Raw genomic sequence first — 57671 nt, forward strand, 5'->3', positions numbered from 1 at the left:
AGCTTATGTAACATTCTTTGCTTTTCTATAATGAGAGATAAGATCACGCAAGAGGGGGGACAGAGCCTTTGAAGACGTCAGTTACCTTACCGCAGTCCCATAATAAACCAACCGCCGGCAGCAGAAAAAGAAAACGGATCGAAGCGGGGATGGGCTACTTTTTCACCGGTCCCATGCTGCTGGGGGTACTGGTATTCACACTGATTCCGATGATATTCTCCTTCATGCTCAGCTTCACCAAATGGTCGTTTGTCACCGGCTTCGATAAGATCCGCTGGAGCGGCCTGGATAACTTCCGCCAGCTGTTTCAGGATGAGGTGTTCCTGAAGTCACTGGGCAATAACTTCATTATGCTGCTGGCCGTACCCATTGGGATGGCGATCGCGCTGATCCTGGGGGTTATGATTACGAGCCATGTGTATGCGCCGGGTGCCTTCAAGGTCATCTACTTCATGCCCCAGATATCCAGTGTAGTGGCTGTGGCGGTAGTGTGGCAGGTACTCTTCCATCCTTCGTATGGTCCGGTCAACGGATTCCTGTCGGCGCTCGGGGTGGACAATCCGCCCAAATGGTTGGCCGATCCAACGTATGCGCTTCCATCGGTCATGCTGCTGATGATCTGGATTGACCTCGGGGTCTCGCTGATTATCTACATTGCCGGGATCAAGAATATTCCGGCCGATCTGTATGAAGCGGCGACGATTGACGGCGCGTCGAAGTTCGCCCAGTTCCGCTCCATTACTTTTCCGCTGCTGACGCCGACGACCTTTTTCCTGCTGGTGACCGGCATTATCGGCAATTTCAAATCCTTCGCCCTGGTCAAGGTGCTGACGGACGGCGGACCGGCTAACTCCACTTCTGTCGTTGTGTACGACATGTACCAGACCGCATTCGTCGATCTTCAGACCGGTTATGCTTCATCGATGGTCATGATTCTGTTCGTCATCGTGCTTGCCATTACCGGCCTGCAGTGGCTGGGACAGCGTTATTGGGTCAATTACTAGATAAGGGAGGCACATACCTGTGAGAATAGGCAATCTGGACTGGGGAAAAGCCATCATCACCCTGATCATGGCGCTGCTGGGCATCGTATTTCTGCTCCCTTTTATATGGATGCTGTCCGCTTCGCTCAAGCCTGAGGCCGATGTTTTCAAATATCCGATCGAATGGATTCCGCAGACATGGAGGGCGGCATTCAACTACCATTCCGTCTGGTTCGGCAAGGCCAACTTCACCCTGTATTACTGGAACTCAATTAAAGTCACGGCGCTCACGACACTTCTCTCCGTAGCGGTGTCCAGCATGGCGGCCTACGGCTTCACCAAAATCCGCTTCCCCGGCAGAAATGCACTGTTCGTAGTGGTGCTGGCGACTTATATGATTCCTGCGGAAGCTACGCTGGTGCCGCTGTTCATTATCTTCCGCTCCACCGGCCTGTACGATACGCATCTGGGCCTGATCCTGCTTGGCGGGTTCAGCGTGCTGGGCACCTTTCTGCTCCGCCAGTTTTTCGCTTCACTCTCGAATGAGTATATCGAATCGGCGCAGATCGACGGCGCGGGACATATCCGCATCTTCCTCTCGATTCTGTTCCCGCTGGTCCGGCCCGCGATTGCCACTTATGCCATTCTGCGCTTCATCTGGACCTGGAATGACTTCCAGACGCCGCTGGTCTTCCTGAACAGCAAGACCCTCTATACGCTTCAGCTGGGCATGAATGCCTTCGCTGACCGTAACGGCGCCTTCTATTCACTGATCATGGCAGCCTCTGTCTCGGCGATTGTACCGCTGCTGGTGGTATTCATCCTCGGGCAGAAGCAGGTAATCGAAGGGATTTCCTTGGGGGGGGTGAAGGGGTGAGGGCTGGCAAGTTCCCGGAAGCTGCATAACCGGAAGACAGGCGGGCGGATAGGACGGTTAAGGGAGTACATGAGAACTGCATGGAACTGTAGACCACATTAGAAGGGGTGTTAGTTATGAAAAAGAATGTGTTCGCTCTGGTATGGATCATCGTGCTTCTGGTAGCCCTGGCGGGCTGCGGCAATGCAAACACTAACGGTGCAGCTCCAACTTCTGGCAGTACGGCTGCACCGGAGGCGGGGGCGAGTGCCGCACCTTCGGCAGAAGCGGTAACGATCAAGGTCGCCAACTGGTCGCCTGCGGCGGATATGGAACCGATTCTGCAGGCGTACGAGGATGCCCATCCGGGAATTACCCTGGAATACTTGGAGCTGGCTGACAACGGCGATTCGGTGGCCGGGATGAAGAAGCTGGATCTGCTCGTCGCATCCGGCGAGAACCTGGATGTGGTATTCATGCCGGGGGCCACCGACTATTCACAGCGTGCCGGACTCGGACTGCTGGCTCCGCTGAATGATCTGATCAGCAAGGAAGGCATCACGCTGACAGACGAGTATACGGTTGATCCGTCCGTTGACGGTAAAGTGTATGCCCTGCCGGATACGCTGGAGAATTATTTCGTCCTGCTGAACAAGGACAAGCTGGATGCGGCAGGCTTAGCCGTTCCCACCGAATGGAGCTGGGACGATTATCTGGATTACGCAGCCAAGCTGACCAGCGGCACCGGGCCGTCCAAGACCTTCGGTACGTATTTCCATACCTGGGCTATGTACTGGGAGCTGGCCGTCATCAACCAGGAGAAGGACAATAATCTGGTCAACAATGGTGTCGTGAATATCGACAGTGCGGGGATCCGTCAATCGCTGGAGCTGCGCAGCAAGGCAGAGGCATCGGGAGTAGCGGTGCCGTATGCCGACACCATCTCCCAGAAGCTCGCGTACCGCTCGGAGTTCTTCACCGGACATGCCGCAATGATCGTAACCGGCAACTGGATGATCGGCGAAGCCGGCGGGTCGGAAGAATTCCCGGCGACCTTCACCACCGCGTTCGCTCCCATGCCGTCGAACAGTGCCGGACAACCTGCGGGAGTCAGCATTGCCAACGGCAACTATGTAGGCATCCTGGAGAAGTCGGGCCATCAGCAGGAAGCTTATGATTTCATCCGCTGGTACTCCACAGAGGGCGAGCAGATGCAGAATGTATATTCCGCATGGAAGAAGCAGGATGTGGACAAGTTCATTGCAGGCGTCAAATCAGGTGCCATCAGCCCCGACAATATTGACGAGAGCTCACTGGCCTATGTAATCAAGAATGCCAAGCCCGCACCGCTCAGCGTGCCGCCGACCTATCAGGGAGAGCTGGAAACGGCCTTTACCAAAGAAACCGAGCTGTACATCCTGAAACAGCAGGATCTGGAGACTACGATCAGCAAAGCACAGGCTGAGCTGCAGAAGATTGTAGATGCCAACAAGTAAAAAATTGGAGGCGTGAAATAGCCCTTTTTTACCCGAAATAATAGATTGAAATGAGCTGCTGGAGGCGGAAAGCTGATATGATAGAGGCATAGAAAACGATAGTCTGATTGTGAAGGGGGATTGCCATTGCTGCCTAGAGGATGGAGACTCGGTTTTCGCAATAAGCTGCTCGTCGCTTCTCTGCTCTGTCTGCTGCTTCCCGCCTCTATTACCTTGTATATCTCCAATTCCTACACCGAGCATATCCTCCGCTCCCAGGTGATTCAGAATGAACGCCGTTCGCTGGAGCAGGAGAGCCTATATATCTCTAACCTTCTCAGCAATATGGTGCTGGTGGCGAATTATATCCAGTTCGACCCCGGCATCACTCTTATTCTCAAAGAAAACTGGCAGCGCAATAAGCTGCACGAGCCTGATAACGCCAAGCACATTCTCGATTTCAAAGAGGTTACGGACAAGCTGAACAGCGTCACCTCCATGATGGAAAAAACGTTCGTCACCGTCCTCACCTCAGATGGACAATATTATTCAAACTATGCTTACGCCAAGCTGGATGTCGGCGCACTGCTGAAGCAGCCCTGGATGGAACAAGCCCGTCAGCAGCCTGCCTTCGAGCTGTATTGGGCGGGTGTGCTTGCTAACTATATCCCGACCGCTGCCCCAAGCAGCCCGCAGGTGCTGACCATTGCCAGGAATCTCAAGCTGTCCTCCGATTCAACCTATGCAACATTGATCATCAGTATTGCCGAGAGCCGGATCAGCCAGATTTTTAATGACAGCCGGCAGGGGCAGGAGACGCTGCTGATTGCGCCCGACGGAACCGTTCTTGCCTCCAGGGACAAGGCCCGGCTGGGCCAGCCGTTTGCGCTTATGGATGCTGTGAAGCATTCGGCGGATTCCGGATTCATGGATTACCGGGGCGAGCAATATCTGCTGAGCAGCCTGGAGATTCCGTACGGGAATTACCGGATTGTCAGCCTGGCGCCATACCGTGAGGCCGTGAGCCAGATCAGTGCGACCCACCGCTGGAGCAGTGCTGTGCAGATCGTATCGGGCGCTTTTTTCCTGCTGATTCTGGTTCTGCTGGTCCGCCAGTTCACGAAGCCGGTGATCCGGCTGGATCAGGTGGCGGCGCGGGTGGACCGGGGAGAGCTGGGCATCCGCTCAGGCGTTCGCGGCTATGATGAGATTGGACGGCTGGGCAAGTCCTTCGACCATATGCTGGACCGGGTGGAACGGATGATTATCCAGATCAAGGTGGAGCAGGCGCAGAAGCGCAAGGCCGAGCTGGCGATGCTGCAATCGCAGATCAATCCCCATTTCCTGTTCAATATTCTGAATTCGATCCGCCTGCGCATCATAATGCGCGGCGATGAGGAGAATGCGGAGCTGCTGTTCTCGCTCTCCCGGCTGCTGCGGATGACCATTCAACAGCGGGACGAGTACACGACCCTGCATGATGAGCTGCATATTGTCAGGAGTTATGTGGAGCTGCTGAATTTCCGCCAGTCCGAGGAGGTTACGCTGGATACAGACTGCACCTCGGAGAGCCTTGGCGTGAAAATCCCCCGGTTCCTGCTGCAGCCGGTCATCGAGAATGCCTACATTCATGGCCTGCATCAGGAGAGCGGACGTATTCTGATCCGGACCCGGACGCAGGATCACCGGCTGCTGATCGAGATCGAAGACAACGGGCAGGGGATGGATGAGGTGACCCTGGGCCGCCTGCGGGCCGAGTTAAGCTCTGAATGGAAAGAGAAGGAAGCGATGCCGTCCAGCAGACTGGCCCATATCGGAATGTCCAATGTCTATGAGCGGCTGTATCTGACTTACGGTGCTGCCTTCCAGATCACGATTAACAGCCTGCCCGGTCAAGGGACTACCTTCCGGTTCGAGCTGCCTGAAGAGATTCCGGATCAAGGCTATGAAAGGGAGCGTGGAAGCGATGTATAGCGTAATGCTGGTGGATGATGATCAGCCGGTACTGGACTTTCTCTCGGCGGTGATCCCGTGGGACGAGCTTGGATTAACGCTGCATTCTGCCTGCAAGAATGGTCTGGTTGCCCTGGAGAAAGCGCAGGCCGGTATGCCCGATATTGTCATTACGGATATTGGAATGCCCTATATGGATGGTCTGGAGCTGATCCGCGAGCTGAAGCTGCGCAGCGAAGAGCTGCGTGTAGTGGTATTGTCCTGCATGGATGACTTCACGTACGCCCAGCAGGCGGTGAAGCTGATGGTGAGCGACTATATCCTGAAGGAGATGATCAGCCGCGAGCTGATTACCGGGCTGCTGCGGGAGCTGGGCGACGATTTGCGCCGCCGGGATGCCGACAAAGCCCAGACGCAGAAGTGGAAAAGCATGGCCGAGAACCAGAAGGTGCTGCTGAAGCAAAGTGTGCTGCGGCGCATGGCTGCCCGGGAGCTGCCGGACAGCGAATGGCGGGCGGATGCTGCCGAGCTGGGAATTCTGCCGGATCTCACGGCCCATGTAGCCGTGCTCTGCCGGATCAGCGGCAACGCCGGGGAGAACGAAGCGGAGGAGCTTGCGCTAATGTCATGTGTGGAGTCCGCCGCCGAAGCCGTGCGGCAGGAGGACACCGCTGCCGTATGCCTGCCCTACAGCGGGCGCGATTGTGTGCTCGTCTTCAGCGGCGGGATGGGCAATGGCGCGGACTCAGGCCATATCTCTATGCTCGGCAGGCTGCGTTCCGCGATTCAAGCGCTGCCGGGGGTTACGGCTTCCTTTCAATATTTGTGTATACCGGCAGGCGGCGGGCATTTCCGGGAAGGGATCATTGAGCTGCTTAGTCAAGGCCGTGAATATGCCTTCTATCTGAAGCCGGGCGAGCTGAGCAGTCTGAAGACGCTCCCGCCGTTCACGGAGGAGGATCTGTTCCTCCATTATGCCGAAGCCTCGCAGGAGATCCGTGAGGCCTTCCTGGAGGAAGCGGCCGACAGGCTTGCGGCATTGCTGTCGAAATGGATGGATACCATCCGTGCCAGACGGTATGCGCCGCGCCAGGTGAAGGAGTGGATGCTCAAGCTGCTCTACGATAACCAGATGCGGCTGATGGCCCGCCAGCAATTCCAGTCCACCTTTTCCCTGGAGCTGCTGCATGATACCCTGACGGCGATTGATCATATAGATCATCTGGAGGAATGGTCCCTACAATTCTTCAACGAACGTCTGCCGGTGATCCGCGAGATGTATCAGGAGACCCGCCGGGATGAGATCAAGAAGGTGAAGCAGTATGTTGACCGCCATCTGAACCGTAAAATCACCCTGGAGGAGGTGGCGGAATACACGCATTTGAATTCGAGCTATTTCAGCCGGCTGTTCAAAAAAGAAACCGGAATGAGCTTCATCCACTATGTTACCCATACCAAAATGGAGCAGGCCAAGGAATGGCTGGACCAGTCTTCACAGAGTGTGGAGCAGGTTGCCGAGCAGCTTGGATATGAGAATAAAAGCTATTTCACGAAGCTCTTCAAGCTGCATACAGGCACTACACCCGGAGAGTTCCGGGGGGAGGAAGGCAACCGGTCCGCACAGACACCAGGCACAACAGGCACAAGGAGGCACTACCCATGCTGAACATCAAACCGATTCATACAGAACTGTCAGGTGCCATGCTTGTCCGCGTATATGAGAACCGCTCACAGCTCGGAGCTGCTGCCGGGCGTGAGGCGGCGGCGGCCATCCGGGCGCTGCTGGCCTCCAAGGCACAGGTGCGGATCGTGTTCGCCGCTGCACCCTCCCAGAATGAATTCCTTGCGGAGCTTGCCGCTGCGCCGGAGCTGGACTGGAGCCGGATTACCGCATTTCATATGGATGAGTATGTCGGCCTGCCGGAAGGCTCGCCGCAGAGCTTCGGCACCTTCCTCCGGGAGGCGCTGTTCGGCAAGGTCTCGCCGGGAACGGTCCATTATCTGAATCCTGCCGCCGGTGCGGAAGCCGAAGCTAAGCGTTACGGACGGCTGCTGGCGGAAGCGCCGATAGATATAGTCTGCCTCGGCATTGGGGAGAATGGCCACCTGGCCTTCAATGATCCGCCCGTGGCCGACTTCAATGACCCGCTTCCTGTGAAGCTGGTGGTGCTGGATGAGGTCTGCCGGAACCAGCAAGTGAATGACGGGTGCTTCCCCAGCCTGGCAGAAGTACCGCAGCAGGCCTTGACGCTGACGATTCCGGTCCTGCTGTCCGCGCAATGGCTGTTCTGCATGGTGCCGGGCGTGTCCAAGCGCGGTGCGGTTACCCGCACACTGCATGAATCCATCTCTACAGCATGTCCGTCCACCATCTTGCGGGAGCATGGGGATTGCCGGATGTTTGTGGACACCGACTCCTTCGGGGCGGTCTTCTCATGAACATTGACGCGCTGCATTACCGGACAGGCGAACCGGTCCGGGTTACTGTGGAGGATGGGGAGATCGCTGCTATCGAACCACTGGAGACGCAGCTGACGCTGGAGGAAAGGGCAGAGCTACCGCTGGTTGCGCCGGGCCTTGTGGATCTGCAGATCAACGGCTATGGCGGATATGACTTCAACCATCCGGCGCTGAGCGCAGCGGTCGTTAAGGAGGCTGTCCGCGCTGTGTGGAAGGAGGGGGTAACCGGCTTCTACCCGACTGTCATTACCGGCGCTCCGTATACGATTCTCGGAGCAATGCGGGCGATTGCCCGGGCCTGCGAGGAGGATGATGCCAGCGCTGCGACGATCAAGGGCATCCATCTGGAAGGCCCGTTTCTCTCGCCAGAGGACGGGCCGCGCGGGGCACACGCGCTGGAGCATATCCGTCCGCCGGATACGGCCTTGTTCGATCAGTGGCAGGCGGCGGCGGGCGGACGCATCTCCCTTGTGACGCTGTCCCCCGAATGGGAGGGGAGCGCGGAATTCATCCGCCACTGCGTACGGCAGGGAGTGACGGTCTCGATCGGGCATACGTCAGCGGATGCCGCGCAGATTGCCGGAGCGGTGGCCGCCGGAGCGCGGCTGTCCACGCATCTGGGCAATGGCGCCCATGCTATGCTGCCGCGCCATCCGAACTATCTGTGGGCCCAGCTCGCCGAAGAGGCGCTGTGGTGCACCTTGATCGCCGACGGCTTCCACCTCCCGGATGAGGTGCTGAAGGTGGCGATGAAGGTCAAGGGCCGGCAGGCACTGCTGGTCAGCGATGCCGTTGCCCTCGCCGGGCTAGCGCCCGGCAGCTATGACACGCCGGTCGGCGGCCGTGTCGTGCTGACCCCGGCGGGCCGGCTGCATCTCGCCGGCGAGCCCGGGCTGCTGGCGGGTTCGGCGCAGATGCTGCTGCGCCACATCGCGCGCCTTAGCGCCGCGGGCCTGGCCAGCCTGCCGGACGCCTGGGACATGGCGTCCGTGCAGCCGGCAGGCTTCATGGCCCTGCCTGCGGCCGCGGGCCTGGCCGCAGGAGCGCCGGCGGATCTGGCGCTGATCCGCCGCACCGGCACCGGCGCTGCCGGGCTTGCGCTGACGGCGCTGTGCCAGGCCGGTTGCTGGGTGTACCGCCGGGAGTGAGTGAAGCGGCGGCTGAATGAGGACAGCCCCCCGGTTACGGGGGACTGTTATGATATGGAAGTGAATCGCTCAAATTGAGCGATTCCAGAGGGCGGGAGCGGTATGGGCTGGGCATGGGCATGGCTGTTGCGCCAGCGTCTGCACCACGCCAGTAACATTAACAGTAAATGTATTCGGTTTTCCGCATACATTTGCCCCGATCGCCTTCGCGCAGCGAAATATGTTCGGTTTTCCGCATACATTTGCCCCGAACGCCTTCGCGCAGCGAAATGTATTCGGTTTTCTGCATACATTTGCCCCGATTACCTTCGCGTAGCGTAATGTATTCGGTTTTCCGCATACATCCGGCCCGATTACTTTCGCGTAGCGTAATGTATTCGGTTTTCCGCATACATCCGCTTAGCCTTAACTTCTGCGCCAGCGCCTGGACCAGAGCTGCTTCAGGAAATAATTGGATTTTCAACACTTGTTCAGGGGCGGAAGGGTACAAATACAGTCGTAGTTGGAAAAAAAGCACTTAATATGCTGGAATCAGAATAATGAAGGAAAATGCACGAGAATAAATAACATTAATCCACTTAATTTCCGCGAACGCTCCAAATGAGCCAGATTAAGCTGCGTTTTTCCAACTAATTCCTTATCATCCAGAAGCAAATCCCAGTTACTTTCAAATCGCATACTTTCAACTCGAAATCGCACATCTACATCTACCCGTACCGTTTGCGGAATCCCTCCAGAACGCTAGAGGAGTACAGAGCAGAACTAATAATCCAGCAGACGCCCGTTGTCATGCCACTGCCCGTACATTATATTCTCCCGGGTGCTTGTGATGAACTTCTCCAGTCTGCTCTGGAATAGTTCGGGCTGATGGATATAGCTCTGGATGGTGTCGATCCGCACCCGCTGATACAGCGCCGGAAAAGCCATGAAGTTCTGAGCCGTCTGCGCATCCTCGTTCAGCCGTTCTTCGATAATCTTGTGTATGCTAAAAGACTGGATGTCCATATCCGGCAGCACCCGCCTGCCTTCTTCGCGCATCAGCCCCAGCTTCTCAAGGCGGCGGACACGCTCCTTATTAAGCTCTGTCCATGAACTCCGCTTGCTGCGTGGAGACAGCCGTTGCATCAGCTTGCCTTCAGCGTTCACCTTCTTCACCCCGTCAATCCAGCCGAAGCACAGCGCTTCTTCTACGGCGTCCAGGTACAGCAGCGTATCCGGGAGCGGCTTCATACTGACCTCTACCCAGCAACAACCTTCCGCCGTGCTGTTCACCAGCAGCCAATTTCTCAACTCTTCTCTTGTTGCAGCGGCAAGCCTGTTTTCGTTACTCATAGATACGGTTCATTCCCTTCTGTCTTCTGCTTCCGGCTCTCTGTCTGCCCTCTCCCGATTGAAATCCTGCACATTATGCAGCTTCTCCTTCAATAAAATCCCCCTAATCCGGAATTGTTGCACAAATGACAGCATTCCCTCTACTCGAAGTGGCTAGGCGGCGAGAATTCCTGCATTTTATATAACAATCCTGGCATTCCACCAGTATCCATGAATCAAAGTTGCAACTTGTGCAACACTTAAGCTTTGAACTTGAAGCTTCCTCGTCACTGCGGTGAACATTCCGTAACTCCAGAGAATGTTTGGCCCTCCAGCCGCACTCCAATCCTACTATTTACTTAAATTTTGCCGCTTTGTTAACACTTTCGCAACACATTCTTTACGCTCCGCATACACAACTTGAGAGAGTAATTAATATCCGGCTTTTACAATGAGGTTATTAGCATAATATACCTATTGCATAATCAGGCTTGATATGAAGGGATGATACTTTTGAAGGGGAACCCGCTGCACTTTTCGATGAAATGGAAGCTGATTTTAAGTTTCTCGGCCATTACACTTATTTTTCTGGGCGTGGCTGTGTATCAGGGACATAAGATTAATCAGGTGGAGCGATCCATGGAACGGCAAAAGAGCGAAATGGAGAATAGAATCACCGTCTCAACCATCACCCAGCAGCTCCAGGAGCTGAACCGTGCAGAGACTTCATTCGCTGAATCCAGCGATCTGGAGCAGGCAGAACCTTTACAGGAGAAGCAGCGGCAGTTGTCTGCCGAGCTCGCCAAGGTGAATTTTGAGCAGGGCACGCCTGCCTTCAAGATGCTCGGACGTCTGGCTGACCAGACGGCAGCATACGGGGAACTAACGCAGGAACTGGTAACCGTGTTGTCGGACGGGACCTTGGACCCGCTAAGTGTGTTGGAGACAAGCGATGTTATACATACGAAGGCGCTCGCATTGAATCAGGACATGCTGAAGACGAACGGGGAGCTGTACACCGCTGCTGCCAAAAATGCCGGACAGGCGCAGAATGTCTCCTTCGCGCTGCTGGATGATACCGTTTCGGTCGTCACCTATGCCGCTGCCGGGGTGTTCCTGTTCATGCTGATCCTCGCCTGGCTGCTGATCCGCTCATTCCTGTTGCCGGTGCGCAAGTTGCAGGCTGCGCTCAGCCAGATCGCCGCCGGAGATCTGCGGCAGCAGATCAACTCCCCGTATAATGACGAGCTTGGACAGCTGAGCCATCATTTCGACCATATGGTGGGCCGGGTGCAGGAAATGCTGCGGCAGACGTTGTCTGCTGCGGGCTCGCTGGCGGACTATTCGCACTCCTTCCAGCATTCCTCGAAGATTACGGCGCATACCAACCGGGATATTGTCAGAACCATTCAGGAGATCTCGCTGGGCGCCGGCCAGCAGGCGGTTCAGTCGGAGCAGAGCACGCTGCTGCTGGAGGAGCTGGCCCGCGGGGTTCAAGACATCACCGAGTATACGGACGTCATGCTGGCAACCAGTGAAACGGCTAACCGGAATACGCAGCAGGGGGCAGCTACGGTCACCGCGCTGCACCAGATCTCCCGGCATTCCCGGGAGTCGATCGGCAAGATTTACGGGGCACTGGAGAAGCTGGTGAATCAGTCGAAGGATATCTCACGCATCACCCATTCGATCACAGAGATCTCGAAGCAGACGAATATTCTCTCGCTGAATGCTGCCATAGAGGCGGCAAGGGCCGGTGCTGCGGGCCAGGGCTTCGCGGTCATCGCCGGAGAAGTCAGGCATTTGTCCGTGCAGACCAGTGATTCCTCGGTGCATATCAGCCGTATTATCCAGGAGCTTGAGGCCGGAATGGCTGAATTCCAGGGATATATGCTGGAGACCCGGGATAGCCTGGAGCAGCAGGATCATCAGGTGGCGGAGACTCTGGCTTCCTTCGAAGCCATTGATGAATCCATTACGGGCATCAGCGCACAGATCGGGCAAATTCACCGCAAGGTGGAAGAGACCCGCATGATTAACCTGCGGCTTACTGAATCCGTTCATTCGGTAGCCTCCGTGGCGGAACAGACCACTGCCGGGGTTCAGGAGGTTAATGCTTCCAGCACGCAGCAGGATCAGGCGATCAGCCATATTGCACAGCAGGCCGAGGAGATTAATGATATCTCGCAGCGGCTGTTCCGGGAGATCAATGTGTTCAAAATACAGGAGGCAGCCGAAGTCGGCACGAAGCAATCGTATGCCGATACAACGGTTCGCGGAAAGGTGCAGATATCGGAAGTGGATGCGCAAGCGAAGACAGAAGCGCCGAGGCAAGCAACGCTCGAAGAGAAGCAGGAGACAGAAGGGAAGACCGAGGACGAGCGACAGCGGGAGATGCATACGAAGCAGACGCAACAGACAGAAAACAAGGCAGAAGCCGGAATTCACCGGCCCCTGCCTGCGGGAATACCGGTGCAGGATAAGTCTGCGCCCGGCCTGAGTATACTTGTTAACGAACCGCAGCAAGAAATCTCAAAAGAGCTGGCGAAGGACTTACTGGTGCTTGCGAAGTGAACGGTCGAGCGAAGTCACCAGCTCCGGGAACCAATCGGATAACGACAGGAAGCTGAAGCCCGCGCTGCGGGCTTTTGCCGTATCCATGAACCAGGATTCCGGTATCCCAAAAGGGGATTGATCCGCTTCAACGGCATCATCCCGGATGACAGCCGTCCGTCCGGTAATCTGTTCAATGATGGAAATCACTCCGCCGATGGTTAATGTGCCGTCCGAGCAGGCGTTCACCGGTCCTGTCAATACAGCGCCGCCCAGACCCAGCCAGTGCAGGAAACGGGCGGCTTCGTCGGAACGGATGAACGAGATCTCCGCTTGCGGATTCGGGATACCGACCGGCTGCCCCGCTTGTACATGCTCTATGTGAAAATGCAGTCTGCGCGTATAATCATCCGTGCCCAGGACAATCGGGAACCGCACCGCTGCCACCGGGAAGTCCGCCGTTTGCAGCAGCACCGCTTCCGCCAGTCTTTTGCCTTCCTGGTAACTGAAATCGTCTTTGCCGCCCGGCTTCAGCGGATAGTGTGCCGGATCGAAATCGGCTTCAGTCAGCATCCCCGGCTGCGGGTCATAGACCGACAAGCTTGAAGTCAGGATATAACGCTTCACCCGCCCCGCCAGAATCCGCACTGCCGCCGCAGCCTCATCCGGTGAGAAGCAAATATTATCATAGACGATATCCCAGGACGTACCGCCTACAGCCTGCTTCAGTGCCGTTTCATCCGTCCGGTCCACGGCCAGCCGGGTCACACGGTCACCGAAAGCATCGCCGGTCATGCCCCGGGTCAGAATGGTGACCTCGCTGTTCTGGTCCTCAAGAAGCAGCTCTACCAGCCTTTTGCCGAAAAACCTTGTCCCTCCAAGTACAAGTACTTTCTTCATGCGATCACACTCCTGTCCTATTGTAATCCGCCGCTCCAAAAATCGTCATTAAATCCTTATTCAATCAGCATTAGGCAGCCATCCGCAGCTCATAGGTCGCAGGGCTTCCATAGCTGTAGGAATACCTTACATTGTCTGAATATACGGCCTGTATGGAATGGGTACTTACCGCAGCAGTTACATTCCCGGCGTTGTCCTGGCGCAGCAGCTCCAGCATCACTGGGATTTGGCCCTGCTCATAGGCGTGGGCCAGCGCCCGGAGATAGGCCCGGTAATCGGCGTTCTGCGGAAGAGCCGGACCCTCATGCTCCGCCAGTTCTTCCCTGACCTTCGCTAAGGCCAGCCGGGCCCGGTGCAGAGCAGCCTTGACGGCCCCTTCAGTCGTTCCCAGGCATACGGCTGCCTCGGCGGCTGAATATCCCAGCACATCGCGCAGTACAAAAGCAGTCCGCTGCAGCGGAGACAGATGGTTGATCAGGGCCTGGAAGGTCAGCTCCATATCACCAAGATCACCTGGCATTGCTGCTTCAGAGGCAGGATCTGGTGCTGTTCCTGACCGTTCCAGGGCATGAATTAGTCCGTTCTGGCGGCGGGCGGCATCAATCCAGGTATTCTTGGCTATCCGCAGCAGCAGGGCTTCGGGATTGGGGCTTCCGGTGAATTTGCGGTATCCCAGCGCTTTGGCCCAGGTCTCCTGCGCCAGATCGTCGGCGCCATAGCTGGAGCGGGTGAGCGACAGGCAATACCGGCGCAGTACGCTCCTCAGCTCCTCCAGACGGATTCTGTCCAACTCTATAGTCTCCGGTATACGGTGCTGTTCAAGAATCATCATTGTGGTCCTCTCCTTCGCTGGGGATTCAGACGGTTGCTTCTATTATATAAACGAACGGGACTTTGTAAAAGATACGCGGTCCCCTTATTACAGCGGATGTTCCTCTTGCCCGTATCTTTGAGCTGCCCCGGACCGTTTACAGGGTATCAACACCAACACTATTACAGGAGACAGATCCGAGGAGGCAGATCAGAATGAGTGTAATTCCATACGTAATTGAACAGACGGCCGGAGGGGAGAGGTCCTATGATATCTATTCACGGCTGCTGAAGGACCGGATTGTATTCGTGGGTGCGGCGATAGATGACGGGCTGGCCAACAGCATTATCGCCCAGTTGCTGTTCCTCGCGGCGGATGAGCCGGACAAGGATATTCAGATGTTCATTAACAGCCCGGGAGGTTCGACTACCGCAGGCTTTGGTATTTATGATACGATGCAGGTAATCAAACCTCAAGTCAACACGATCTGCACCGGTTTTGCGGCTTCGTTCGCATCGCTGCTGCTGCTCTCAGGCGCTACCGGCAAAAGATCCGCCCTGCCGAACAGCGAAATTATGATCCATCAGCCGCATGGCGGGGTGCAGGGGCAGGCCAGCGATATTGCCATCAGCGCCAGACGCATTCTCCAGATCCGGGAGAAAATCGTGCGGATTACAGCGGAGCGTACCGGACAGCCGGCGGAGAAGGTGGAGAAGGACATGGACCGGGATTATTTCATGTCGGCTGAGGAGGCACTGGAATACGGGATTATCGACACTATCATCACCCATTTGTAAAAGAAGGAGACGATCAGCTATGCTGGCAGCGCTTAAGGGACAGGAAGTCACGATTCATTTTCTGGATGGCACTACTGTAAGAGGAGGAATCCTGGAGGAGCTGGACGAGCGGTTCGTGAAATACAGTACGGAATATCAGACCCTCTACATTCCAATCACTTCGATCCGGGCGGTAGATGTGCAGACTAAGGAACGGGAACGTCCGCGTGTCGGCTTCGGGCAATAACCGTAGGTAATTCCCGTGACACGCAGCACATAAGCAGCCCCCGGTTCTCTGTCCTAAGAGATCCGGGGGCTGTTTGCATTTTGTTATTTTGGCCGACGTCCGAAGGTAGCTGTCTATCCTTTGGGAGTCATAGTGCTGCTATGGTGCGATGGTAGCATAAGTGCGGGAAGCAGTGCGATTACTGCAAAACCAATCGACCACCAGAAGGCAGTATCGTAGGCGCTGGCAACCGCCCCGGGATTATGGGCAGAAGGCCCGGACAGCTGATGCTGAATAACCGTTGCCAGTATCGCTGCCCCGAACGCGCCGCCGATGGTCTGGCAGATTTTCATCGAGATACTGGCATGGGGGATCTGGTCTTTGCGCAGCCCGATATATGCCGATACCATTACCGGAATCAGGAGTCCGTTCAGGGCGGCTCCCCGCACGACCAGCGCCACCGCGAGCAGGATCAGATTTGTATCCGTACCCGCGAAGGCAAAGGGAAGTGTCGCAGCAATCGTAACGAGCAAGCTGAGAATGACAATAATCCGCGAGCCGATGCGGTCAGACAGACTGCCGATCCAGCTTCGGGTCAGCAGCATACCGATTCCTTGGGGAATCAGCATCAGCCCGGTATACAATACACTTTCACCGCGTACCTGCTGATAGTATAATGGCAGGAGCAGCAGTGCTCCGTTCATGACCATGCCGGCCAGGAAGACCGTGAGATTCGATGCGGAGAAAATGCGCGATTGAAACAGGCGCAGATCCAGCAGCGGTTCAATGTGTGTCCGCAAAGCGTAGACGATGAATGCTGCCATGAGGATGAGGCCGATTGCGAGTGGAATGGCTACTTGGCTGCTAGTCAGCCCGGCGCCGGTACTGATCTGGGCGATGCCAAAGATGAGAATAGCAAATGCGGGGGACAACAGGAGTAGTCCGGTAAGGTCGAGAGACTGTTTGCGTGTGGAAGGCTCATCCGCCGGAATCCCCCGCCAGGCCAGCAGACCTGCGACCAGGGTAATCGGTATATTCACATAAAATATGAAGCGCCATCCCAAGCTGTCAAGAATAACTCCGCCAAGCACCGGCCCCAGAATCGGACCCAGCAGGGTAGGAATGCTGATGATGGAGATGATGCGTCCGATGTTGCGGCCGCCGGTATTCTGGACGAGCACAGTCTGCATCGTCGGGATTAATATTCCTGCGCCTATACCCTGCAAGAGACGGAAGCCGATCAGGCTGCCGGGGTTCCAGGATAAGGAGCAGAGGACGGAACCTGCCATGAATAAGGCGAGTGAGAACAGGTATACTTTTTTGCCGCCGAACCGGTTGACAGCCCAGCCGGACACAGGAATGGCCATACCCATGGTCAACACGTAGCCTGTAACCACCCACTGGATGACGGCAACGGAGCTATGCAGATCTGAAGTAAGCGTCTTGATGGCTACATTAATCATCGTGGAGTCAAATAACGGCGCGAGCGCACCGAATACCAGGATGAGGGCAACCTTGAGGATGGCCGGGTCAATTTTCTCCTTCCGGGCTTGTTTGGGCTTAACTGTAACGTCAGACATATGAATGCTCCTCTCTATACAATAAGGTACGGTACGTACCGTATCTTATGGACTTAAGATAAAGTAAAAGCATCCAGAATGCAACAAGATATTTCGCTGCCGTTTTTTTGCCATAGTATTTATATCCGGAAATATCCCGAAAGTAGGAATCGAAATGGACGAGATGAAGCATGACAATCAGCCCGCTGGCGGACGCCGCCGGGGAGAGGTGCTGGAACAAGCCATTCTGCTGGCTGCCTGGGAAGAGCTGGGTGAAGCCGGGTATGCCCGCCTGACCATGGAGGGAATCGCTATCCGCGCAAAAACCAATAAAACCGCACTCTACCGCCGTTGGCCGAATAAAGCGAAGATTGTGATCGCTGCAATTAAGCAGCATATGCCTAAACCTGATGTGACGGTCCCGGACTCAGGCGATCTGCGTACAGATCTGCTGCAGTTTTTTCAGGGGATCTTTAAGCCTTTCCAGAGTATCGGTGCGGAAACCATTCACGGGCTGATGGTGGAGCATCTCGGCAATGATCTTATTGCGAAGCTGCCGCAGATCATGCATCCTGAGGCCGGCAGCAAGCTGCATCCGGTGATGAAGACGATTCTGGAGAATGCGCAGAGACGGGGAGAGGTACGTCTGGACAAGATTGCCGCTCGGGTGATTTCGCTCCCCGCTGATCTGCTGCGCTACGAGCTGCTTACTACCCATGAACCGGTCTCCGAGGAGACGATCACCGGGATTATTGATGATATTTTTCTGCCCTTAGTGCTGGTCTGACTGATGCATGAAAAATAGCGGAACTGCCGATTATCCTGCAATCGACAAATACCGCTTAAGTCTACGCAATTAATATCGTTATTTAGGGCCTGGTTTCTGCCTTGCGCAAATACGCCCCCGTTATCGAATGCTCTGCAGCAGCAAGCTGGACCGGGGTGCCTTCGAATACAATTCGGCCACCCCGGTGGCCGCCCTCGGGACCCATATCAATGATCCAGTCTGCGCTTTTGATCACATCCAGGTTGTGTTCGATGACCACCACCGTGTTGCCCCCGTCCACCAAGCGGTTCATAATGTCCATCAGACGGGAGATATCGGACATATGTAGTCCGGTTGTCGGCTCGTCCATGACATAGAGGCTGCCTTCCTTGTGAAGCTCCCCGGCCAGTTTGATGCGTTGGCATTCCCCGCCCGACAAGGTGCTCAGGGGCTGGCCCAGCGTTACGTATCCGAGTCCTACATCCTCAAGCGTTTGCATTTGACGGAGCAGTTCCTTATTCCTGAAGAACGCCGAAGCTTCCCGTACCGTCATAGCGAGGACGTCGCTAATAGATTTTCCGTTCAGTGTATACTGCAGCACTTCATCGCTGAACCGCTTGCCTGCGCATATTTCACATGTCGTCCTAACCGGCTCGAGAAAGGCCAAATCCGTGTAGATCATCCCAAGACCCTGACAGTTCGAACAGGCTCCCTTGGAGTTGAAGCTGAACAGGGAAGCGCTCACCTTGTTGGCTGCTGCGAACAGCCGGCGGATCTCGTTCATCATCCCCGTGTAGGTAGCCGGATTGGAGCGGATTGATGTGCCTACGGCCGTCTGATCAATGACAATCGCTTGCGGATGCGACGGCAGAAATGCTCTGTTAATCAGCGTGCTTTTGCCTGAGCCGGCTACTCCCGTTACCACGGTCAGCACACCGACGGGTATATCGACTGTCACATCCTTCAAATTGTGCAGACTGACGCCGGTTGCGGTCATCCGGCCCTTGGGCACCCTAGTTGAAGTTTTCAAGGGCAGACTTTGCTTCAGATACTGTCCAGTCAAGGTATCTGCGCAGAGCAAGCCCGCAAAGTCCCCTTCATAGACGATTTCTCCGCCGCGGGTTCCCGCATGAGGTCCGACATCTATGATGTAATCGGCGATCTCTATGACTTCACGGTCATGTTCGACGACAAGTACGGTATTCCCTTTGTCCCGGAGCCGGCACAGCATGCCGTTCAGACGATGGACATCCCGTGGATGCAGTCCGACGCTCGGTTCATCGAAAATGTAGATCATGTCGGTAAGACTACTGCTCAGATGCCGGACCATCTTGATGCGTTGCGACTCTCCACCCGACAAGGTGGCAGTTTGACGGTCCAGACTCAGATACTCCAGCCCAATAGATACCAGATGGTTCAACCGGATTAGAAGCCCGTCAATCATCGGACCGGCAACAGGAATCCGAATGGCTTCAATCATTTCTATTAGCCCGCCAATCTCCATCGCTGCGCACTCTGCAATGTTATATCCATTAATCCGGCAGTTCAAGGCCTCTTGATTAAGCCGGCTTCCCCCGCAAAGGTTACACTCGCTGTAGGATAGAAAGCGGTCAAGGGTTTCGCGTTTGCTGTCTGACATCTCGCTGTTGTCCCGCTTTAAATACAGGCGGGTGAGCTTGGGCAGCAGACCTTCATAATCCGATTCGATATCGCCGCCTTTGGTATGGTATACGATCTTGCTTGCTTTGCCGTGGAGGAGGGTAAGCCATTCTGACTGCGTATAGTCGGCAAGCCGCCTGTCGTTGTCAAACAAGCCGGAATGAGTATACGTATTCAAATACCAGCTTCCCACTTTAAATACGGGGAACAGGATTGCGCCTTCATTCAACGACTTGGACCTGTCAAACAGCTTCTCCACATCGAACTGCACTACCTCTCCGACACCGGAGCATTCCGGACACATGCCGGCCGGGTCGTTAAATGAGAAAACATTCGAATAGCCGGCAAACGGTTTGCCAATCCTGGAGAACAACAGCCGGAGCATCGCATAAATATCCGTGATCGTTCCGACCGTCGAACGGGAGTTGCCTCCGAGTCTTTTCTGATCAATCACAACCGCCGTAGACAGATTCTCGATAAGATCGGTATCCGGCTGGTTGAATCGGGGTAGACGGTTTCGGATGAATGCGGTAAAAGTCTCATTAAGCTGTCTCTGGGCTTCGGCGCCGATGGTGTCGAAAACCAAGGAAGATTTTCCTGACCCCGAGACACCTGTGAAGACTGTGATTTTCCGCTTCGGAATACGGACATTCACGTTTTTCAGGTTATTCTCGCGTGCTCCTTGGATTATGATGTTATCGACGTTAATAGAATCCACCTCCGATTTATATTTTATTATCCAAATGATAGATTAGTTGCTAACGCCCTAATGGCTCCCTTCTAATCTGTATGTTACAATACAACTACGTCAAAAACTGTCGTAATTGGAGGGCATTTATGAACGAGCGGAGATTAACCATGATGCGGATCATCGACTCCCGAAAGAAGTTTACGGCCCGTGAGCTGGCAGAACGCTTTAACGTATCGGTTCGGACCATCCAGCGCGACCTGGATTACCTGCAGCAAATCGGTTTTCCGCTATACAGCAAGCAAGGAGCTCATGGCGGATACCGGGCGCTGGAGAACCGTATTTTGCCTCCGTTGCAGTTAACCCGCAGCGAGGCGCTCGGCTTGTTTCTGATGCTTGAAATACTGGAGAGGGTGCCCGACTTCCCGTTTGATGCGATTCGCTCCCACCTGTCCGTGCAATATTACGGGAGCTTGCCTTCTGATGTGCAGACGAACATTGATGAGATGCGCAGCCACATTTCCTTCCGCATGATTCAACTATCTGAGCCTGCACCCTGGACGACGGAAATTTTGGAGGCAGCGATTACCAAGCAGGAAATCCGGATCGTCTATAGGGCCTCCACAGGGGAAAAGGAGCACATATTGTATCCCTTCGGCTTATATTTCGAAAACGGATATTGGTACATGCCAGCTCGTAACGGGGATAAGGTGCTCCTCTTCCGGGTGGACCGGATTCAAAACGTGGAGAGGACTGGCCCGGTTGATCCCGAAGTTCCTTCCCTCACCGAATGGATGCAAACTCCCGAGAACCGTGAGACAGCCGAGGTGTTGCTTCGGTTTTCCCCTTTTGGGGCGCGCCTCGCCAAAGACACCCCCTTTTTTAATACGGTTACGGACGGTCATTGGAGCGGTCCGGTTCCGCTAGAAGAGTTCCCATTTACGGCCCGGATGCTTATCCGCTTCGGCCCCGATGTACGGGTGCTATCCCCACCCCGGCTGAGAGATATGGTGCTCCAGCTTCTGCGGGACAGCATGGATCAGTACAAGGAATAAGCAAAAGGGGCTGTCCCAAAAGTAGATTTTCTACGGCGGAAGACCGTTCTCTTCATTCTTAATGCTACAAAAAGTGAGCAGAGCAGCGATTCTCCCGTTATTGGAGGATCGCTGCTCTGCGTTTTTGGTCATTGGCGGCTTGCTTCAGCAGATTATGAGCAAGGGAAAGCCATCCGACCTCAAGCGTCACTTTCTCCACGCCGCGAAGCAGAAATCGCCGGAACCCCCGGTTGTTCTTCAGTTGTCCGAATACACTTTCCGGCTCCGTCATTCGGCGTACCGCTAAGGCGTAGCCCTCTTCACTCCGTAGAATTTCCCGTGCCTGGTTCTGGTATCGCAGCCGTTCCAGACTGACGACCACCTCCCGATTTCCTGCCGCTTTCGTACAGCGCTCCTTTAGAGGGCAGCCTTCACAGGAGCTGCTTCGGTAATGCCGTCTGCGAATTTCATAGCCGCTTTCTAGGGTCTCCTTGCTTTCCCTGTGGAAATGCAGCCTGTTCCCAGCTGGGCACGTCCAGTGATCCTCAGCTGTATCGTATGTCCAGTTTTCGATTTTACCAACATTTTCTTTCCAGGCTTTAGTCTTTTCCTTGTGGTAGCTGCTGTACTTCACCACCGCCTGTATCTCTTTCTTTTCCAGATAGGCGTAGTTTTCTTCGCTGCCGTAGCCTGCATCCGCAATGACTGTCTTTGGCCATTTTCCTAGGATCTGCTGGGCTTTTTCCAGATGCGGCTCTAAACAGCGGGTGTCGGTTGGTCTTTGATGTATACTGTAGGTTAAAATAAATTGGTTTTCGGTCCCGATTTGCATATTGTATCCCGGTTTCAGTTGGCCATTTCGCATGTGATCTTCTTTCATCCGCATAAACGTTGCCTCTGGATCGGTCTTGCTAAAACTGTTCCGGTCCCCAAGCAGCTTTTGATATTGTTCGTACTTCTGCAGTCGGGGGAGCAAATCCTTACGCAACTTCCGAACGGCTTTTTTCAGGGGCTTGTCTTTGGGTTTTTCGAGCAGTTGTGACTCCAGCGCCTGAGTCATTTGTTCGAGTTTCTCACTGCTGATCTCAGCGGACTCGCCAAGTTCGCTTAGGTCCTGGCCGCGGTGTTCCTGTTCTTCTTGTTTCTCTGCAGCCTCAATGCCCTCAAACAAAGTCTGTACCTTTTCTTGCAGCTTGGACTTATGTTTACTAACGGCTTTGCCCCATACGAAGGTATAGCGATTGGCGTTGGCCTCAATCTTGGTTCCGTCCACAAAGTAATGCTCCAGAGAAATGTATTTTTCGTCAGCCAAAAACTGAAGCACGGCGGTAAATACCGTTTCAAGGACATTCTTCATCCGCTGGGAACGGAAGCGATTCAGCGTACGAAAGTCAGGTCGCTGCCGTCCGGCTAGCCACATGAAGGGGATGCTCTCACGCACCGCTTTGGCGATTTGACGGGAGGAATAGATGCGTTGGGTGTAGGCGTAGATCATGACTTTAGTAAGCATTTTGGGATGGTAGCTGTCGCGGCCGCCGCCAGGATAAGCAGCGTCAAAGATGGAGTCGTCCAGCCGATTCACAGCGGTGTTAACGACACGAGCGAGGTGGTTCGAAGGAATATCTTCTTCGAGATCCATTGGCAAGCAAAGTTGGTCCATGGTATATTGAATGTACAAAGAAACCCCTCCTTTGAAATGGTTGTGTGGTAACTCCATTTTAACAAAAGAGAGGTTTCTTTTTTTGAGTTTTTATAAATATTGTCGTCCATTTTCCGCTTAAACAGCGGAGAGAACGGAACGATTGTGGAAAAGCGGCAGCGGTCGCCTTGGTCTCCGGATTTTCACCGCTAAGGGGAATGAAAAAAATCTGGAGAGCACAGCGATTGGAACAACGGTCCGTTCGCGCAGCGTCCACCCAAGTGCTCACGTTGATCTTACTCCAAAACAAAGGGCCGTCCCAAGCAGCCATTTCATGGCTTTTGGGACAGCTGCTTTTACATGCTTTGAGGGAAAATCACACTTTTCTTATGAAAAAGTATCAGTAGGTGTGTTACTGCGCAGATAACAGGAAGGCGGGCTCCAGACGGTGAACTCCCTTAGGAGAGTAACCCAGCGCTGAACTTACACCGCACAGATCAGCCAGCAGATAGAGGATGCTCAGCCACATCTCGGTTCCTTGCAGTCCGGTGTCCTGCTGCTGCGATAGCTGGAAGGCGAAGCCGCGATCCGGCACCCAGTATCCCAGCACCTCGCCCAGCATGTTCTCCGCCCAGGCGCGGATCTCCTCCTGCCGGTAACCAGTCTGCTTCAGGCACAGCCAGAGCGGATGGACAACATCCAGCACGTTGCAGGCATTGAGTACTTCTGCGCGGAAGAACCGGCGGTCCCTGCTGTGGGCCAGTACGGTATCTATGCTGCGCTCCGGGTACGGCAGCGGGAGGCCGAACTGGGCGTAGGTTGCACGGGTCAGCCGGTAGAAGCCGTTCACCGGCTGGAGCCAGCCTTCCTCCATTGTGGGCAGGCCCCACAAGCCGGAGTCTGTGCGGCAGTGAGTCGCCAGCCAGCCGAACAGATCATCGGGACGCTTGCGGGAGCCAAAGGTCTTCAGGTTGTGATACAGGCCCGTGGCGTAGCAGTCAATCCAGTCTCCCCCGCCCCAGGCATTCTTCTCCCATGGCAGATCATTAAGCTGCTGATAGAGCTTGGGGGTATCCATATTCTCGACAACCGCAACGGGGAAGGGCAGAGCAGAATCCAGCACCTCAAGCGCATAACCTACAGCGAGCAGATGATAACGCGAGAGATGGTCGGTTAACAGCTCCGGCCGGTCTTCCGGTCCGGGCGGCGACCACGGGTCGGGCAGCAGCCCTGTCCCGGCATCCTGGAATCCCTGCAAGGTAGTGACCAATTCGGCCTGCGTCCAGCCCGGCGGCAGGCTGCCGAACATCGCTGCAATCTCCACCGCATCACAGTAAGCACGGCCGGTCCGCTTATATCCCGGCCGGTCCCTGAACAGCTTCTCCCCCTCCGTATTTTCGGAGTAGTACTCCAGCAGGGGAACAAGCTGCTCCTGGACCTGTCTGCCGAAATCCGCGAGCTGTAGCCCGAGCCTGCTGGAAGCCGGGGCCGCGCCAGCAACCTGCTGTGCTCCTCCCCCATGATCCTCCGTTGTCATCGCTGAATCCTCCTTAGCTTCCATAATCTCCGCCGTTGCTGCTGCATCCCCGGCCAGCCGGGTGCGGATTACCCTTGCGGGGTTGCCGCCAACTATGCTGTAAGGCGGCACCTCTTTGGTAACTATGGCACCGGCAGCAATAATACTGTGCGAACCGATCCGCACCCCGTCCAGAATAACAGCATTGGCCCCAATCCATACATCGTCCCCGATGATAATCCCTTTGACCGTACAGGGCTGGCGGAAGACCGGGATATCCGCCGAAGCGAAGCCGTGGTTGAAGCCATACATACTGGCATGGGAAGCAATCCTGACCCCGTCGCCCATGGTAATATCGCCTGACAATACACTGTAGCTGTTGAGGGAGCAGTCGCTGCCCATGATCAGCCGGGCGCTGCGGACAACCGCTCCCCCGGCAATATAACTCCGGTCGCCCATCTGAAGCTTATCCGGCAAGACAACCGCCTGCGGCGAGACGTAACAGGACTCCCCGAAGGTGCAGGGGTATTCCGCAGCAAGCTGCTGCTGGTACTGGATTTGCTCCGGGCGCTCCTGTGCCGACGGGCCGATCCAGGGCATATAATCCAGCGCCTTCCGTGAGGCGGGTAAGGGTTCATACATCTGATTCTCTCCTTCATTATTGAGGTCGTTGATTCCCTAAGTGTAGCAGCCTTGGGAGGGCGGAAACATGGCATAAAGACCATGACTTGCTTGTCAAAAACGCTTCCGTCTTCTATGCTAATTCCAAGAATGACAGTCCGAACGGAAGGGGGGAGCCGGAGGTGGAGAAGGTTCTGCAGAACCTGGCTATAGATATTCACTGGATTCACGATAAAATCACCTTCCCGCACTGGAGTGACATCCGCCAGAATATGAACGTGCACAGCTTGTACTGGATTCAGGAGGGGGAGGGTGTCTTTCGTACGGACGATGAGCACCCGGTCTCGCCGGGTATGCTGTTCTATCTGCGGCCGGGGCTGTCCATGGAGATGAAGAGCGGAAGTGCACAGCCACTGCGGATCACGATGATCCTGCTCTCGCTCTATACCTTATCGCCTTCTGCGGATAACCGGGGCAGGGTAGAGCCGCTGGAGGTGCTGCCGCTGCCCTTCCTGGTGAAGCCGGGGAAGGAGCAGGGCAAACAGCTAAGCCTGTTGTTCCACCGGATTGCTGCCGACTGGGTCCCCGCAAGCACGGGAAGCCAGCTCATGACGCAATCGCTGCTCTATCAGCTCCTGAACGAATTGCTTCAGGCCGAGGCTCATGCCCACCCTGACCGGGGGCAGGGGTACGAGCTGTTTTTACGGATCAAGGATGATCTGGAACGGCGCTATAGTGACCCCTTGCATATTCATGATCTGGCGGTGCGCTACGGGATATCCTCCTCGTATTTACGCAGTCTTTTTCAGCAATATCTGCACCAGAGTCCCAAGGGTTATCTAAGTGAAATCCGTTATGAGCACGCGAAGAAGCTGCTGCTGTACACCAGGTTGACCTTGAAGGAGATATCGGCCGCCTGCGGGTACAGCGATGAATTTCATTTCAGCAAAGCCTTCAAGCAGCTCAGCGGACAGCCGCCGTCTGTGATCCGCACCCGAAGTGACGGGCAGGGCTAAGAATGTTCTGATCCGGGGGCCGGACAGGTATGGGATAGACCATGTTACACATACTAACCGGATGGAATGGAATGGGAGAGACCTGATGTAACATTGCGCTGAGCAGTTAGCGGGAGTGAAAAACGGGTAAATAACTATAATGTGCCGCAGGTTGCCCTTTGGTGTGATGGTCCGCTTAAATTTGAAATAAAAATGTTGAAGAACTCCGCCACTGTGATATAATTATCCGGTTGGTCTTATGGACTAAGAAGTGAACAAGGCTGCAAGTGATGTCAGGTTATATGAATGTCAAAATCGCAGCAAAACGAAGGATTTCAGTGTAATGAAGTGAATTCAAGAGTATTAATGGAGAAAACCGCAGATTTTACACGGAACAACTCATTTTTTGTCGGATTTTATTGATTTATTGAGAAAGTTTCTGTATAATCAGCGTTGTTGATTTTTCATAGGATGTAGCCTGTTCCAGAGCAGCAAGGCTAATAACTAATAACTTAAGCAAAATTAGGGGGTTATTAATTTGGGAAAAGCGTTAATTATTGGCGCTGGCGGTGTAGCGAGCGTTGTTGTTCATAAATGCTGCCAGAACCCGGATGTATTCGAAGAGATCTGCATTGCCAGCCGTACGGTGTCGAAATGCGATGCGCTCAAGGAGAAGCTGGACGGGGGCCTGACGAAGATTTCTACGGCCAAGCTGGATGCTGACAACACGGAAGAAGTCATTGAGCTGATCAAGAGCTTCCAGCCGGATGTCGTGATTAATGTGGCTCTCCCTTACCAGGATCTGACGATCATGGATGCCTGCCTGGCTACCGGAGTGCATTATGTAGATACAGCCAACTACGAACCGCAAGATACAGCGAAGTTTGAATATTCCTGGCAGTGGGCGTACAAGGAGCGGTTCGAGAAGGCCGGAATTACGGCGCTGCTCGGCAGCGGTTTTGACCCTGGCGTAACCGGCGTATTCACGGCTTATGCGCAGAAGCATTATTTTGACGAGATTCATACGATTGATATTGTGGATGCGAACGCGGGCGACCATGGTTATCCGTTTGCCACCAACTTCAATCCTGAGATTAATATCCGCGAGATTACTGCGAACGGACGTTACTTCGAGAACGGCGAGTGGATTGAGACAGCGCCGCTGTCTGAGAAGAAGGTATACGATCTCCCGGAGATCGGTCCGAAGGATATCTACCTGCTGTACCATGAAGAGCTGGAATCCCTGGCTGTGAATATCCCTGGCGTGAAGAAAATCCGCTTCTGGATGACTTTCTCGCAGAACTATCTGACGCACCTGAAGGTGCTTGAGAATGTCGGCATGACTTCGATTGAGCCGATTAATTATGAAGGTAAAGAGATTATTCCGTTGCAGTTCCTGAAGGCCATTCTGCCTGACCCGGCTTCCCTGGGACCAAGAACCAAAGGTAAAACGAACATCGGCTGTATCATTCAAGGTACCAAAGACGGCCAGCCTAAAACCTATTATGTCTATAATGTCTGCGATCATGAAGAGTGCTATAGAGAGGTTGGCTCCCAGGCCATTTCCTACACTACCGGCGTTCCTGCGATGATCGGGGCGATGATGATTATCAAAGGCATCTGGAACAAGCCGGGCGTACACAATATCGAAGAGTTCGACCCAGATCCATTCATGGATGCACTTAACAAACACGGTCTGCCTTGGCAAGAAGATTTCTCGCCGACGCTGCTGGATTAAGGCGCATGACCATGAAGAACAAGGACATCGATATTGATATCAGCACACTGCCGTCACCTGCCTATCTGGTGGACGAGCGTCTGCTGACGAAGAACCTGGAGACGCTCAATTACGTGCAGGAGAGAAGCGGAGCGAAGATTCTTCTCGCGCAAAAAGGCTTCTCCATGCACTCCATGTACCCGCTTGTAGGCAAATACCTGCATGGCGTAACCTCCAGCTCCCTGTTCGAAGCCCGCCTGGGCTTCGAGGAGATGGGCAAAGAGGTCCATGTCTATGCACCGGCTTATGTGGACCGCGAGTTCGATGAGCTGCTTCGCTACAGCGACCACATGGTATTCAACTCGTTCGATCAGTGGAGCCGGTTCAAAGAGCGGGTGCAGAACGCACCGAAGAAGATCAGCTGCGGCATTCGCGTCAATCCGGAATATTCCGAGATTGAAGTGCCGCTGTATGACCCTTGCTACAACTTCTCCCGTATGGGCGTAACCCTGCCGAACTTCCGGCCGGATGAGCTGGACGGCATTGACGGGCTGCATTTCCATACGATGTGCGAGCAGAACTCGGACACGCTGGAGCGTACGCTTAAGGTGGTAGAAGAGAAGTTCGGCCCGTATCTGCACGGGATGAAATGGCTGAACTTCGGCGGCGGTCACCACATTACCCGTCCTGATTATGATCTGGAGACACTGATCAAGTGTATTCTGCATATGAAGGAAACCTACAATGTGGAGATCTATCTGGAGCCAGGAGAGGCAATTGCCCTCAATACCGGTTATCTGGTAGCCACTGTACTGGACACGATGCATAATGGTATGGATATTGCGATTCTCGATACCTCCGCGGAATGCCATATGCCGGATGTGCTGGCGATGCCTTACCGTCCGGGCATTATCGGTGCCGGAATGCCGGGCGAATTCGCGCATACGTTCAGACTTGGCGGCATGACCTGCCTGGCAGGGGATGTCATCGGTGATTATTCCTTCCCGGAGCCGCTCAAATACGGCGACAAGCTGATCTTCACCGACATGGCGCATTACTCCATGGTGAAGAACCACATGTTCAACGGCGTGAACCTGCCCGCTATTGCTTCTTATAATGAAGAAGAAGGCATCAAGGTGATCCGCGAGTTTGAATACAGTGACTTTAGCGGCCGGTTGTCATAAAATATAGAAGCGCCCCTTCAGCTTTGGCTGAGGGGGCGCTTTTTGGTGTGGACAGCACCTTATTTCATACTAATCGCAATTCTGCCCTCCTGCGGCAGCCAGTCTACCTTCGCCCCAAGCTGTTCGCTGATGAAGCGCAGCGGCAGGTAGACCGTACCGTTAACTACAAACGGTGGCGTGGGTAGAGGGATACTTTTACCATTCACGGTTGTCGCTCCGGTCACGGTGTTGATGACGATGGATAATGGAGATTTGTCAGCAGCGGTGCCGGTAATGGTGACTACCTTGTCCATGGAATATCCGACAGTCGCGCCCATCTTGCTGAACAGCGAACGCAGCGGAATGAAGTTCAGGCTGCTCCGGGTGATGACACCGTTCGTGAAGGCAATGGATTCGCCGTTCAGGGTGACGGAGATTGGCTTCTGCATCGGGACAGGCTCTTTATAGCTGAATTCATAGGTACCGTATCCGAGCTCCGCGTCTTTGTTCACGCCCCAGCCCCAGAGAGTGCCGTCCTGCTTCTGCATAATGATGTGTCTTCCGCCGCCCTGCATCGACTGGATACCCGAAGCAAGCAGGGTGAACTTTGCATTCGGGGACATGTCGGTGGTATCAATGGAAGCAGCATAGACCTTGCCGTCTGAAGTCAGTGCCACAATAGAGTGTTCAACAATGTAGGCGTCAGTCACCTTGCTGATTCCCGAGAAGACAATCGGAACAGGTTGATCCTTATACGTCGTTCCATCGGAATATCCGGTGATCGTGGAGCCCCAGAACCATAGACGTGATTTCCCGTCAACCGCGAGCCGGGTACGCCCGTTGTTGTACAGAGCCCGAATATCTTTTAAGCCGGAGAATGGAGTTGCAGTTATCTGGGCCGGGTCACTATAGGTCTTAGGTTCATAACTATCCTGGTCCGTCCAGGTCCAGACGCTGCCATCCTTGCTGAGCGCATAATTCTGTTCGAGCTGGACAATATCCTTCAGATTGGCAACTGGTTTGAAGGTGGCAAGTTCGTCAATACTGGTCCAGACCGTACCGTCCGTCTTCAGGAACAGATAACGCTGCCAGTCGCTAAACTTATTGTTAAGCTTGTTGCTCTCGGAATATTGCGAGACAGCAGCAACATGATCCAGGCCCGGAACAGGCGCAAACGGAGGAGTCGTATTGTCGTCAGTTGACGTAACTGAAGTATATACCGTACCTTCTCCAGTGACTGCTAAATGACGCGGGTATACATTTTGGAAATCGGTCAACTTCTTCAATTCCGGCACAGGCGTAACTTCGATGGCCATAGTCCGGGCGTTAGTCTCCCATTTCCAGACAGAGCCATCCCTCCCGGTAACAAGTGCCCCGTTGTTCCATAGCGGGTAAGAAGCTTGTATTTCACTTACGCCATGTACCTGTGTAGGGACGGACTTCGTGCCACCCCAGACCCATAAGGAACCATCCTCCTTAATTAGATGATTGGGTCCATAAGAAGAGATGCCGGAAGCACCTGTACTTGCTGCTGTTGCAGCCTCGGGAGTCCCAAGAGTCAGACACGCCGTCAAACCCATGGCCATACTTAATAGCAGATTTCTTTTTTTCATCATGACATCCTCTACTCTCCATAGAATATTACTGAAATGGGTAAATATAAGAATATATTTCCTATCCTATAGACGCTGCATGGGCGCGAAAAGTTTCTTTGAAAATAGCAGTTCATAGCAGGCGCTCCTGTGTTACAATAATTTAGTCTGTTTTTTGGAATTGTCCGTATTTGAGGAGGAAACAAGCGTTAATGACACATGCACCCTTTATAGCCGTGGAAGGCCCGATTGGAGCCGGTAAAACCACACTCGCCACCATGCTCGCCCATGCAATGCAGCTTCCGGTGATCAAAGAGATTGTCGATGAGAATCCGTTTCTTGACAAGTTCTATCAGAATATGGACGACTGGAGCTTCCAGCTGGAGATGTTTTTCCTCTGCAACCGGTTCAAGCAGCTTGAGGATACTACCACGCAGTACATAGATCAAGGAAAGCCGGTAATTTCGGATTATCATATCTATAAGAACCTGATCTTCGGGGAACGGACGCTGAAGGGATCGAAACGGGACAAATACCGGGAGATCTATCATATTCTGACCGATGATTTCCCGAAGCCCAATATCATTCTCTATATCCGGGCCGATCTGGATACGCTGCTGGCCAGGATTGCCAAGCGTGCCCGTACGTTCGAAGAGATCATTGCGCCAGCCTATCTGCAGCAGTTAATTGAGGATTATGACGAGGCGATGGCCTCACTGGCCCGCCGTGAACCGTCCACTGTAATTATTACCATCGACGGCAACCAGGTGGATTTCGTGGAGAACCCGGAAGATTTCGCCGCCATCGCTGAACAAGTAAAGGAGCTTATGAAATGAACAGTTACAACATCCCGGACAATGCCATTATCACGGTAGCCGGAACCGTAGGTGTCGGCAAATCGACGCTGACCGCAGCACTGGCGCAGCGCCTGAATTTCCAGACGTCACTTGAGCAGGTGGATCATAATCCGTACCTGGAGAAGTTCTATCATGATTTCGAGCGGTGGAGCTTCCACCTGCAGATCTATTTCCTCGCGGAACGCTTCAAGGAGCAGAAGAAGATGTTTGAGCTGGGCGGCGGGTTCGTGCAGGACCGTTCGATCTATGAGGACACCGGGATTTTCGCCAAAATGCACGCCGATCAGGGAACCATGTCGAAGACCGATTATGCAACCTACACCAGCCTGTACGAAGCCATGGTCATGACGCCATATTTTCCGCACCCGGATGTGCTGATCTATATTGAAGGCAGTCTGCCTTCCATCCTGACCCGGATCAATGAGCGCGGACGCGAGATGGAAATCCAGACCGACGTCTCCTACTGGGAGCATATGCACGGCCGCTATTCGCAGTGGATCAACGAATTCAGCGCCTGCCCGGTGCTGCGGCTGAATATTGATGAGTATGATGTGAAGGACCCGGCTTCGGTGTCCGCCATTCTGGAGCAGGTAGGCGCGGTGATTGGCCGGGCTGCGGTGGGGAAGTAAGAGGTTTGGTTAGAAGAGGGTATGAGATATAGTGATGTGAAGAAGCGGCACCAGTTCAACTGGGAGCTGCTTTTTTTTAATACAATTAATTTTGGATATCCAAAACCTCTCTTTAATGTTTTATCAGATTTAACCGCAACTGAGCCATTCTCAGTGCGGTTTTTTTGTTGTAGAGGAAATTATATTATCCGTCTGTTGTGGATAAGAAGCGTGGGCAAAATGCATGCGAAAACAAACATGTCTTTCAAGGCACAACTCCAGCATGAAATGAGCAGCGCGCCTAAAAAAGAACGTCGTCTGTTCATCTATTTAACAAATTTCAACGGAAAACCGAACACAATTAGACTGTGAGCACCACGTAAGCCGAATGTAATCGGAAAACCGAACACAATTGGACTGGGAGCGCCGCGTAGGCCGAATGTAATCGAAAAACCGAACACAATGTACAGGTGCGACTACGCATGTGCCGGATTCCCGGCATTGGGCAGAGGGATAAGAGAGGTAGCCATACGAGTTGTGTGGACCTCTGAGGTTCTTACATTATCCACTCGCAGAGTGTTTTTTTTGTGTTTTCAGACATTTTTTTTAGATAATCAGGACTAATTTTCATTTTCCGAGTGTATTAACCCTATTTAGGGCGGTTTGAAACAGATTTTGTCGAGATTTGTTAAGAGTTTGTTTAGAGCTGCCTGATAGAATAAACGCAGATATGAAAAAATAGGTAGTTTATGACCAGTATTTTTTGTCCACGGGAGGGCAGGGCGAAAGGAGAATGCGGAAGCATAGGGAGTGAATCCAGACTACAGCGAAGCTTGCTGCACGCCGGACAGGAAATGATGAACGAATAAGGGGGAGCATCACATTGTTAATGAGCAGGAGATTGAAGAGATATACCTCGCTAAGCTTGATTGTCAGCATGTTGTTGTCGTTACTACCCGGTTCCTTAAATGGACTGGCAGAGGCTGCGGGTGATGATTTTGAGGTTACGTTTCCGAACGGGCAACATGTCGGCAACCTAAGCTACCCTGCGGACAATACATTTCTCAACTTTTATACCAAGGTGCCAGGGTTCAAGCAGACAGAGGAAGATAAAGACGCCAAATACGACTGGGCGAAGGGCGATATCTTTGCAGGTGTCGATGATAATGAAGCAACGGTTCAATTCCAGGTGAAGGTAGCCGACAATCCGCTTCTGAAGAATATGGCGGAGAGCGGACATGCCGAGATGCTTACAGGGTTCGCCGTGCTGCGGCGTCACTCCGGGTTCTTATGGACGCGTCATTCTTCCATTACAGTGAACATCGACGGAAAAGATATTATCAATGAACGAACCGGCAGCAGCCAGAGGTACAACAAGTCGGCCAAGGCCATCATCAAACCTAATTCTGTCATTAACATCAGGGTCTGGGGCGAAGGCGATGACGATGGTGAAGCGGCAGGTGTACGCGGATTCTACCTCAAGTTCCAGGATCTCAAGCGTCCGGTCATCGACAATTATACCTTCACCGGCAACGGTGCAGAACGGCTGAACGATAAGATTAACCAGAAAGAGCTGTATGTCAAAAGAGACGAGAACATCACGCTCAGCTACAATTTCAGTGAGCCGGTCAGACCGACTTCGGTAGTTGAAGCTAACTCCGATTATTTCCTGCGGCACAAGCTGTTCATTAATGATCCGGACACCGGACTTCCGGCAGCCGGACAGCAGCAGTATCTGCAGAATACAAGCTTCACTAAGAACACCCTGGATTCCTACCAGAAGAAAATTGCTTACAAATATACGGGAGTTCCTTTTCATAACAGCGGCAATCTTCCGCTGAGACCGTTAATTACCGGGGGTACCACCGGCGGAGCGCAGATGGATCTGTCGCTGGATAATAAATTGAAAGAAGCCGTGCTCAGTGATGCGGCAGGGAACAAAGCGGTTGTCAATCTCAATACCGTGCCGAGCAGCGGCAGCAATGCCTGGCTGGACCGGAAAAGCGGGAACCCGTTTGACTTCGACCGGGGCGGCTTCCGCGTCATTGTCGATGCCGTACGTCCGAAGTACTCCAAGACAGCCAACGGGATTCAGCCGGAGATTCTGACCGGGGTTACGCTCAACAAGGGAGATGTCATTGACTTCACTCTACAGATGACGGAAGAGGCGATTGCCAAAACCGGCTGGGATGAGAAGAAAACCTTCATCCTCTTCAATAACGGAATGAAAGCCTATTATGTTATAGGCAAGAATACACCGAATTGGACGTTCCGCATGACTGTGCCTGACGGGCTGGCCGTAGAGACTCCGCTGCTCAAGGCCGTAGCCATATCTAATGATGCCAAGGGCGGCAGTGAGCCTATCCAGATGGATACCGATGTTATCCAGGATTACGCAGGCAACCTGATGATTCAGCCCGCTAACTACGATGGAATCCATAAAGAGAAAATTGAGCCTTACGGCAGTGACGACTCGCTCGCCAACTCCAAGATCGACTGGGCGAACCTGTTCATCGACAATACGATGCCGATCATCGGTTACCGGTTCGAGGCAGAAGGCGCAAGTGCCACAAAATACGCGAAAAAAGGTAAGGTTACGATTGATGCCAACGATCCGTCGATTAAAGTGCCTCACCTTGATCCGACTGTAGCAGACCGTGGTGCCGAGCGGCCGAGCCGCGGAATCTACCGTCCTTCCAATATGAGTGCGGAAGCCTCTCCTTCGGTGGGTCTGGTGTACTACTGGTGGAGTAAGGATAAGGCTGATCCGTTTGCTACAGTAGCCGGAGATCATTACGCGGCGCTCAAGCGTTATGCACTCTCCGCCAAGCAGCCGTCGGAAGAACTGTATCCGGGACAATTCGAGAATATAGAGCTGTCGGTCGTGAACAACAAGACGAACCTGCTTGCTCCTCCAGCGGAAGCCTTCGAGGAAGGAAACAGCGGAGAATGGTACCTGCATACCTGGACAGCCGATATGAGCTGGGATTCAGCCAGAGAATTGCTGCAGGATGAGAAGAAAGATGTATACAAGAAGACTCATGAGGAACAGTACGAGGCTTGGATCGCAGAAGCACCGGGTGAAGAGGCAGACAAGATCTTTTATGCCGATAATCAGGCGCTCGCTGCTGTTGGACAATACGGGGATGAGAGTGTCTGGCCGCTTGAAGACTTCAAGAATGACGACTCCAACTGGACCCATGAGGTAGGCGTTCTGAAGCTGGACAACCAGGGACCTGCTATTACCATGGCCGGAGGGGACAGCACCACTGTACAAGCTCTGGTGAAGGACCCGCATAGCGGAGTCAATAGCGTGAAGTATCAATGGGTGAAGGACGGGGATTCCCCGGCGAGCGGGAAGTGGGCGGATACGCCATACTCCGGTTCAACCGTAACCCGGTCCACCTATGAGGATATTGATGAGGATGGCTCCTATTGGCTCTATCTGAAGGCAATTGATAATGCGGGCAATGAGACGGTCAAGACACCGCAGGAAAGAGCGGTTGTTGTGAGTTCAGAGGCTGCGATTCCGACACAGTTCACACCGGAAGCTAATCCTGACTTTGTTAAGAGTCATGATGTTACCTTCCAGATCACTGGAGTGCACCCGGATTATGTGGGTTATGCCATCACCGACAGCTCTGTTCATCCGAATGAAGACAGTAAGTTCACCGGACTGGATGTTGCCAAGGTATCGGATAGTTCACCTTCAGCTGAGAAGAAAGTGAATGAAGACGGAGCGGAAGCTGCTGAGCCGGTTGCTCCGGCAGAGTCTGTTGCTCCAGTAGAGCCGGGTCCTCCGGCAGAACCGGAAGTCACCGCAAGCATCGGGCCGGTAGCCATCCTGAAGTTCTTGGCTTCCGGGCCCGCAGAACCTGAGCTGACGCCGCTTGCAGCGGATGAGACTCCGGCACCGGATAGCAGTGCCGAGCCGGCAACGACTCCTGCTGCTTCAGCAGAAGCAACTGAACCAGCAGCTACACCTGCTGCCTCACCAGAGGCAACTGAACCGGCGGCAGACAACACTGATCCCAAGCTGGCAGCCAAGGGGCTTGGTGCTACTGTAAGTGAAGCCACCTACAGCTATGTGGTCCCAGTTAACGATAAATTGAACGGAACGCAATACATTCATCTGATGGTGAAGCACAGCGACAGAACGTATTACTATTCGAAGGCTTATTATTTCGACAATGAAGCACCGGTGGTGTATTTCAGCCCTGAGGCGGTTGCTTATCCGCTGCCGCAGCAGAAGACACGTGTAAGCGTGTCGGAATTCTATAGCACAACAGGACTTGTCAGCAAATATAAATGGGTCAGACAACAAGCGGGTGCAGAAGTACCTACAGAGTCTTCTGCAGAATGGAAGGACGTACCGGCAGGCGGTTCGGTGTCTATAGACGACAAATCGCTGAAGGCGGGAGAGATTGCCGAATACCGGTTATATGTACTCGCGGTTGACGGGGCGGGCAACAGCTTTGTGACGGCAAGCGCAGGAACCTTCAAAGTATCGGCAACGACACAGCCGGAGGCACCTGTGTCCAATGCCAAGTCCTCTCTGATCTATCTGTCCGGTGATGAAAAGGACGGCTACACGGCAATTGTGAAGCTGAGTCTCGAATCTGAGGACAAGACAGGCTATGAATATTCCATCTCCCCGGATAACGGTGTGAGCTGGTTGAACTGGAAGCCGTACACCAACTTCGTAGCCGTGAAGGTTCCGACTGGTGATCCGAAGCTGCTCCAGGTGGCGGTGAAGTACAGAACGCCGGGCGGTCTGATCAGTACAGCGGCTAAGCTTGATGTCGGGGAAGGCACTCCTACCACAGTACAGCCGGTCTATGCGCTCGCAACGCTCAGCGTGAACAGTCCGGTAAATGCTGCGGTTGGTGCGGATATTGAGATCGCACTTCCGCCGGGTATCCGTGTAATCCCTTCGAAGGTTAACCCTTCGGTGCCTGTGCGGACCGGCAACTCATTCAAGATCTATCAGAATGGCTATTACAGCTTCGATCTGACTGATCTCAGTGATCCGGACCGGACAGATACCCTGTATCTGGTTGTGAAGAATATTGACGGCACGGCTCCAGAGGGAACGGTCGAATACTCCAACATGGAGCGTACGAACGGTAATGTGGTTGCTTATCTTCAGAGCACATCTGAGCCTGTAACGATTACGAATAATGGCGGCAAGAATGCGTACACCTTCAAGGACAACGGCACCTTCGTCTTTGAGATTAAGGACGCGGCCGGGAACACCAATACCGTCGAAGCCATAGTTAAGAACATTAACAAAGAAGCGCCGAAGGTAAAGGTGGTCCGTTCCTACCAATATGGCGAGAACGGAAGCCTGACATTTGGGACCGTGAAGGATAACGGCGGTAATGTGCTGTTCTCCACGGGAGTCACTGTTACGGTAGAGAAGGCAGATGCCTCGGCGAAAGCCATTAAGGTCATCAGCGAGGCCAAGAGCGTTACACTGACTGAGAATGGAACAGCCGCCTTCACAGTGGTTGATGAGTACGGCAATACGGCAGTCATTAAAGAAAAGGTTACGACGATTCTCTCCGGGCCGCCTGAGGTGGATAAGATTACCTATACCTATGTAGATGCGGAAGGCAAAGCTGTTCCGGCAGATCAGATCGTTACAATCGGCGGACAGAAATATGCCAAGGGTAAGGTGAAGGTTACGCTTAGCGGCAGTGTCGCAGCCCCTAACAAAATGTTCTTCGGAGCAAGACCCATCCAGAGCGGAGCAGCTTATACGAATCAGATCAGTACAACGGACGGCACCTTCAGCTACTGGCGTGCTTTTGAGAGCAGCGGATCAGCGGTGGTTACGATCTCGGATCTGCTGGGCAATGTGAACAAGGTTCCGGTTACGATAGGGGGTCTTGATAACACAGCGCCTGAGCTGACGCTGAATAACGAAACAGCAGGTATTGTCCAGAACAAGAAGGACTTTAACTTCCGCACTGATCTCGGCGGCTTCACCGTATCCGATAATGTGTCGGCAGCAGCGAATGTGAAGGTAGCTATCAGCGGGCTGGATCTCGGCAAGCTTGGACGCCAGCGTGTTGCGTACACTGCGGTTGACCAGGTAGGAAATAAGACGGTTGTATATCAGGATGTGGTAGTCGTGAAGGATGGCGGACTGCTGATCTTCGGTAACGACACCTTAATCTCGGCTTCCTCCGGTGAGTCTGCACTCTTCAATACCAATACACTTACCTTCAAGGTTACCGGTTATAACGTAATGAAGGTAGCCGGAGCAGACAAGATCAACCAGGTCGGAACCTTCGATATCCTGTATTACCCTGGTCTGTACCGCGAAGGACAGCTGAAGCTTGTGAAGCAGAAGCTAACTTACGCTGAATTGGTGAACAGTCAATTTAAGGTCACCTTCCCGAAAACAGGCTGGTATACCATCGTCGTGAGAACCCAGGAGCGGGACCGCGAATTTGCCACCTTCTTTGTCGGCAATATGAAATAGTTGAAAGAAGAACAGGGGGAATACTTGGTGAAGCTGTTGAAACGCATAGTAGCGGTAATGCTCACACTAATCATGGTATTTCTGTCCACCTCCGAGAGCTTCCATGCTCTCGTCGAGGCGGCCGGCAGTACCAAGACAACCATGATCCAGAATGACTTTATTAAGGTCACCGTGGATAACGAAACCGGACGCTACGGCATTCGCACCGTAGACGGCCAGCCGATCCGCAAGAAAGATAACAATGTGAACCTGCTGTTCCAGGGAGATGACCCGGAAACGTCGTTCACGACGTTCCGCATCGACGGAACTGATTATATTTACGGGAATAAATACAAGTTCGATAACAGCCATTATTCCGAGACTACTGCACCCAAAGTGGTGGAGAATTCAAATGGTACCAAGCAGCTGGAGATGATCTGGAAGATTAAAGGGGTAGAGATCAAGCAGATTCTGATGCTCTACACCGACAGCAAGGATGCTGTCAATTCCGGAAATGTCAACATCCGCTATGAAGTGAACAACCGGAGCAATGCGCAGGTCCAGGTCGGCAGCCGGATTCTGCTGGATACCATGGTCGGCGGCAACGACGGGCCGCAGTTCCAGATTGGCACAGCCTATAAGTCACCGCTGCAGGTAGAGCGGAAGCTGGTGCATAATCCGGAGGAGGATGCCGGAATCCCGGAAGAGGACAGAGCTTACTTCAAGATTCCTGCTTACTGGGTTATGCGCGACAAGCTGGATTTGACCAATCCGCAAGCAACTAATGTCGTTGCTTACGGCTTCAATAACTTTGCCGAACAGAACATTAATATTGTGGACGAGATGATTGTCGGGCACTGGAACGGCCTGGCGAATACGAAATGGGATTACAAGGTACATCCCAACCTGGACTTCACCAGAGACACCAATGATTATGGTACAGCGGATTCCGCCGTTGCCTTCTACTGGAACCCGGACAAGCTGGCAGCCGGAGGCTTCCAGAGCTTCGAGACCGTATATGGGCTCGGTGAAATTACCGCACCGGACAAAGTGTTCTCGATCCGTTATGTAGATCAGGTTCAGCAGCTGGCTACGGCTGATCTGGGAGAAGGAGAGACGGTTCCGTCGAAGTACAAGGACAACGGAGTGTTCACCATCACCGCCGAGGTGGAGAATCTGCAGGCGTATAATATGGAGCACTCCAAGATCGAAGTGGAGATGACGCTGGAGAGCGGCCTCAGCTTCGTCAGGCAGGATGAGAAGGGACAGGATATTATAGACGCGAGCGGCAATCCTGTCCTGGAGAATGACCGCAGCAAAATGCTGGAATTCAAAAAGTCAGCCTCTCCTGAGGAAGCTGCACTGGGCATCGAACCGAAGTACAAGCCGGGTGACGCGATTACCGCGACTTTCCGGGTTCAGGCTAAAGGCAGACCTTGGCCGGTTACCCGGGAGTATATGATTTCCGCGAGAAGCCCGGAGACGCAAGGCAAAATCGAAGGTATCGCAGATGAGGGCATCAAAGCCCAGTACGAGTCTAACCGTACAAACTTCATTCTGCTGCCGCCGGTAGGCGAAGCAACCGCTACGTATTCCTACGCGCTGTCACCGGCGGAATTATACAGCACGGATGTGAAATATCTGACGGTGAATCTGTCAAATATTGAAGCCTACAATACAGGCAATGCGACTACAGCGCCTAACTTTGATCTATACCTCAAAGATAAGGCAAGCGGCAGCCGCTACAAAGTGAATGTGCAGGATGCAGTAGTCATGCAGCCTACAGACGATGGCTACTCCGGGTCGATGCGGGTTACGTACCGCGGCGGGGACCTTGTGGACGAAGGCGGCAATGTGCTGGAAGCCGGGCTGGGACCTGAATTGCCGCTTGGTGAATACCAGGTGGAGATTGATTATAAAGGCGACGCCGGAGGGGACGAGGAAGTAGCCGCATTATATGATATGACTACTCCGCAGTCGTTCCTGGTCACCGATAATAATGACACGCGAATCCGTGAAGCCGGGGTTATGGCGGTGTACAGGGAAGCTGTGGATATCAGCGGTCTCGCGAACGGTTCCTCGGTAGAGGATGAGTTGCTGGATCAGCTGAACTCGCTGTTCCCGGGTGAGCCCTTCAAGGACGGCTCGTTCCTGTACTCTGCTGTGACCGAATATAAGAAGACCAAAGCCTTGTTCGGAGCAGCCAGCAAGGCGGTTGATCCTGAATTTGATATCAGTGAATTCATGGATGATGAAGCGCTTGAAGAGACTCCTCTGTATGCCTACAAATTGTTTGCAACTGAAGAGGATTTTGAAGCCTTCCAGGAAGAAGCGGAATCCGAGGACCCGGAATTCGACCGTGAGATTCTGGTTACGGTCCGCGGAATGATCAAGCAGGTCGGCACGGGTGATGAAGAGCAGGTCATCGTGGATACCAAGACCGAACCGGCCATTATTAATGATGCTGTGGCCTATACAGGCAAGGATCTGGCTTTTGTACGCGGCAAGCTGGATATCTTCGGAAATAGCCTTCCGGGCGATCTTCCCTTCCTGGATACCTTGTTCATCAAGGGTGACGGAACGCTCAGCGTAGCGAGCAGCGGGTTCGTCTTCCATAAGGGCGAATGGACGCTGGATTTCTTCAACGGCTTCTCCAAATCCCTTGGAGATGAGAACTACAATCCGTCCAAGGTGGAGACACCAGAGGAAGAGGAGGAAGAGGAAGAAGGCAGTAAGGAAGATCAAGGCAATGACGGTAATCCGGAAGACGACAGCCAGAACGGCAGCCTGAAATGGGCCATCGGCGGTGTGGGCGACAGACTGAATCCGCTGCGCCAGGTCATGATCGGGGATGTGTACTTCAACAAGCAGTCTTTGTTCGGGGCTCCAAGCTTCGCGATTGACGGCTTTGGCTTCTCCTTCAATGATTTCATTCTGAGAGAGAACGGGATTTCCTTCGGCGGCTCCTTGTCCCTGAAGATCATTAACTCAGAGATTAAGAATGTCATATTCAACAGTGCGGGCTTCTATGGCGTGGATGCTTCGCTCGGTTTCGATCTGAATCAGGAGATGGGCCTGTTCGGACCGGATAAGAAGAAAGACGCTGATAAGAAGGAAGGCCCGGATGCTCCAAGCGGCAAGGTTACCATCAAGCATGCCGTGCAGAATGGCGGAGTCGGTAACGAATACGGGCTGGAGTTCGCGGCACAGCTGAAGAACATGATGGGCGTGGAAATTGAATTCTCGCTCAAAAAGGTTAAGGACGGCCGGATTCTGCCGGATGTCATCGCCTTCGGGGCCGAGCTTCCGAAGCCGGGGATTCTTGTCACCGGGGCGACCTATCTGACCGCTATACGCGGTGCGGTACGTGAGCTGGCGGATACCATTGCCGGGGGCACGGCGCAGGACCCGTTCCCGTTGACCATTGAAGCGGGCGTAGGTATGCGCTTCGGGATTGCCCCGGCGTACTTCTTCGGGGATGTGGACCTGACGGTGAAACGTACCGGCCTCAAGGTGGAAGGCAAGCTTGATTTTGCCGCAAAAGATGATGCTGAAGAAGATGACCGGCTCCCGATGCTGACCAAAGCGCTGCTTGAAGCACAGTGGGTGACCCCATGGTTCGTGCGCGTAGAAGCGGCAATGGATATCGGCGGCTGGGATATCATTATCGGTAAGGCGGGAATCTTCGTCGGACAGAATCTGGAGAAGAACCGCACTGATTTTGAAGGGTACATTGGTTCCAAAGTGCAAATACCGAACGATGTGCCGATTGTCGGCGGAATGCCGCTGTCCAGCATGTTCCTGGGCGTTAATAATGACAAGGTCTGGGGCAGTATCGGTGTGCTGTTTATCTCTCTGGGCATTACCTACTACTGGAGCGGGGGCATCGAATTCGGTACTTCTACCGATCAGCTGCCGGAAGGCATGATCCATCTCGTGGTGGATGACCCTGAGCTTGGACCGCGTCTGATGGTGATTGGTGAAGGCGTGCAGACTCTGGCGACTTCCCAGGTTGCTTCCGAGGAGGATGATCAGGAGATTATCTACCGTGAAGTAGCAGAAGGCGTGAAGTATGTCGAGAACGGATCGGTGAATGTCGGCGTAGGCGGCATCACAGTGAAGAACGGCGGCAGAATCCACGAGATTCCTATGGGCGCTGCATCGGGCAATGCCATTATTGAGATGGAATACAGCAGCAAGGAGCTGCCGGAATTCAAGCTGCAGGATGCGGCAGGCAAGGATTATCCGGTGGTATTCGAGACCTTTGCCAATCCGGACAAGCCTAACCCTAAGGCAAATGCTTTTACACAATATATTCCTGCAAGCTATAAGTCAGGGGATACAACCAGACTCAACGATGAGGTGGATATCCGCAGAGCTTATATTATTATTCCTGAGAATGAGGCTAAAAAAGGCGGAACCTGGACGCTTACGGCAGTCTCTGCAGTTGAGACCAAGCTGATGAATATTCCTACGCTGCCAACACTCGGAGAAGTGAATCTGGCGAAGGACAGCTCGGATATCAATAAATTCACAGCTTCCTGGACAGTAGCCAACGCAGCCGAAGGCGATACAGTGAACCTGTATCTGGCTGAAGATGCGGTGACCACAGAAACAACGAAGGTAAAGGGACAGGAAGTGCTATCGCCGGGTGATCCGGGAATGCTGATTGCCAAGGATGTGCCGGTTGGTGCAGGCGGATCGGTCAGCGGTGGTGTAACCAGCGGCAGCAAGGTAATTGATGTAACGAATGTAACCTTGATGGGCAATCCCGAGGATATCCGCGGGCTGCTCAGACAAGGCAACTATTACCTGCGGGCCGAGCTGAAATCCAGCGCCACCTTCGGCACCAAGACTTCACCGCAGCGGTTCGAGCTCATTGATCCGCTGGCACCGCAGGTGGTCAGTGACGTCACGGTTGAGCCTGCCGGTAACGGGTTGTTCTCGCTCTCCTTCAAGCCGGGAGCGAAGAAGGCTGGACACAGCGGTTACGAGCACAGCTTCATCATTGATGCGCAGCGCGAGGTAGGTGGCAAGCTGGAGTCGTACTCGCCGTTTGGAGAAATTCTGTACACCGAACAGGAACTTCAGCCTTACTGGAATGCAGCGACTGGTAAATACGAAGGCCTCCTGATCGGCGGCTGGAAGGCTCTGTCCACTTCGGATGAAGTGAATACGGGCAGCCTTGAAGGAACGGTCATGGATGTAAGCAAGGTGAAATATACCGGTCTGGAAGTTGACAAGGAGTATGTGGTGGGTGTTACTGCTGCAACAGTTCCAACGGAAGATGCGGACAAGAATCAGAACTATCATTATGCCGAGCGCCAGGACAGCAGCAAGAAGCTGCTGCCGCTTCCGAGTCTGCCGAAGCTTGAGGTAGCGGTAGATAACGATAAAGGCACGGCAGTAGATACCGGAAATTACATTAATGTACTGACAAGCGAAACGAAGCAGAAGCTGACGCTCTCTTCGAAGCAGTCCAATCTGACGGTGGAAGTATTCAACGCTGATAAATCCATCGCAACGTTAGCTTTGACGAACAAGACTGGCGGCGGAAGCGAAGGCGTCCTGAATCTCGACCAGTTCCAGACAGACGGGCCGTTCGCTCTTGAACTGAGAGCCAGAAATACGGCGACCAAGGATATCTCAGTGACGATGCTGTATCTGACGGTAGACACGATCGCACCGGTCCTGTATCTGACGGAGCCGGTAACGGGCGAACGTACCGCACAGGGCGCAGTTCGTGTAGCCGGAACGACAACTACAGGAACGAAGCTGGCCGCAGTTTATACCGTGAGTCAGTTACAGCCGGATGGAAAATACAAGGATGTTGAGATTTCTGCTCCACTTACAGTGGACTCGTTAACCGGTGATTTCAACGGAACCGTGAAGATTGACTCGGCTGAGCCTTCCGTAGCCCTCAATATTGTGGCTAAGGACGAAGCGGGCAATCTGAATACAGCGGTTGTGGATATTACGAACGCTGGATACAAGGTTCCTGTAGCACTGGTTCTGAAGGGAACGGAAGAGGACCTGGAGCCAGGGCAAACAGGCAAAGTTCAGGCTTATCTCAAGGTCTCGGACGGCAAGGACGAGAATACCGGCAAGCCGAAATTCAAGGAAGAGCCGATTGCAGATAAGGATCTGCAGAAATTGACTTATACAGTCGCCGTAGGCGATGCAGTGTCTTTGTCGGCAGACGGCGGAATTACCGCACTTGCCACCGGCTCCAGCCTGATTGAGGCAGAGTATCAGGTGTCCGAGGGTGTTACGCTCAAGGGCATGGCTGTGGCAACAGTAGCTGTACCTGAATCGAATGAATTGGGTACTGTGCAAGCCGTCTCCTCTCCAATCAGCGGAGACAGCAACCGCACGAAGATTACGGTGACTTCCGCCGGAGATATGACCGGACAGCAGATCGCTTACAAGGTCTTCTCGTCCAATCCGGCGGAACTGAAAAGGAATGACAATGTAAGTTCATGGAGTCTGCTTCCGCTCGATGGTATCGTGACCGCTCATCCAGGGTCTGTCGTTGTGCTGGCCAAGCGTACCTCCCTTGACAAGCTGGTTAGGGCATCCGGCAGTGTTCCTGCATCGGTCTGGACCAGCAGTGGTTCAGGCGGAGGCGGCGGTGCTGGCGGTGGAGGCGGCGGTGCCGTACCGGGAGTTGTTGAAGAACAAGCACCGGAGCAGGCAGCCCAGATTACCGTCAACGGCCAGACCGTGACAGCAGAGTGGGATGGACTTACGGCTATCGTCCGGATTACGGATAAAGAAGCTGTGGCTGGCAGTGACCTCACGGTAAGCTCCACCGATCCGAATGCCAAAGCATTCCGTATCCAGGTGGATCAGAGTGTGGTACAGCAGCAACTGGCAGCGAAGAAGAAGATTGTGGTTGAGGTTCCGATGGGACGGCTCATTATTGCTCCTGAGAATCTTGCCGGTGTTACAGCCGGGCTGACCGTCGGTATTGGCGGTAACAGCAATACCGATCAGCAGGCCATGAAGGCTATTGCCGATCAGCAAGGCTTCACGCTGATGGGGGCAGGAGGAGGTGTAACCGTTATGGCGAACCTGCCGCTGGGCAGCTGGACTCCAGCGCTTGTAGCGAAGATTGCCATTCCTGCGCCGCTGGCCGCCAAGGAGATTACGGCCATGGTGCTTAAGGACAAAGACGGGAACTGGACGACTGTGCCATGGAAGCTGGACAGCAGCGGCACGGCAGTGAATGTGCAGCTGACCGGAGAAGGAAGTCTCTTCTTCATCCGCAACCAGAAGACCTTCAAGGATATGCCTTCAGGCTGGGGCAAGGCAGGCATCGCGGCAGCATCTGCCAAGCTGTTCGTCTTGGGTAAGTCGGCAGATACGTTCGATCCGGCAGGCAAAGTAACCAGAGCAGAGTATCCAACGATTCTGCTGCGGGTCGCAGGTCTGATGAACAAGCAGGCAGCTTCGGCGGGCTTCACTGATGTCAGCGGCAGCAGCTGGTATAACCGCAGCGTCTCCATTGCTGCCGGGCTGGGTATTGTTACCGGACTTGAAGGCGGCAAATACGCGCCTAAGGATACACTTACGCGTGTAGAAGCGATGACGATGCTCGGAAGATTGCTGAATCAAGTTAATCCGGGCAGTGAACTTAGTGAGGCTGAAGTCACTTCGATCCTCAGCGGCTTCACTGACAAGGACAAGGTTCCGGCATGGGCGGGACAAGCAGTGGCTCTGAGCATCAAGAACGGAATTATCCTTGGGGAAGGCAACAAGGTGAATCCGTCCAATCCGCTTACGCGTGAACAGGCAGCAGCTATTGCCATTAGACTTGATCAGTTCATTACAGCCAAGCAATAAGAGAATGTGCCCGTACCGCTTACAGGCGGGCGGGCATCTCTGCTGGGAAATCACAATATAATTCGGGTGGTGTCAACATGGCTTTGAAGCGAAAATCATGGATAGGTTATCTATTAGCGCTGGCGGTAATTGTCGTTGCGGCAGTGGCCGGAGGCATCATGGCCAAGGCTGATCCGCAGACCTGGGACAGCGCGGCTGATACCAGATGGTATGTGCCGACTAATGATACCTTCAAAATTAAGAATGCTGAAGAGCTGGCAGGTGTATCCAAGCTCGTTAATGAAGGCACCGTAAACGGACTGAGCGGGAAAATTCTGGAGATTACGGACGATCTGAATCTCTCTGCTTACCAGTGGGTGCCGATCGGTACCGCCGAGCATCCGTTCCGGGGCACATTGATCACGGAAGGCGGGTTGATGAAGACAATCTCCGGGATGAATGTAGTGCAGAGTCTTTCATACCAGGGCTTGGTAGGTAATATGGAAGGCGGTACAGTAGGCGGCCTGAACTTTGACACAGGCTCGATCACGGTTACCGGAGTTACTTATGATGTCTATGCAGGCTCCGCAGTAGGTAAAATGAGCGGCAGCAGCATTGTTTTTGATATTACCAACCATATCAATATCAGCACTCATGCTTCTCCGTATCACTCCTTCACCGGCGGAATTGTCGGAATGGGCGAAGGCATGATCTCTAACTCAATCAACAACGGAACCGTTACAGCGCATGGTTCAGCCGACATCGGCGGAATTATGGGCTACGGCGATTCCAGAGGCATTATCATCAAAAAAGTGGTCAATCATGGAGCTATTCTTGCCCAGGGTACAGACAGTTCCGTACTCACCGCAGGCGGGATCGCAGGGCACACCGCAGGCTCGCTTCGTCTAAATGATGAAGATACTCCAATCATCAATACGGCTTCTGTCACCATCGCTGGCGGGAATCAGGTTGCAGCAGGCGGCATTGTCGGTAAAGTGGACAACACCGTAGTGTTCTCCAATATGACTACCAATAACGGTGCAATTACCGTTAATGCAGCAGCGGCAGTTAATTCAGCAGCCGGAGCGCTGGTAGGTGCAACAGGTACGGTAGCAAGTGAAGCGGCTTCCATTACGTTTGTGAATACGGCGCCGGTTACCAATAACGGCGGCAAGAACGTATATACGGGCGGCATTGCCGGATATACCGGCAGTACATTCACCTGGACGAATCCTTATGTGAATACACAGAAGGTAACTGCAACAGGATCAGAAAATGTAGCTACTGGCGGATTCGTCGGATATGCCGCAGGCGGGCTGGTAACCAGCAACGCTGCGGCAGGGGTATTTAAGAATGAAGAACTGATCTCGGTTAACGGCGGCAAAGGTGTCTATACCGGCGGGATTGCCGGTTATGATGCTGGCGGGAACATCACCCAGGCCTCCTCCACAGGTGCACTGAATGTTAAAGGTACTGCGGATGTATACACCGGCGGGATTGTGGGTTACGAAGTCGGCGGAACTATTACATCTTCAGTGACAGGTAAGACGGAAGGAGAGCATCTGGAGATTACTTCCGATGGAACCATCGGCGGAATCGCCGGCTATTTGGAAGGCACCCTGAATAATTCTTCTATTAAATATGCAACGCTGCAGATCACTTCTGCTGGCGGGATTGCCGGCGGGATTGCCGGTAACGCACAGGGAACCATGAACGGCATTACTGCCGGGGATGCTGCTTCGGCAGGCTACAGCACTTTGATTCTCAAGGCTGCGGTAGCGGGTCCGGCAGATAGTCAGGACAATATCACGTTCGGCGGACTTGTGGGCGTGAATACTAAGCCACTGGTTCTGACCGGCGGCAAGGCTGCCCGCATCAGCTTCCTGAATGAAGCCGGAAGAAGCGGGTATATCATCGGCGGCGCAGCAGGTAAGCTGAACGCTGATGCGGTAATCGGGTCTGCCGCTGTGCCTGTGGAAGTGCAGGATCTTCGCACAGAGCTGAAGGCCGATAAGGTGAGCTTCGGCGGCGGCGCAGGACATAACTCGGCTGCCCAGTTCAATGGACATACGAACCGTATCGACATCAAGGCTACAGGCGCTGCGGTAAAAGCGGGCGGAATGTTCGGCGAGAACCATTCGGCAGCAGCTTCTCCGTACAATCATGCGGAGAATGTAGTTATCACCGCAACAGGTGCGGATAATCAGCTTGGCGGGAATACCGGTCTCAATGCCGGACAGCTGGTTAACGCTACAGTGACCCAGCTCTCGATTGAAGCTAAGGGTGTACGCGCGGAAGCCGCCGGGATCGCCGGACATTCGGAAGGGGCAGCGGATTCTGCCGAGCGGGCAGGAATTACATCGGCTGTGCTGAATGTTCCCGGGGATGAACCGATGATTACCTTGAGTGCTGTGGAATCCAAAGCGGGAGCAATCGTAGGGGCTGCTGCAACTACGGATATTACAGCTCCGGAAGTGAACGCGGAAGATGGTGCTCTGATGCTCATCCAGGCGCAAGCGGCGAAACCGTCTGTTGGCGGACTCGCAGGTGCGCTTGAGAACAGCAGCATCATCAGTGACAGCAAAATTGTGAATGTGGAAAATATGCTGATTCTGGTAGCACCAGCGGCTACAGATGCTTATATTGGCGGTATTGTAGGCTACAATGAAGCCTCCAGGCTGGAGCGTCTGGCAGGATCAGCGGTTAGTCTGACACTTAACGCCCCACGCGCTACGGCAGGCGGGGTTGCCGGATACAACCACGGCAGTACTTCAGGAGTTATTGCGAACACTTATATCAGTGCTCTCAATCTGAAGGCTAATGCCGGTGCGGTCTCCTCTTATGTCGGGGGAGTTGTGGGCCTTAATGCGGCCCAGAGTGTTGATCCGGTATTGAATCCTGTGACCTCAGTCAGCACGATTCAGAATACCCGGACGCTGGGTACAGTCTCAGCCGTTTCCGCGAATGCCATTGTGGGCGGAATGGTTGGCGAGAACCGCAGTCTGATTGCCAATAACAGTATTACCGATAAGATCACGGTAATCTCAAGAGGCGATTCTTCCGTCATCGGCGGTCTGGCCGGTGTCAATACAACATCAGGAATACTCTATTACACGTATTCTAATGCCAACTTGACCATTGAGGGTACAGGGACTCATGCCGGGGGACTCGCCGGTGAGAATGCCGGTGCGGTTATTGGATCTTATGTAGATATTGATGTTACCGGCAGTGCCAAAGGAACAGCAGGCGCTTCGGTCTACTTGGGCGGACTGATCGGCAGAAATACAGCCGGTACGGTGGAACAATCGTATTCCTCCTCCAAGGTTACGGCGAACAACGTCTATACCATTGTCGGCGGTCTGGTCGGAGAACATTCCGGCGGTACGATCAAGAACTCCTATGTGGCGAAAAGTGTTAACGCTGCGAACAATAATTCTTATGCCGGCGGATTCATTGGCAGAATTACAAACGGTAAGGTGAGCAATGCTTACTCAGCGGCAGAGGTTACTGTAGCGAAGGATAAGAGTGCTTATGCCGGTGGTTTCGCCGGACGGTATGATAATGCCAGTAAAGAGCTGCTCTATAAATCCTACTATATTAAAGACGAAGCACTGAATATCAACAGCGATCTGCCTGATTTCGCGGAAGGCAATCACCGGTGGCTGAACGTGCATGTCCGGCTGACCACGATCCTGTCGGAGACGCTGAAGGACAGAACCGTCTTCCCGGGATTGTCAGGCTGGGACTTCGAAGGCGCCTGGAAATACGGCTCACTGAGCGCAGTATACCGGTATCCTGAAGTCAACCGTATTGCCAATACCGGCGGAGATAACGGCAATAACGTGAACGCCAATATCAACTGGTACATGAAGGATAAGGATGCCATCGGCTTCCAGATCACCTCGGAGGCTGAGTTTGCCGGTCTGGCGGGTATTGTCAACGGCACGATTGCCGGTGTGGACGCCTTCGACTTTGCGGACAGAACGGTGACGGTTATGAATCCGATCCATATCCAGTCCAAGCAATGGGTACCTATCGGCGATAAGGAAGCCAAGCCTTTTGAAGGAACATTCGAAGGGAACAGTCACCTGATCGACGGCTTAACGCTTCAGCCTGTGTATACTCATTCCGGATTGTTCGGCGTGATCGGAGCCAAGGCTGTAGTGCAGAACATCAATCTTGAACCTCTGTCGGTTGCCGGTAACGGCTACACCGGCGTACTGGCCGGGACGAACCTGGGGACAGTTAACAATGTGGAGCTTAAGCTGCTGGGCGGCGTGAAGGTCAGCGGCGGAATTGTCGGCGGTATTATTGGCCAGAACTCAGGCAGTATTACAGGCCTGCAGCTCACGCTGGACGGCGGAAGCCGGATAGAGACGATAGCTGAAGGCGGCATTGCCGGAGGAATTATCGGCGATAATACAGCGGACATTACAGCAGAAACTTATGTCATTCACGATAAGGACGGCAGTATCGGCAGCGCAGCCGACCATGCAATTATCGGAGGAATTATCGGGGTTCAGAATGGCGAGGTAACGGGTCTTGCCCTTGAGGTGAATTCGCGGTACCGGATTTCCTCTACGGGAATTGAATCTACGGTTGGCGGACTCATCGGGCATTACGAGTCTGGAGAAGCAGCCGATCTGACAGTGACCTTCGCAGACGGAACCCTGGAAGCACGGGGACTGGACTCCATCCTTGGCGGTATGATCGGCCAATCGGACGCGGGGAACAGCATCCGTAAGGTTACAGTGACAGGCTCCGGAAGCGGCGTACAACTGACGTCGGGCGGTACTGCCGGTGGTGTTGTAGGCATGAAAAAAGGCAGACTCGGCGGAATGCTGGCCCGCTCGGCAGATAACGGCAGCAGCTTCGATATGGAGCATGCAGCCGTTGAAGGCGTGAAGCTGGCTACGACTAGCGACAGTCTGAAGGCTGTCCTCGGCGGGATTGCCGGATCGGCTACCCATACGGCGATCAATGATGTCCGGTTCAAGGCATCCTTGCAGGCCGCAGGTGAAGTGATCACTGCCGGAGGTATTCTGGGAGTGAGCGATAATTCTATCCTCTACCATGCGGAGTCATCACCTGATCTTCAGGCGGCGGCGAAGAGCGGAGAGGTTGCGGTCGGAGGGATTGCCGGATCAATCTCAGCGGAGGATATCCATCAGGGCTTTGATTTTGGCAAAGCTTACCCGCTGTACAAGGGCATTTACATTGCCAACGTTCAGAACGGCACCATAACGGTTACTGGAGCAGACCATAGCGCTGACCTCTACACAGGCGGTTTGACCGGTAAGAATACCAATGCCTCCATCTATAGCTCAGAGGTTGCTTCCGATGTGAAGGTAACGGGTGGTAACACAGTGAATGCAGGCGGAGTTGCCGGATACAGCAGCGGGATCATTGTAGATACCATTGTCAGAAGCGGCCTGCACGCGGATAACAACAGAGTGAATAATGTCGGCGGACTCGTTGGCCGGGGAGCTGGCGGCGAGATTCATTACAGTAAAGTCATCGCCGGCTCCGGGGAGGAAATTACTGTTGGATCGGCGGTAACACTAGGTCAATCTGTACCTGCGACTCGTGCAGGCGGAGTTATCGGTATGGGGGATGCAGTCAAAATTACGCATAGCCATACGGATATTCAGGTATTGATTACAGATACCAATCAGGATAATACGATTTATGCAGGCGGCTTCGCCGGACTCTTGGGTGAGAACGGTACGGTTGCCGGACAGATTCAGACATCCTATGCAACAGGCAAGCTGAATGTCAGCGGCAGATTAGGCTCTTATGTCGGGGGCTTCGCGGGTTCAGTAGATCATTATTCGATCACGGATTCTTATGCTTCCGGTGAACTCGGCAATACCGGCTTCGACACACGCAGCGGCGGATTCGCAGCAGCGGTGGAGCGGAGCGGCAGCATCAGCAATTCTTACGCATTGCAGAGCAAGATTTCCACTGTAGGCGTGAAGTCTTCGACCCGCTCTTACAACGGCGGTTTTGCCGGTTATAATGACGGGACGCTGACAGGCGTATATGCCAATGTTCCAGAGATTTCAGTGAATGTAGCAGGCAAAAACGTCCTAACAGGCGCGCTGGTCGGCTACAACTTCCGGGATGGCAAAATTGTTGGTTCGTCGTACACAGGCACGCTGCCTGCCGCAGGTCATAATGCAGGTGCAGCCGCGGCTGCCGTGAGTACAGCAGCGGTGAATCCGCTGAGTTCCGGACGATGGAATCTGGATGTGGATACCTCCTTCCTGCACGATCTGACGGACGCAACCATTACGGTGCAGACTCCGCTGCAGCTGGCGGGGGCAGTCCTGTTCTATAACGAGACCGGGCTGAATTATTACAAGCTGTTCAACAGAACCGCTGAAGATAAGCCGGAGCTGGCAACCATTCTGCTCGGGGCGGATATCCATCTGGCCGGAAGCCCTTGGACTGCGTTCGACAGCTTTAAGGGAGTATTGGACGGTCAAGGTCATACGCTCAGCGGACTTACACTGAGATCCTCAGAGCAGCAGACTGCCGGATTCATTAGAGAAAACTACGGTCAGCTTCTGAATGTTAACTTTACGGGAGCGGATATTTCCGGCGCAGTGAATTCCGGTGTTGCTGCCGGAATCAACCACACAGGCGCAGTCATCCAGAATGTGAAGGCCAGCGGTTCCGTAACTGGCAGTGCTGCCGCAGGCGGAGTAGCAGGCTTGAATCAAGGCCTCATTGAGAAGTCTGTGAATGAAGGCGTTACTCTCTCGGGACAGGGCCGTAAAGGCGGAATCGCCGGCCGTAATGCCGGAGTGATTCACCAGGCCGTGTCCAAAGGAAATATTGATGCTTCGGCCACACTGGCGGTTGGCGGCATCGCCGGTGAGAACAGTGCGGAAGGTACAATCACCGAGTCGATGGTCTATGGCGATGTCCATGTGGCTTCGGCCCAGGCTATCGCTGGCGGGATCAGCGGTCTGAACGCGGGAGCGATCAAGAACAGCTATTCTGCCGGAGCAGTTACCGCAGAAGGCATGTCTACCGCATGGGCTGGCGGCATCGCCGGTCTGGCGGAGAGCGGAACCATTACTTCTTCCCTGAATACGGGAGAAGTGAAGGCTGGAGTGAAAGGCAAGATTCTGCCGCTGCAGGCCTTCTTCGGAGGGATTGCCGGACAGAAATCGGACCAGGCAACCATCAGCGGGTCCTTGTTCAACAGACAAATGCTGAAGAATAATATTGCCTTCTACAATTTGGATGGACAGGCGGTAGCCGGCAACAGCAGCAGTGCCATGGGGCTTACGGGCACCGAGCTGACCGGTGCGAATCTCCCGGCAGGTCTGGAATCTGGAATCTGGAAGGCGCAGAGTAGCTTCTATCCGGTACTTCTGGCCTTTGACGGAACAGAGGAAGGAACCCTGGCTTCAGCGGCTGTAATTCTGAACCCGCAGGACCTGATTAACCGCGTGGGTTCGGCATTCAACTTGAGCAGCGGCGGAGCACTCTCCTGGAGTGCTGATCACTCCAAGGCTGAAGTGAACGGTGCTGCGGGCAGTCTGAAATCAGGCGGCAGCGCAGTACTGAAGGCAACAGCAGGCGGACAGAGCAGAAGTATTGCCATCAATACGGCTGCACTCCAGTACCCTAGCTCGGCAACTGCACCAACGGCAACGCCAGCGGATAAGAATTTCATCAGTGAAGTGAAGGTGGAACTGGCAACAGGCGAGCAGGGAGGAAGTATCTACTATACGCTGGACGGTACGAATCCTACCGAAGCATCGAATCTGTACAGCGAAGCTATTGATCTAAAGAGCACTACGACGGTTAAAGCAATTACTATTGTTCCAGGCAAAGAATACAGTCCGGCTGCAACCTGGACCTGGACGCTTATAGTACCTAATCCCGGCCCTGGCTCTGGCCCTGGTCCTGGCAGCCCCGGGGGCCCTGGACCTGTTGCTCCGGCTCCGAGTCCAACACCTGAGCCTGTAACCCCGGCGATTACTGCTATTGCAGGCGGATCGACGGTGCATGGTGACAGTGAAGCTCCGGTCAAGATCGTGAGGAACAGCAAGCTGAAGCTTACCGCTCCAGAAGGCCAGACGATCTACTACACAACAGACGGAAGCATTCCGACTACCAAGAGTACCAAATACACCGGTGAGCTGCTGATCACCAAGAGTATGACGATCAAAGCGATCACAGATAAAGACGATACTGTGATTACCATTGAGTATGTGGTGGAGAATGCCAAGTACAGCCTGAAACAGAATAGCGGAGAGATTAAGTATATCGCAGCTTATCCGAATGGCCTGTTCATGCCTAATGCGGCCATTACCAGATATGAGCTGATCCAGTCGCTGGCTCCGCTGCTTGATATGGAAGAAGTGAATGTGGGCAACCTGTTCAATGATGTGAATGCCGAGAATGAGTCCCTAAGCGGATTCTTCGCTGCGGCGGGGATTATTGAAGGTTACCCGGACGGCGGGTTTGGCGGAACCAAGGGCTTGACCCGGGCTGAATTCTCCAAAATCATGACTACGGTGCTGAAGCTCGATGTTACTCAGGCCGGAGCTGCGAAGCAGAAGGATATGCGCGGACACTGGGCGGAGAAATATGTCAATGCCTTGTCCCAGGCAGGTTATGTGCAAGGCTTCCCTGACGGAACCTTCAAGCCGGGAACACCGATTACCCGTGCGCAGGCGGTAGTGCTGATCAACCGGATTGCCGGGACGAAGAAGCTGAATGTTACGGCTGTGCGGTTCAAGGATCTTCCGGCTACCCACTGGGCTTACAAAGACATCATGTCGGCTGTGAAATAACAGTAATATATAGGTGAAGGAGGTTGGCGGATGAAAACAAAGCTGCTTGCCGTAAGCCTGATTTTCTTATTGATCTCGGCGGTGCTTTTCTACTCAGACACTACCAGCGCCGATACACCCTATGTGTATAGCGCCGAACAAAGCTACGGAATTGCGAGTCAGGCCATGTTCTATCTGCGTGTGCTGAAAAGCGACGGCACAGCCAGCTCCACCGGGACAGGAATTATCCTGTCCCCGGATGGAACAGCGGCAACGGCGTATCATGTGGTCAAAGGCGCGCAGCGGATCGAAGGGGTCATGGCGGACGGAAGTCTTATCAGTCCGATTAAAGTCACCAAGTTCGATGAGCTTAAGGATGTGGCGGTGCTTGAACTGCCGGGTCCTGCTGCAATGAAGCAAAAGGGCAATGCCTATGCATATCTTCCGCTGCGCAAGAGCGCAGTGAAGCATGGTGAAGCTGTGTTTGCCCTTGGCTATCCGCTTAAGAATACGGCGATCATCACAGAGGGCATCGTCAATACACCGGCTGCGGACATTAACGGCAGAAGCCGGATACTGGCTTCTGCCCAGGTGGCCAGCGGAATGTCGGGGGGGCCGCTGCTGGATTCACATGGCGAGCTTGCCGGTATCATCTCCGGCTCCCTGCGGACCATGAACAACATTCATTTGGTTGTGAATATGGAGGATCTGCGCAGCTTGCTGCCCGCATCCTTCTGAGTCTAAGAAAGACCAGAAGCAGCTGAACCTTAAGGCTGCAACATAATATTGACTGTGGCTGTCCTCTGACGTTTCTTGGGAAACGCAGGGACAGCACTTTTTTTAGAGTGAAGTCTACGGATGTATTCGGCAAGTCCCGCTATGGAAGGAGGAGGAACCCTAATGATTAAGGCATATTTGCTGGACGTGAACCAGACGGATCTCTATAAGCTCTCATCCATGCTGCAGCACACCGGCAAGGTGACTGTGATTGGCATGTCAGCCTATCCCCAGAATGTCGTGGACCAAATTGTCCTGCTGCAGCCCGATGTGCTGTTTCTGGATCTTCAGCTGCCCGGCCAGCAAGGAGTCGTTGTAGCTGAGCTTGTGAAAAGGAGGCTGCCGGATATTCAGATCGTGGTTGTCACAGAGACCAAGCAGCATGCCCTGTGGGCCTTCGACCAGAATATTGCGGATTATGTATTGAAGCCGCTCGAGGAGGTCCGGCTGGGCCAGTCGCTGGAACGGCTGCGCAAGGGAGGCTGAAGCGGACGCTGTAGAAGGCTCTATCTCCGCCAGCATGGAACCAGGGTGCCGGAAATCTCCGCCCATGTTACAATAAACGGACAAGCAGAAAGGATGGGGTGATTTTAGTTGAAGTACGATTTTAACCGTATTATTGACCGCCGCAATACCCGTTCCTACAAATGGGACCAGTCCGAGCAGCTGTTCGGAGACAAGGAGATTCTTCCGCTTTGGGTGGCAGATATGGACTTCGAGAGCCCTCCTGCCGTGAAGGAAGCGATTCTGCGCCGTGTGCAGCAAGGGGTATACGGCTATAGCGTGACGGGTGACTCCTACAAAGAAGCGATTGTGGGCTGGTACCGCAGACGCCATGACTGGGAGATTCAGCCGGAATGGATCTCGGATTCCCCGGGGATTGTAACCTCGCTCAGCCTGTCCGTGGAGCTGTTCAGTCAGCCGGGCGATCAGGTGATTCTGCAGTCGCCGGTATACTATCCGTTCTATGATGTCATCCGCATGAATGACCGTAAGGTCGCAGTCAACCCGTTGAAGCTCGAAGCAGGCCGGTATGTGATGGATTATGTCCAGCTTGAAGAGCTGATGGCCGGCGGTGCGAAGCTGCTGCTGCTGTGCAATCCGCATAATCCGGGCGGCAGAGTATGGGAACGGGAAGAATTGCTGCGTCTGGGAGAGCTGTGCCTGCGGTACGGGGTAACGGTGATCTCAGATGAGATTCATTGCGATATGATTATGCCGGGACACAAGCATATCCCGTTTGCTTCCCTGTCACCGGAGCTGTCCGATATTACACTGACCACACTGGCAGCAACCAAGACCTTCAATCTGCCGGGTCTGCAGACCTCGTATATCGTAACCTCCAATGCGGAGCTGAAGCGCAAATTCGACTACAAGCTGAAGACGCTTAGCCTGCATATGTCCCCGTTCTTCTCGCCGGAGGCTGTAGAGGCCGCTTATAATGAAGGCGAAGAATGGCTGGATGAGCTGGTGCAGCATATCAGCGGCAATGCAGAGTATGCCGTCCGCTACCTCGCAGAGCATCTTCCGCAGGTGCAGCCGATGAAGCCTGAAGCGACCTATCTGCTATGGATCGACTGCCGTTCGCTTGGACTCGATTCGGACGGGCTGAAGCAGCTGATGTACCGTGAGGCGAAGGTGGCTTTTAATGAAGGGTCTGTGTTCGGAACGGAAGGGCAAGGCCATCTGCGGATTAATCTCGCTTGCCCGCGTTCTCTTCTGGCCGAGGCGCTGGAGCGGTTCGTCCGGGCGGCTGCTGCTTATGTGAAATAGATATTGCCGCGCATATAATGGTACCGCTAATAGTTACCGCCGTTTTCCTCTTGAACATTCTGTTCGGAGGGAGCGGCGTTTTTTTGTTTTTTGCCAGGGGAACCTCCTGCAATTACTGCAACAATCCATGCTGCGGGGCATCAGTCTAGCCGGAATCCTGCCTAAAC

Annotated in this window: 32 protein-coding genes; 24 read left to right on the forward strand and 8 right to left on the reverse strand. The window is 53.8% G+C overall.

Annotated features, from left to right (window positions below; all coding sequences use genetic code 11):
• The first annotated feature begins 149 nt into the window (after nt 1-149).
• The 7 genes from KDC22_RS10425 (at nt 150) to KDC22_RS10455 (ending at nt 8875) form a co-directional block, all read left to right on the forward strand.
• Entirely contained in the window at nt 150-1004 is an 855-nt protein-coding gene (locus KDC22_RS10425; protein ID WP_211723984.1) for a carbohydrate ABC transporter permease, read from the forward strand.
• 67 nt (nt 1005-1071) lie between these two features.
• Nucleotides 1072-1860, forward strand: a complete 789-nt coding sequence (locus KDC22_RS10430) for a carbohydrate ABC transporter permease (RefSeq protein ID WP_173139144.1) — start codon at nt 1072-1074, stop codon at nt 1858-1860.
• A gap of 116 nt (nt 1861-1976) precedes the next feature.
• Nucleotides 1977-3335, forward strand: a complete 1359-nt coding sequence (locus KDC22_RS10435) for an ABC transporter substrate-binding protein (protein WP_211722965.1) — start codon at nt 1977-1979, stop codon at nt 3333-3335.
• Between the two features lie 126 nt (nt 3336-3461).
• The gene (locus tag KDC22_RS10440; protein ID WP_211722966.1) at nt 3462-5288 is read left to right on the forward strand and encodes a cache domain-containing sensor histidine kinase; all 1827 of its coding nucleotides are present in this window, start codon (nt 3462-3464) and stop codon (nt 5286-5288) included.
• Nucleotides 5260-6933, forward strand: a complete 1674-nt coding sequence (locus KDC22_RS10445) for a response regulator transcription factor (protein ID WP_211722967.1) — start codon at nt 5260-5262, stop codon at nt 6931-6933. The genes KDC22_RS10440 and KDC22_RS10445 overlap by 29 nt, the downstream gene beginning before the upstream one ends.
• Nucleotides 6927-7706: a glucosamine-6-phosphate deaminase gene (locus KDC22_RS10450; protein ID WP_211722968.1), complete on the forward strand. Its 780-nt coding sequence runs from the start codon at nt 6927-6929 to the stop codon at nt 7704-7706. Before KDC22_RS10445 ends, KDC22_RS10450 begins: the two co-directional genes overlap by 7 nt.
• On the forward strand, nt 7703-8875 hold the full coding sequence (locus KDC22_RS10455) for an N-acetylglucosamine-6-phosphate deacetylase (RefSeq protein WP_211722969.1): 1173 nt from the start codon (nt 7703-7705) through the stop codon (nt 8873-8875). Before KDC22_RS10450 ends, KDC22_RS10455 begins: the two co-directional genes overlap by 4 nt.
• 762 nt (nt 8876-9637) lie before the next feature.
• On the opposite strand, the gene KDC22_RS10460 is transcribed toward KDC22_RS10455, so the two are convergent.
• Nucleotides 9638-10207 carry a YdeI/OmpD-associated family protein gene (locus KDC22_RS10460; protein WP_173139053.1) on the reverse strand — a complete coding sequence of 190 codons (570 nt, stop codon included), beginning with the start codon at nt 10205-10207 and terminating at the stop codon, nt 9638-9640.
• Between the two features lie 519 nt (nt 10208-10726).
• On the opposite strand from KDC22_RS10460, the gene KDC22_RS10465 reads away from it, so the two are divergent.
• Entirely contained in the window at nt 10727-12760 is a 2034-nt protein-coding gene (locus tag KDC22_RS10465; RefSeq protein WP_211722970.1) for a methyl-accepting chemotaxis protein, read from the forward strand.
• Here the strand turns inward: KDC22_RS10465 and KDC22_RS10470 are convergent.
• Complete coding sequence (locus KDC22_RS10470; protein WP_211722971.1) at nt 12740-13639, reverse strand: NAD-dependent epimerase/dehydratase family protein; 900 nt, start codon at nt 13637-13639, stop codon at nt 12740-12742. The genes KDC22_RS10465 and KDC22_RS10470 overlap by 21 nt on opposite strands.
• Nucleotides 13640-13709: 70 nt before the next feature.
• A complete protein-coding gene (locus KDC22_RS10475; RefSeq protein WP_211722972.1) occupies nt 13710-14471 on the reverse strand; it encodes an RNA polymerase sigma factor in 762 nt (253 codons plus the stop codon).
• Nucleotides 14472-14665: 194 nt separating this feature from the next.
• On the opposite strand from KDC22_RS10475, the gene KDC22_RS10480 reads away from it, so the two are divergent.
• Nucleotides 14666-15247, forward strand: a complete 582-nt coding sequence (locus KDC22_RS10480) for an ATP-dependent Clp protease proteolytic subunit (protein WP_211722973.1) — start codon at nt 14666-14668, stop codon at nt 15245-15247.
• Nucleotides 15248-15266: 19 nt separating this feature from the next.
• Nucleotides 15267-15473 (forward strand): hypothetical protein, encoded by a 207-nt coding sequence (locus tag KDC22_RS10485; protein WP_173139063.1) that lies wholly within the window; start codon nt 15267-15269, stop codon nt 15471-15473.
• Nucleotides 15474-15586: 113 nt separating this feature from the next.
• On the opposite strand, the gene KDC22_RS10490 is transcribed toward KDC22_RS10485, so the two are convergent.
• The gene (locus KDC22_RS10490) at nt 15587-17032 is read right to left on the reverse strand and encodes an MDR family MFS transporter (RefSeq protein WP_211722974.1); all 1446 of its coding nucleotides are present in this window, start codon (nt 17030-17032) and stop codon (nt 15587-15589) included.
• A 154-nt stretch (nt 17033-17186) separates the two neighbouring features.
• Here KDC22_RS10490 and KDC22_RS10495 point away from each other — a divergent pair, with 154 nt between their 5' ends.
• A complete protein-coding gene (locus tag KDC22_RS10495; protein ID WP_211722975.1) occupies nt 17187-17798 on the forward strand; it encodes a TetR/AcrR family transcriptional regulator in 612 nt (203 codons plus the stop codon).
• 82 nt (nt 17799-17880) lie between these two features.
• Here KDC22_RS10495 and KDC22_RS10500 read toward each other — a convergent pair whose 3' ends face one another.
• Complete coding sequence (locus KDC22_RS10500; protein WP_425517022.1) at nt 17881-20154, reverse strand: ATP-binding cassette domain-containing protein; 2274 nt, start codon at nt 20152-20154, stop codon at nt 17881-17883.
• A gap of 119 nt (nt 20155-20273) precedes the next feature.
• Here KDC22_RS10500 and KDC22_RS10505 point away from each other — a divergent pair, with 119 nt between their 5' ends.
• The gene (locus KDC22_RS10505; protein WP_211722976.1) at nt 20274-21179 is read left to right on the forward strand and encodes a helix-turn-helix transcriptional regulator; all 906 of its coding nucleotides are present in this window, start codon (nt 20274-20276) and stop codon (nt 21177-21179) included.
• Nucleotides 21180-21276: 97 nt separating this feature from the next.
• Here the strand turns inward: KDC22_RS10505 and KDC22_RS10510 are convergent, their stop codons facing one another.
• On the reverse strand, nt 21277-22836 hold the full coding sequence (locus KDC22_RS10510; RefSeq protein WP_211722977.1) for an IS1182 family transposase: 1560 nt from the start codon (nt 22834-22836) through the stop codon (nt 21277-21279).
• A gap of 373 nt (nt 22837-23209) precedes the next feature.
• Nucleotides 23210-24955 (reverse strand): acyltransferase, encoded by a 1746-nt coding sequence (locus KDC22_RS10515; RefSeq protein ID WP_211722978.1) that lies wholly within the window; start codon nt 24953-24955, stop codon nt 23210-23212.
• 86 nt (nt 24956-25041) lie between these two features.
• On the opposite strand from KDC22_RS10515, the gene KDC22_RS10520 reads away from it, so the two are divergent.
• From KDC22_RS10520 to nspC, 3 genes are all read left to right on the forward strand, one after another.
• Nucleotides 25042-25950 (forward strand): helix-turn-helix transcriptional regulator, encoded by a 909-nt coding sequence (locus KDC22_RS10520; protein WP_211722979.1) that lies wholly within the window; start codon nt 25042-25044, stop codon nt 25948-25950.
• Between the two features lie 517 nt (nt 25951-26467).
• Nucleotides 26468-27667, forward strand: coding sequence for a saccharopine dehydrogenase family protein (locus tag KDC22_RS10525; RefSeq protein ID WP_036702452.1), 1200 nt, complete (start codon nt 26468-26470; stop codon nt 27665-27667).
• Nucleotides 27668-27693: 26 nt separating this feature from the next.
• A complete protein-coding gene (gene nspC / locus KDC22_RS10530) occupies nt 27694-28830 on the forward strand; it encodes a carboxynorspermidine decarboxylase (protein ID WP_211723986.1) in 1137 nt (378 codons plus the stop codon).
• Between the two features lie 59 nt (nt 28831-28889).
• On the opposite strand, the gene KDC22_RS10535 is transcribed toward nspC, so the two are convergent.
• The gene (locus tag KDC22_RS10535) at nt 28890-30425 is read right to left on the reverse strand and encodes a stalk domain-containing protein (protein WP_211722980.1); all 1536 of its coding nucleotides are present in this window, start codon (nt 30423-30425) and stop codon (nt 28890-28892) included.
• A 188-nt stretch (nt 30426-30613) separates the two neighbouring features.
• Here KDC22_RS10535 and KDC22_RS10540 point away from each other — a divergent pair, with 188 nt between their 5' ends.
• From KDC22_RS10540 to KDC22_RS10580, 9 genes are all read left to right on the forward strand, one after another.
• Nucleotides 30614-31237: a deoxynucleoside kinase gene (locus KDC22_RS10540; protein WP_173139079.1), complete on the forward strand. Its 624-nt coding sequence runs from the start codon at nt 30614-30616 to the stop codon at nt 31235-31237.
• Nucleotides 31234-31887, forward strand: coding sequence for a deoxynucleoside kinase (locus KDC22_RS10545; protein ID WP_173139081.1), 654 nt, complete (start codon nt 31234-31236; stop codon nt 31885-31887). Before KDC22_RS10540 ends, KDC22_RS10545 begins: the two co-directional genes overlap by 4 nt.
• A gap of 21 nt (nt 31888-31908) precedes the next feature.
• Complete coding sequence (locus KDC22_RS10550; protein WP_211722981.1) at nt 31909-32238, forward strand: hypothetical protein; 330 nt, start codon at nt 31909-31911, stop codon at nt 32236-32238.
• A gap of 517 nt (nt 32239-32755) precedes the next feature.
• Complete coding sequence (locus KDC22_RS10555; RefSeq protein ID WP_211722982.1) at nt 32756-38356, forward strand: hypothetical protein; 5601 nt, start codon at nt 32756-32758, stop codon at nt 38354-38356.
• Nucleotides 38357-38383: 27 nt separating this feature from the next.
• Nucleotides 38384-46180: an S-layer homology domain-containing protein gene (locus KDC22_RS10560; protein ID WP_211722983.1), complete on the forward strand. Its 7797-nt coding sequence runs from the start codon at nt 38384-38386 to the stop codon at nt 46178-46180.
• Between the two features lie 77 nt (nt 46181-46257).
• Nucleotides 46258-54975, forward strand: a complete 8718-nt coding sequence (locus tag KDC22_RS10565; RefSeq protein ID WP_211722984.1) for a chitobiase/beta-hexosaminidase C-terminal domain-containing protein — start codon at nt 46258-46260, stop codon at nt 54973-54975.
• Nucleotides 54976-55005: 30 nt separating this feature from the next.
• Nucleotides 55006-55692, forward strand: coding sequence for a S1 family peptidase (locus KDC22_RS10570; RefSeq protein ID WP_211722985.1), 687 nt, complete (start codon nt 55006-55008; stop codon nt 55690-55692).
• A gap of 162 nt (nt 55693-55854) precedes the next feature.
• Entirely contained in the window at nt 55855-56217 is a 363-nt protein-coding gene (locus KDC22_RS10575; RefSeq protein WP_173139090.1) for a LytR/AlgR family response regulator transcription factor, read from the forward strand.
• Between the two features lie 108 nt (nt 56218-56325).
• Entirely contained in the window at nt 56326-57504 is a 1179-nt protein-coding gene (locus KDC22_RS10580) for a MalY/PatB family protein (protein ID WP_211722986.1), read from the forward strand.
• The last annotated feature ends 167 nt before the right edge of the window (nt 57505-57671 follow it).

The sequence above is a fragment of the Paenibacillus tritici genome (assembly GCF_018207515.1).
GTDB classification, from domain to species: Bacteria; Bacillota; Bacilli; order Paenibacillales; family Paenibacillaceae; genus Paenibacillus_AQ; species Paenibacillus_AQ tritici.

Bases quoted from the DNA above. Each gene is read 5' to 3' on its own strand.
- KDC22_RS10425 (WP_211723984.1), top strand. From the start codon at position 150: ATGGGCTACTTTTTCACCGGTCCCATGCTGCTGGGGGTACTGGTATTC.
- KDC22_RS10430 (WP_173139144.1), top strand. From the start codon at position 1,072: ATGGCGCTGCTGGGCATCGTATTTCTGCTCCCTTTTATATGGATGCTG.
- KDC22_RS10435 (WP_211722965.1), top strand. From the start codon at position 1,977: ATGAAAAAGAATGTGTTCGCTCTGGTATGGATCATCGTGCTTCTGGTA.
- KDC22_RS10445 (WP_211722967.1), top strand. From the start codon at position 5,260: ATGAAAGGGAGCGTGGAAGCGATGTATAGCGTAATGCTGGTGGATGAT.
- KDC22_RS10450 (WP_211722968.1), top strand. From the start codon at position 6,927: ATGCTGAACATCAAACCGATTCATACAGAACTGTCAGGTGCCATGCTT.
- KDC22_RS10455 (WP_211722969.1), top strand. From the start codon at position 7,703: ATGAACATTGACGCGCTGCATTACCGGACAGGCGAACCGGTCCGGGTT.
- KDC22_RS10460 (WP_173139053.1), bottom strand. From the start codon at position 10,207: ATGAGTAACGAAAACAGGCTTGCCGCTGCAACAAGAGAAGAGTTGAGA.
- KDC22_RS10465 (WP_211722970.1), top strand. From the start codon at position 10,727: ATGAAATGGAAGCTGATTTTAAGTTTCTCGGCCATTACACTTATTTTT.
- KDC22_RS10470 (WP_211722971.1), bottom strand. From the start codon at position 13,639: ATGAAGAAAGTACTTGTACTTGGAGGGACAAGGTTTTTCGGCAAAAGG.
- KDC22_RS10475 (WP_211722972.1), bottom strand. From the start codon at position 14,471: ATGATGATTCTTGAACAGCACCGTATACCGGAGACTATAGAGTTGGAC.
- KDC22_RS10480 (WP_211722973.1), top strand. From the start codon at position 14,666: ATGAGTGTAATTCCATACGTAATTGAACAGACGGCCGGAGGGGAGAGG.
- KDC22_RS10485 (WP_173139063.1), top strand. From the start codon at position 15,267: ATGCTGGCAGCGCTTAAGGGACAGGAAGTCACGATTCATTTTCTGGAT.
- KDC22_RS10490 (WP_211722974.1), bottom strand. From the start codon at position 17,032: ATGTCTGACGTTACAGTTAAGCCCAAACAAGCCCGGAAGGAGAAAATT.
- KDC22_RS10495 (WP_211722975.1), top strand. From the start codon at position 17,187: ATGGACGAGATGAAGCATGACAATCAGCCCGCTGGCGGACGCCGCCGG.
- KDC22_RS10505 (WP_211722976.1), top strand. From the start codon at position 20,274: ATGAACGAGCGGAGATTAACCATGATGCGGATCATCGACTCCCGAAAG.
- KDC22_RS10515 (WP_211722978.1), bottom strand. From the start codon at position 24,955: ATGTATGAACCCTTACCCGCCTCACGGAAGGCGCTGGATTATATGCCC.
- KDC22_RS10535 (WP_211722980.1), bottom strand. From the start codon at position 30,425: ATGATGAAAAAAAGAAATCTGCTATTAAGTATGGCCATGGGTTTGACG.
- KDC22_RS10540 (WP_173139079.1), top strand. From the start codon at position 30,614: ATGACACATGCACCCTTTATAGCCGTGGAAGGCCCGATTGGAGCCGGT.
- KDC22_RS10545 (WP_173139081.1), top strand. From the start codon at position 31,234: ATGAACAGTTACAACATCCCGGACAATGCCATTATCACGGTAGCCGGA.
- KDC22_RS10550 (WP_211722981.1), top strand. From the start codon at position 31,909: ATGAGATATAGTGATGTGAAGAAGCGGCACCAGTTCAACTGGGAGCTG.
- KDC22_RS10555 (WP_211722982.1), top strand. From the start codon at position 32,756: ATGAGCAGGAGATTGAAGAGATATACCTCGCTAAGCTTGATTGTCAGC.
- KDC22_RS10565 (WP_211722984.1), top strand. From the start codon at position 46,258: ATGGCTTTGAAGCGAAAATCATGGATAGGTTATCTATTAGCGCTGGCG.
- KDC22_RS10570 (WP_211722985.1), top strand. From the start codon at position 55,006: ATGAAAACAAAGCTGCTTGCCGTAAGCCTGATTTTCTTATTGATCTCG.
- KDC22_RS10575 (WP_173139090.1), top strand. From the start codon at position 55,855: ATGATTAAGGCATATTTGCTGGACGTGAACCAGACGGATCTCTATAAG.